This window comes from Pseudomonas sp. P106(2024) (assembly GCF_057480815.1).
Genome location: NZ_JBLIYU010000012.1, coordinates 112,703 through 165,705, shown reverse-complemented (window position 1 = coordinate 165,705; position 53,003 = coordinate 112,703). Strand labels below are relative to the sequence as shown.

The 53,003-nt window shown below is 64.2% G+C and carries 49 protein-coding genes, 2 tRNA genes and 1 pseudogene (1 of these 52 cut by a window edge); 35 read left to right on the top strand and 17 right to left on the bottom strand.

Going from position 1 to position 53,003, the window contains the following annotated elements; all coding sequences use genetic code 11:
• Positions 1-388: 388 nt before the first annotated feature.
• Entirely contained in the window at positions 389-1,453 is a 1,065-nt protein-coding gene (queG, locus tag AC25M7_RS19205) for a tRNA epoxyqueuosine(34) reductase QueG (RefSeq protein WP_486971366.1), read from the bottom strand.
• 65 nt (positions 1,454-1,518) lie between these two features.
• Between queG and AC25M7_RS19200 the strand changes: the two genes are divergently transcribed.
• The 13 genes and pseudogenes from AC25M7_RS19200 to AC25M7_RS19140 all read left to right on the top strand — a co-directional run bounded on the left by AC25M7_RS19200 (position 1,519) and on the right by AC25M7_RS19140 (position 15,939).
• Positions 1,519-2,370 carry an NAD(P)H-hydrate dehydratase gene (locus tag AC25M7_RS19200; protein WP_028688266.1) on the top strand — a complete coding sequence of 284 codons (852 nt, stop codon included), beginning with the start codon at positions 1,519-1,521 and terminating at the stop codon, positions 2,368-2,370.
• Between the two features lie 8 nt (positions 2,371-2,378).
• Positions 2,379-2,831: a tRNA (adenosine(37)-N6)-threonylcarbamoyltransferase complex ATPase subunit type 1 TsaE gene (tsaE, locus tag AC25M7_RS19195; RefSeq protein WP_371349750.1), complete on the top strand. Its 453-nt coding sequence runs from the start codon at positions 2,379-2,381 to the stop codon at positions 2,829-2,831.
• Between the two features lie 12 nt (positions 2,832-2,843).
• Positions 2,844-4,274, top strand: coding sequence for an N-acetylmuramoyl-L-alanine amidase (locus AC25M7_RS19190; RefSeq protein ID WP_028688264.1), 1,431 nt, complete (start codon positions 2,844-2,846; stop codon positions 4,272-4,274).
• Positions 4,271-6,172 (top strand): DNA mismatch repair endonuclease MutL, encoded by a 1,902-nt coding sequence (mutL, locus tag AC25M7_RS19185; protein WP_186596600.1) that lies wholly within the window; start codon positions 4,271-4,273, stop codon positions 6,170-6,172. The genes AC25M7_RS19190 and mutL overlap by 4 nt, the downstream gene beginning before the upstream one ends.
• 1 nt (position 6,173) lies before the next feature.
• On the top strand, positions 6,174-7,145 hold the full coding sequence (gene miaA, locus AC25M7_RS19180) for a tRNA (adenosine(37)-N6)-dimethylallyltransferase MiaA (RefSeq protein ID WP_062360847.1): 972 nt from the start codon (positions 6,174-6,176) through the stop codon (positions 7,143-7,145).
• Between the two features lie 94 nt (positions 7,146-7,239).
• Positions 7,240-7,500, top strand: a complete 261-nt coding sequence (hfq, locus tag AC25M7_RS19175) for an RNA chaperone Hfq (protein WP_028688261.1) — start codon at positions 7,240-7,242, stop codon at positions 7,498-7,500.
• A gap of 18 nt (positions 7,501-7,518) precedes the next feature.
• Positions 7,519-8,820 (top strand): ribosome rescue GTPase HflX, encoded by a 1,302-nt coding sequence (gene hflX / locus AC25M7_RS19170; RefSeq protein WP_028688260.1) that lies wholly within the window; start codon positions 7,519-7,521, stop codon positions 8,818-8,820.
• A 96-nt stretch (positions 8,821-8,916) separates the two neighbouring features.
• Complete coding sequence (hflK, locus tag AC25M7_RS19165; RefSeq protein WP_062360849.1) at positions 8,917-10,101, top strand: FtsH protease activity modulator HflK; 1,185 nt, start codon at positions 8,917-8,919, stop codon at positions 10,099-10,101.
• Entirely contained in the window at positions 10,101-10,970 is an 870-nt protein-coding gene (hflC, locus tag AC25M7_RS19160) for a protease modulator HflC (protein ID WP_062360850.1), read from the top strand. The genes hflK and hflC overlap by 1 nt, the downstream gene beginning before the upstream one ends.
• 292 nt (positions 10,971-11,262) lie before the next feature.
• A complete protein-coding gene (locus AC25M7_RS19155) occupies positions 11,263-12,450 on the top strand; it encodes an ATP phosphoribosyltransferase regulatory subunit (RefSeq protein WP_028688257.1) in 1,188 nt (395 codons plus the stop codon).
• Between the two features lie 55 nt (positions 12,451-12,505).
• Positions 12,506-13,798 carry an adenylosuccinate synthase gene (locus AC25M7_RS19150; protein WP_028688256.1) on the top strand — a complete coding sequence of 431 codons (1,293 nt, stop codon included), beginning with the start codon at positions 12,506-12,508 and terminating at the stop codon, positions 13,796-13,798.
• A gap of 542 nt (positions 13,799-14,340) precedes the next feature.
• A pseudogene (locus AC25M7_RS19145) lies at positions 14,341-15,033 on the top strand (methyl-accepting chemotaxis protein); the annotation flags it as partial.
• 21 nt (positions 15,034-15,054) lie between these two features.
• A complete protein-coding gene (locus AC25M7_RS19140; protein WP_486971365.1) occupies positions 15,055-15,939 on the top strand; it encodes a methyl-accepting chemotaxis protein in 885 nt (294 codons plus the stop codon).
• Between the two features lie 124 nt (positions 15,940-16,063).
• On the opposite strand, the gene AC25M7_RS19135 is transcribed toward AC25M7_RS19140, so the two are convergent.
• From AC25M7_RS19135 to AC25M7_RS19120, 4 genes are all read right to left on the bottom strand, one after another.
• Positions 16,064-17,629 carry an ABC transporter permease gene (locus tag AC25M7_RS19135; protein ID WP_028688254.1) on the bottom strand — a complete coding sequence of 522 codons (1,566 nt, stop codon included), beginning with the start codon at positions 17,627-17,629 and terminating at the stop codon, positions 16,064-16,066.
• Entirely contained in the window at positions 17,629-18,642 is a 1,014-nt protein-coding gene (locus AC25M7_RS19130; protein ID WP_028688253.1) for an extracellular solute-binding protein, read from the bottom strand. Before AC25M7_RS19130 ends, AC25M7_RS19135 begins: the two co-directional genes overlap by 1 nt.
• Positions 18,643-18,814: 172 nt before the next feature.
• Positions 18,815-18,901, bottom strand: a tRNA-Leu gene (locus AC25M7_RS19125).
• 87 nt (positions 18,902-18,988) lie between these two features.
• Positions 18,989-19,075: transfer RNA gene (locus tag AC25M7_RS19120), tRNA-Leu, on the bottom strand.
• Between the two features lie 271 nt (positions 19,076-19,346).
• Between AC25M7_RS19120 and rnr the strand changes: the two genes are divergently transcribed.
• The 8 genes from rnr to AC25M7_RS19080 all read left to right on the top strand — a co-directional run bounded on the left by rnr (position 19,347) and on the right by AC25M7_RS19080 (position 28,884).
• Entirely contained in the window at positions 19,347-21,920 is a 2,574-nt protein-coding gene (rnr, locus tag AC25M7_RS19115; protein WP_486971364.1) for a ribonuclease R, read from the top strand.
• A complete protein-coding gene (gene rlmB, locus AC25M7_RS19110) occupies positions 21,917-22,663 on the top strand; it encodes a 23S rRNA (guanosine(2251)-2'-O)-methyltransferase RlmB (RefSeq protein ID WP_028688251.1) in 747 nt (248 codons plus the stop codon). Before rnr ends, rlmB begins: the two co-directional genes overlap by 4 nt.
• Before the next feature lie 246 nt (positions 22,664-22,909).
• Positions 22,910-23,335, top strand: coding sequence for a 30S ribosomal protein S6 (rpsF, locus tag AC25M7_RS19105; RefSeq protein ID WP_011535936.1), 426 nt, complete (start codon positions 22,910-22,912; stop codon positions 23,333-23,335).
• A gap of 28 nt (positions 23,336-23,363) precedes the next feature.
• Positions 23,364-23,594 carry a 30S ribosomal protein S18 gene (gene rpsR, locus AC25M7_RS19100; protein ID WP_003249563.1) on the top strand — a complete coding sequence of 77 codons (231 nt, stop codon included), beginning with the start codon at positions 23,364-23,366 and terminating at the stop codon, positions 23,592-23,594.
• Between the two features lie 34 nt (positions 23,595-23,628).
• Complete coding sequence (locus tag AC25M7_RS19095; protein WP_028688250.1) at positions 23,629-24,495, top strand: YybS family protein; 867 nt, start codon at positions 23,629-23,631, stop codon at positions 24,493-24,495.
• A 20-nt stretch (positions 24,496-24,515) separates the two neighbouring features.
• Complete coding sequence (rplI, locus tag AC25M7_RS19090; protein ID WP_028688249.1) at positions 24,516-24,962, top strand: 50S ribosomal protein L9; 447 nt, start codon at positions 24,516-24,518, stop codon at positions 24,960-24,962.
• Between the two features lie 113 nt (positions 24,963-25,075).
• Positions 25,076-26,473: a replicative DNA helicase gene (gene dnaB / locus AC25M7_RS19085; protein ID WP_023629368.1), complete on the top strand. Its 1,398-nt coding sequence runs from the start codon at positions 25,076-25,078 to the stop codon at positions 26,471-26,473.
• Positions 26,474-26,586: 113 nt separating this feature from the next.
• Complete coding sequence (locus AC25M7_RS19080) at positions 26,587-28,884, top strand: YgiQ family radical SAM protein (RefSeq protein WP_069016482.1); 2,298 nt, start codon at positions 26,587-26,589, stop codon at positions 28,882-28,884.
• 135 nt (positions 28,885-29,019) lie between these two features.
• Here the strand turns inward: AC25M7_RS19080 and AC25M7_RS19075 are convergent, their stop codons facing one another.
• On the bottom strand, positions 29,020-29,607 hold the full coding sequence (locus AC25M7_RS19075) for a cytokinin riboside 5'-monophosphate phosphoribohydrolase (protein WP_062360859.1): 588 nt from the start codon (positions 29,605-29,607) through the stop codon (positions 29,020-29,022).
• Positions 29,608-29,953: 346 nt separating this feature from the next.
• On the opposite strand from AC25M7_RS19075, the gene azu reads away from it, so the two are divergent.
• Positions 29,954-30,406 (top strand): azurin, encoded by a 453-nt coding sequence (gene azu, locus AC25M7_RS19070; RefSeq protein WP_028688246.1) that lies wholly within the window; start codon positions 29,954-29,956, stop codon positions 30,404-30,406.
• A 66-nt stretch (positions 30,407-30,472) separates the two neighbouring features.
• On the opposite strand, the gene nadE is transcribed toward azu, so the two are convergent.
• Positions 30,473-31,300, bottom strand: a complete 828-nt coding sequence (nadE, locus tag AC25M7_RS19065; protein ID WP_062360860.1) for an ammonia-dependent NAD(+) synthetase — start codon at positions 31,298-31,300, stop codon at positions 30,473-30,475.
• 3 nt (positions 31,301-31,303) lie between these two features.
• On the bottom strand, positions 31,304-32,509 hold the full coding sequence (gene pncB, locus AC25M7_RS19060; RefSeq protein WP_028688244.1) for a nicotinate phosphoribosyltransferase: 1,206 nt from the start codon (positions 32,507-32,509) through the stop codon (positions 31,304-31,306).
• A 439-nt stretch (positions 32,510-32,948) separates the two neighbouring features.
• On the opposite strand from pncB, the gene AC25M7_RS19055 reads away from it, so the two are divergent.
• The 6 genes from AC25M7_RS19055 to AC25M7_RS19030 all read left to right on the top strand — a co-directional run bounded on the left by AC25M7_RS19055 (position 32,949) and on the right by AC25M7_RS19030 (position 39,464).
• Positions 32,949-34,085: a branched-chain amino acid ABC transporter substrate-binding protein gene (locus AC25M7_RS19055; protein WP_236179502.1), complete on the top strand. Its 1,137-nt coding sequence runs from the start codon at positions 32,949-32,951 to the stop codon at positions 34,083-34,085.
• 156 nt (positions 34,086-34,241) lie between these two features.
• Positions 34,242-35,156 (top strand): ABC transporter permease subunit, encoded by a 915-nt coding sequence (locus tag AC25M7_RS19050; RefSeq protein ID WP_028688242.1) that lies wholly within the window; start codon positions 34,242-34,244, stop codon positions 35,154-35,156.
• 2 nt (positions 35,157-35,158) lie between these two features.
• Positions 35,159-36,460: a high-affinity branched-chain amino acid ABC transporter permease LivM gene (gene livM / locus AC25M7_RS19045; RefSeq protein ID WP_028688241.1), complete on the top strand. Its 1,302-nt coding sequence runs from the start codon at positions 35,159-35,161 to the stop codon at positions 36,458-36,460.
• Positions 36,457-37,332, top strand: coding sequence for an ATP-binding cassette domain-containing protein (locus AC25M7_RS19040; RefSeq protein WP_050707124.1), 876 nt, complete (start codon positions 36,457-36,459; stop codon positions 37,330-37,332). Before livM ends, AC25M7_RS19040 begins: the two co-directional genes overlap by 4 nt.
• On the top strand, positions 37,329-38,045 hold the full coding sequence (locus AC25M7_RS19035) for an ABC transporter ATP-binding protein (protein ID WP_028688239.1): 717 nt from the start codon (positions 37,329-37,331) through the stop codon (positions 38,043-38,045). The genes AC25M7_RS19040 and AC25M7_RS19035 overlap by 4 nt, the downstream gene beginning before the upstream one ends.
• Before the next feature lie 651 nt (positions 38,046-38,696).
• Entirely contained in the window at positions 38,697-39,464 is a 768-nt protein-coding gene (locus AC25M7_RS19030; RefSeq protein ID WP_023629361.1) for an SDR family oxidoreductase, read from the top strand.
• A 68-nt stretch (positions 39,465-39,532) separates the two neighbouring features.
• Here AC25M7_RS19030 and AC25M7_RS19025 read toward each other — a convergent pair whose 3' ends face one another.
• From AC25M7_RS19025 to AC25M7_RS19015, 3 genes are all read right to left on the bottom strand, one after another.
• Positions 39,533-40,621, bottom strand: a complete 1,089-nt coding sequence (locus AC25M7_RS19025; RefSeq protein ID WP_028688238.1) for an AGE family epimerase/isomerase — start codon at positions 40,619-40,621, stop codon at positions 39,533-39,535.
• A gap of 66 nt (positions 40,622-40,687) precedes the next feature.
• A complete protein-coding gene (locus AC25M7_RS19020; protein WP_028688237.1) occupies positions 40,688-41,320 on the bottom strand; it encodes a TetR family transcriptional regulator in 633 nt (210 codons plus the stop codon).
• 122 nt (positions 41,321-41,442) lie between these two features.
• On the bottom strand, positions 41,443-41,853 hold the full coding sequence (locus AC25M7_RS19015; protein WP_088852050.1) for a phage infection protein: 411 nt from the start codon (positions 41,851-41,853) through the stop codon (positions 41,443-41,445).
• A 317-nt stretch (positions 41,854-42,170) separates the two neighbouring features.
• Between AC25M7_RS19015 and AC25M7_RS19010 the strand changes: the two genes are divergently transcribed.
• Positions 42,171-44,237, top strand: a complete 2,067-nt coding sequence (locus AC25M7_RS19010) for an AsmA family protein (RefSeq protein WP_028688235.1) — start codon at positions 42,171-42,173, stop codon at positions 44,235-44,237.
• 120 nt (positions 44,238-44,357) lie between these two features.
• Here AC25M7_RS19010 and AC25M7_RS19005 read toward each other — a convergent pair whose 3' ends face one another.
• The gene (locus AC25M7_RS19005; protein ID WP_036985638.1) at positions 44,358-44,885 is read right to left on the bottom strand and encodes a ferritin-like domain-containing protein; all 528 of its coding nucleotides are present in this window, start codon (positions 44,883-44,885) and stop codon (positions 44,358-44,360) included.
• Positions 44,886-44,921: 36 nt separating this feature from the next.
• Positions 44,922-45,263: an osmotically-inducible lipoprotein OsmE gene (gene osmE, locus AC25M7_RS19000; RefSeq protein ID WP_028688233.1), complete on the bottom strand. Its 342-nt coding sequence runs from the start codon at positions 45,261-45,263 to the stop codon at positions 44,922-44,924.
• Between the two features lie 124 nt (positions 45,264-45,387).
• Between osmE and AC25M7_RS18995 the strand changes: the two genes are divergently transcribed.
• Positions 45,388-46,278: a lipase family alpha/beta hydrolase gene (locus tag AC25M7_RS18995; protein WP_486971363.1), complete on the top strand. Its 891-nt coding sequence runs from the start codon at positions 45,388-45,390 to the stop codon at positions 46,276-46,278.
• 35 nt (positions 46,279-46,313) lie between these two features.
• Here AC25M7_RS18995 and AC25M7_RS18990 read toward each other — a convergent pair whose 3' ends face one another.
• On the bottom strand, positions 46,314-47,186 hold the full coding sequence (locus AC25M7_RS18990) for a DMT family transporter (RefSeq protein WP_028688231.1): 873 nt from the start codon (positions 47,184-47,186) through the stop codon (positions 46,314-46,316).
• A gap of 188 nt (positions 47,187-47,374) precedes the next feature.
• On the opposite strand from AC25M7_RS18990, the gene AC25M7_RS18985 reads away from it, so the two are divergent.
• The 3 genes from AC25M7_RS18985 (at position 47,375) to AC25M7_RS18975 (ending at position 49,599) form a co-directional block, all read left to right on the top strand.
• Complete coding sequence (locus AC25M7_RS18985) at positions 47,375-48,163, top strand: AraC family transcriptional regulator (RefSeq protein WP_028688230.1); 789 nt, start codon at positions 47,375-47,377, stop codon at positions 48,161-48,163.
• Positions 48,164-48,227: 64 nt separating this feature from the next.
• Positions 48,228-48,521 carry a PsiF family protein gene (locus tag AC25M7_RS18980; protein WP_062360875.1) on the top strand — a complete coding sequence of 98 codons (294 nt, stop codon included), beginning with the start codon at positions 48,228-48,230 and terminating at the stop codon, positions 48,519-48,521.
• Between the two features lie 70 nt (positions 48,522-48,591).
• Positions 48,592-49,599, top strand: coding sequence for an AI-2E family transporter (locus AC25M7_RS18975; protein ID WP_062360876.1), 1,008 nt, complete (start codon positions 48,592-48,594; stop codon positions 49,597-49,599).
• Between the two features lie 36 nt (positions 49,600-49,635).
• On the opposite strand, the gene AC25M7_RS18970 is transcribed toward AC25M7_RS18975, so the two are convergent.
• Positions 49,636-50,907 (bottom strand): Hsp70 family protein, encoded by a 1,272-nt coding sequence (locus AC25M7_RS18970; protein WP_062360878.1) that lies wholly within the window; start codon positions 50,905-50,907, stop codon positions 49,636-49,638.
• Positions 50,908-51,070: 163 nt separating this feature from the next.
• Here AC25M7_RS18970 and cbpA point away from each other — a divergent pair, with 163 nt between their 5' ends.
• Both cbpA and AC25M7_RS18960 read left to right on the top strand, forming a co-directional pair.
• Positions 51,071-52,030, top strand: coding sequence for a curved DNA-binding protein (cbpA, locus tag AC25M7_RS18965; RefSeq protein ID WP_028688226.1), 960 nt, complete (start codon positions 51,071-51,073; stop codon positions 52,028-52,030).
• Between the two features lie 2 nt (positions 52,031-52,032).
• Positions 52,033-52,338, top strand: a complete 306-nt coding sequence (locus tag AC25M7_RS18960) for a chaperone modulator CbpM (RefSeq protein WP_028688225.1) — start codon at positions 52,033-52,035, stop codon at positions 52,336-52,338.
• Between the two features lie 82 nt (positions 52,339-52,420).
• Here the strand turns inward: AC25M7_RS18960 and AC25M7_RS18955 are convergent, their stop codons facing one another.
• Positions 52,421-52,963, bottom strand: coding sequence for a GNAT family N-acetyltransferase (locus AC25M7_RS18955; protein WP_486971362.1), 543 nt, complete (start codon positions 52,961-52,963; stop codon positions 52,421-52,423).
• Positions 52,964-52,968: 5 nt separating this feature from the next.
• Positions 52,969-53,003: the end of a GNAT family N-acetyltransferase gene (locus AC25M7_RS18950; RefSeq protein WP_028691303.1), read on the bottom strand. It continues 490 nt past the right edge of the window; 35 of the gene's 525 nt are visible here — the last part of the coding sequence; its start codon lies off the right edge, out of view; the stop codon is at positions 52,969-52,971.

The window sequence follows — 53,003 nt, the reverse complement described above, 5'->3', positions numbered from 1 at the left end:
GTCACCTTTTCGCCCTTACGGCGAGTTCCTTTTTGAAGGATCAAAAAGGAACCAAAAAATCCTCGCTCCATTCATCCGGCCCTCCGCTTCGCTCCGGGTTCCCTCACTCCGGCCTTGCTCCCGGGAGGACCGCGCTGTACGCCCCATCCTGGGGCGCAGCGCTTGACGGGCATCCATGCCCGTCACCTCCCTCCGCAAGACCTCCGTTCGGCCTCCTGAAGTCGCGAAGTTACGGGCGGCGCCTGGACTGGCGCAGCTGTCGCTAGTGGGCTGCAGGGGTTAATCTTCTGATCGCCAAAGCCAAAGCCAAAGCCAAAGCCAAAGCCAAAGCCAAAGCCAAAGCCAAAGCCAAAGCCAAAGCCAAAGCCAAAGCCAAAGCCGGCAGGCGTCAAAGGGCGTCGTGGCGAGCCAGCGCCCACTCCACGTGCTCGCGTACCAGCTCCGAAGGATCATCCCGCCGCGCGTTGAGCGCCTCCAGCACGGGAATGGTCGATGGCGCATTCCCCAGTCCCACCGCCAGGTTACGCAAAAACCGCTCATACCCCGCCCGCCGCAAGGGCGAGCCCTCGGTGCAACCGAGAAAACGCTTTTCATCCCACAGGAACAGCTCGGCCAGCTCGATATTGTCCAGCCCCCGGCGGGGCATGAAGTCGTCTTCGGTAGAGGTCTTGGCGAAACGGTTCCAAGGACAGACGATCTGGCAATCGTCGCAACCGAACACACGATTACCAATCAATGGTCGCAGTTCCAGTGGAATGGCACCGCGCAATTCGATGGTCAGGTACGAAATGCAACGCCGCGCATCGAGTTGGTAAGGCCCGACGAATGCCTGGGTCGGGCAGATGTCCAGGCACGCCTGGCAGCGCCCGCAATGATCGCTGCCCTGCACGCCGTCGATCGGCAGCGGGAGGTCGACGAACAGCTCGGCCAGGAAGAAATAGCTGCCAGCCTTGCGGTTCAGCAGCAGGGTGCTCTTGCCGATCCAGCCCAGGCCGGCTTCCTGCGCCAGGGCCTTTTCCAGCACCGGGGCGCTGTCGACGAAGGCGCGGTAGCCAAAGGGACCGATGGCCTCCTGGATGCGGTCGGCGAAGTGCTGCACGCGCTTGCGCACCAGCTTGTGATAATCGCGGCCCAAGGCGTAGCGCGAGATATAGGCCTTTTCCGGCTCCGCCAGGCGCTTGGCCATCTGCGTGTCGCCGGGCAGGTAGTCCATGCGCAGCGAAATCACCCGTAGCGTGCCGGGGATCAGCTCGGCCGGGCGCGAGCGCTTGTGGCCATGGTCGCCCATGTACTCCATCTCGCCGTTGTAGCCAGCGGCCAGCCAGCGCTGCAGGTGCTGTTCGTGCTCGCCAAGATCGACGCCGGCGATGCCGACATGGGCAAAACCGAGTTCGCGGCCCCAATCCTTGATCGATTGGGCCAGTGTGGCGATGTCTGGAGTCGTGGCGGGCATGGATGGATAAGGCATTACAGGCACAGGTGCGTATAATTCTGCCAGACATCGGAGCCTTTGACCCCATGCCTCAGACCAAACACCCCCCATTGTTGCTGAGCAGCCTGACCTTGGCCGGGCTGCCACCCCGTGCCGCCGATGCCCACAAGGGCGATTTCGGCCATGTGCTGGTGATCGGCGGTGACCTGGGCACCGGCGGCGCGGTCTTGCTCAGCAGCGAGGCGGCGCTGCGTTGCGGCGCCGGCCTGGTCAGCGTGGCGACCCGTGCCGAGCACGTCGCCGCCGGGCTGGCCCGCCTGCCGGAGGTGATGTGGCAGGGCGTGAGCTCGGCCAACCAGTTGCTCGGCCCGCTCGCACGGGCCACGGTGCTGGTGGTCGGCCCCGGGCTGGGCCAGGCGGCCTGGGGCCGCAGCCTGCTGTCGGCGGTGACCCATGCGCATCTGCCGCAGGTATGGGACGCCGATGCTCTCAACCTGCTGGCCGCTGCGCCACTGGCGTTGCCCAGCGGCAGCATCCTCACCCCGCACCCGGGCGAGGCTGCGCGGCTGCTGGGCATCTCCACCGAGGCGGTGCAGGCCGACCGGCCGGGCGCCGCGCGCAAGCTGGCGCGGCGTTACGCCAGCGTCTGCGTGCTCAAGGGCGCGGGCACGCTGGTGGCCGATCCGGCGGGGCAGTTGGCGCAGTGCGGGCGAGGGCATCCGGCCATGGCCGGTGCCGGGCTGGGCGACGTGCTTACCGGCGTGTTGGCGGCGTTGTTGGCCCAGGGGCTGGACGCCTGGCAGGCCGCGTGCCTGGGGGTATGGTTGCATGCCTGCGCGGGCGAGCGCCTGGGTGTCAAAGGTAGAGGGCTGGCGGCCAGCGATCTGGTCCCGGTCATTAGAGCGTTATTGGAGGAGCATTCAGCGTGTCAGGTTTAACCCTGTTTCTGGCCGACGAGCCAGCCACCGTCGCCTTTGGCGCCAAGCTGGCCGAAGTGACCAAAGGTCATGGTGTGATCTTTCTCGAAGGCGACCTGGGCGCCGGCAAGACCACGCTGTCCCGTGGCCTGATCCGTGGCCTGGGTCATGAAGGTCCGGTGAAAAGTCCGACATTCACCGTGGTCGAACCCTACGAAATCGGCGACATTCGCGCCTTCCATTTCGACCTCTATCGCCTGGTCGATCCGGAGGAACTGGAGTTCATGGGCATTCGCGACTATTTCGAGGGCGATGCGCTGTGCCTGTTCGAATGGCCCGACAAAGGCGCGGGCGTTTTGCCAAAGCCCGACCTGACCATTACCATAAGCCCGCAAGCGGGCGGACGTTCGCTGAACCTGTCGCCGCAGGGGGCACGCGGCGAAGCCTGGTGTGCCGTTCTGGCCAAAGAATTCAAACAGTAAGTGGGGAAAGGTATGCGCATACGCGCACTGGTCGCCGTCGTTGGGCTGCTGCTGACCGCGGTGACCGTTGACGCGCTGGCCGTCACTCAAGTCAAGAGCATGCGCCTGTGGCGCGCTCCGGACAACACGCGGCTGGTCTTCGACCTGTCCGGGCCTGTGCAGCACAGCGTCTTCACCCTGACCGCACCCGATCGCCTGGTGATCGACATCAACGGCGCCACCCTGGGTGCGCCGCTGAATGTCTCCACCTCGAATACGCCGATCACCAGCGTGCGCTCGGCCCAGCGCACGCCCACCGACCTGCGGGTGGTGGTCGACCTGAAAAAGGCCGTCTCCCCCAAGAGCTTCACCCTGGCGCCAAACGCCCAGTACGGCAACCGCCTGGTGGTCGACCTGTACGATCAGGAGGCCGATGCCATCGCCGCCAGCAACCCGACCCCGCCACCGACGCCGCAGCCCCCGGCCACGACGCCAGCGGTGCCGGTCACCCCGGCGCAACCGGCGATCAAGCTGCCGCCAGCTCCGAGCGGCAAGCGTGACATCGTGGTCGCCATCGACGCCGGTCACGGTGGCGAAGACCCTGGCGCGTCCGGCTCGCGCGGCCAACACGAGAAAGACATCGTGCTGGATATCGCCAAGGAGCTGCAGCGCCAGATCAACGCCGAGAAGGGCTACCGCGCCGAGCTGACCCGTACCGGCGACTACTTCATCCCGTTGCGCAAGCGCACCGAGATCGCCCGCAAGAAGGGCGCCGACCTGTTCGTTTCGATTCACGCCGACGCCGCGCCGTCGAAGGCCGCGTTTGGCGCCTCGGTGTTCGCCCTGTCCGACCGTGGCGCCACCTCCGAGACCGCCCGTTGGCTGGCCGACACGGAAAACCGTTCCGACCTGATCGGCGGTGCCGGCAACGTCAGCCTCGACGACAAGGACCGCATGCTGGCCGGCGTGCTGCTCGACCTGTCGATGACCGCCACCCTCAGCTCCAGCCTCAACGTTGGGCAGAAGGTGCTGGGCAACATGGGACGGGTCACGCCGCTGCACAAGCAGCGTGTGGAACAGGCCGGGTTCATGGTGCTGAAATCGCCGGACATTCCGTCGATCCTGGTCGAGACCGGGTTCATCTCCAACGCCAACGAGGCCGCCAAGCTGGCGACCCGCAGCCACCAGCAGGCGCTGGCGCGCTCGATCCACACCGGCGTGCGCCAGTTCTTCCAGCAGAACCCGCCACCGGGCACCTACATCGCCTGGCTGCGCGACAGCGGCAAGATCGCCCAGGGGCCGCGTGAGCACACCGTGCGCCCCGGCGAGACACTGGCGATGATCGCGGTGCGCTACCAGGTCAGCGTTGCCAGCCTGCGCAGCAGCAACAGCCTGAAAACCGACGAGCTGAAGGTCGGCCAGCACCTGGACATCCCCACCACCGCCCTGGCGTCCCAGCAATGAGTGGCGGCTCGCGCATCCAGCTGCTCAGCCCGCGGCTGGCCAACCAGATCGCCGCCGGCGAGGTGGTCGAGCGCCCCGCGTCGGTGGCCAAGGAACTGCTGGAAAACAGCCTCGACTCCGGTGCCCGGCGCATCGAGGTCGAGGTCGAGCAGGGGGGCGTGAAGCTGCTGCGGGTGCGCGACAACGGCAGCGGCATCGCCCCGGATGACCTGCCGCTGGCCCTGGCGCGTCACGCCACCAGCAAGATCCGCGAACTGGAGGACCTCGAAGGCGTACTCAGCCTCGGCTTTCGCGGAGAAGCCCTGGCCTCGATCAGTTCGGTGGCACGCCTGACCCTGACCTCGCGCACCGTCGACGCCAGCGAAGCCTGGCAGGTGGAAACCGAGGGGCGCGAGATGACGCCTCGGGTGCAGCCCGCCGCGCATCCGGTCGGCACCTCGGTCGAAGTGCGCGACCTATTCTTCAATACCCCGGCCCGGCGCAAGTTCCTCAAGGCCGAGAAGACCGAGTTCGATCACCTGCAGGAAGTGATCCGGCGCCTGGCACTGGCGCGCTTCGACGTCGGATTCCACCTGCGCCATAACGGCAAGACCATCTTCAGCCTGCACGAAGCCGCCGACGAGATGGCCCGGGCGCGGCGCGTGGGCGCCATCTGCGGCCCGGGCTTCCTCGAGCAGGCGCTGCCGATCGATGTCGAGCGCAATGGCCTGCGCCTGTGGGGCTGGGTCGGCTTGCCGACCTTCTCGCGCAGCCAGGCCGACCTGCAGTACTTCTTCGTCAATGGCCGCGCCGTACGCGACAAGCTGGTCGCCCACGCGGTGCGCCAGGCCTATCGCGACGTGCTGTTCAATGGCCGCCACCCGACCTTCGTGCTGTTCCTCGAGTGCGACCCGACCGGAGTGGACGTCAACGTGCACCCGACCAAGCACGAAGTGCGCTTCCGCGAAGGGCGCATGGTCCACGACTTCCTTTATGGCACCTTGCACCGCGCCCTGGCCGACGTGCGCCCGGAAGACCAGCTCGCCGCGCCTGCCGCGACCAGCGAGATGCTTCGCCCGAGTGGTCTGCAGGCCGGCGAGTTCGGCCCGCAGGGCGAGATGCGCCTGGCCTCGCCGGTGCTCGAGCAGCCCCAGGGCGAGGCGCGCCCTGCCTTCTCCTCCGGCGGTTCTGGCGCTGGCTATCAGTATCAGTACACCCCGCGCCCCGCGCAGCCGGTCAACGTCGGCGAGGCCCAGGCGGTCTACCGCGAGTTCTACGCGCCGCTGGACAACACCCCTGCCACGTCGAACGCGCTGCCGGAAAGCCAGGGCGACATTCCGCCGCTGGGCTACGCCCTGGCACAGCTCAAGGGTATCTATATCCTCGCCGAAAACGCTGTCGGTCTGGTGCTGGTGGACATGCACGCCGCCCATGAGCGGATCATGTACGAGCGTCTGAAGGTGGCCATGGCCAGCGAAGGCCTGAGCGGCCAACCGCTGCTGGTGCCCGAGTCGCTGGCGCTGAGCCAGCGCGAGGCCGATTGTGCCGAGGAACACGCTCAGTGGTTCCAGCGTCTGGGCTTCGAGCTGCAGCGCCTGGGCCCGGAAACCCTGGCGATCCGCCAGATCCCGGCGTTGCTCAAGCAGGCCGAGGCCAACCGTCTGGTGCAGGATGTGCTTGCCGACCTTATGGAGTACGGCACCAGCGACCGGATCCAGGCGCACCTGAACGAACTGCTCGGAACCATGGCCTGCCACGGCGCGGTGCGCGCCAACCGGCGCCTGGCCATCCCGGAGATGAACGCGCTGCTGCGCGACATGGAAAACACTGAGCGCAGCGGCCAGTGCAACCATGGCCGGCCGACCTGGACCCAGATGGGCCTGGACGACCTGGACAAGCTGTTCCTGCGGGGCCGATGAGATGAGTGCGAAACCCCCGGCGATCTTCCTCATGGGACCGACTGCAGCCGGCAAGACCGATCTTGCCATCGAGCTGACCAAGGTGCTGCCCTGCGAGCTGATCAGCGTCGATTCGGCGCTGGTCTATCGCGGCATGGACATCGGCACCGCGAAGCCTTCCAAGGAGGTGCTGGCCGCCCACCCGCACCGCTTGATCGACATCCTCGATCCCGCCGAAAGCTACTCGGCCAAGCGGTTCTGTACCGATGCCCTCGAAGCCATGGCCGAGATCACCGCGCGCGGCAAGATCCCGCTGCTGGTCGGCGGCACCATGCTTTATTACAAGGCACTGATCGAGGGCCTGGCCGACATGCCGGAGGCTGACCCGGCGGTGCGCGCCGAACTCGAGGCCCAGGCCGCCACGCTGGGCCTGGGCGAGCTGCACCGGCAACTGGCCGAGGTGGATCCCGAATCGGCGGGGCGCATCCATCCGAATGACCCGCAGCGGTTGATCCGTGCGCTCGAAGTGTATCGGGTCAGCGGTCAGACCATGACCGCCCACCGCCAGCGTCAATTCGCGGAAAGTAGCGCTGCAGACGCAGGCGCGGGCGGGCATTTGCCCTATACTGTCGCGAGTTTGGCGATTGCTCCTACAGATCGTCACATTTTGCATCAGCGAATTGCGTTACGATTTTCACAGATGCTGGAACAGGGCTTCGTCGACGAGGTCCGAACGCTGCGAGCCAGAAGTGACTTGCACGCGGAACTGCCGTCTATACGGGCAGTGGGCTATCGACAGGTCTGGGATCATCTCGACGGCAAGCTGACTGAGAATGAGATGCGTGAACGCGGTATCATCGCCACACGCCAGCTGGCCAAGCGGCAGTTCACTTGGTTGCGCGGTTGGGAAGGCGTGCACTGGCTGGATAGCCTGGCCTGCGACAATCTGTCCCGCACCTTGAAATACCTGGGGACCGTCTCCATATTGAGCTGAGTCCCTGCCAAATGCCGTCTATCCTTGCGGACGGGCGTCATAATTTATCGATTTTCTTGATTTTCTACTATTGATCCTTACAGGAGTGCGGCATATGTCAAAAGGGCATTCGCTACAAGACCCTTACTTGAACACCTTGAGAAAAGAAAAAGTCCCGGTTTCGATCTATCTGGTCAACGGGATCAAGCTGCAGGGCCAGATCGAATCCTTCGACCAGTTCGTTGTGCTGCTGAAGAACACTGTCAGCCAGATGGTCTACAAGCACGCCATTTCGACTGTCGTACCTGCCCGTCCGGTTCGCCTGCCAAGCCCGTCCGATGCCGATCACGGCGACAGCGAGCAAGGCAACGCTTGAAAAAAGTAGGAGCCTGCATTGTTCTTTGAGCGCCACGGTGGTGGTGAGCGAGCGCTGCTCGTTCACTTGGAAGGTCAGAACCCTGAGGCGCGCGAAGACCCGCAGGAGTTTCAGGAGCTGGCGCTGTCGGCCGGCGCCGATATCGTCTCGCTGGTAACAGTGGCGCGGCATCAGCCCACCGCCAAGTTTCTGATCGGCAGCGGCAAGGTCGACGAATTGCGCGACCTGGTCCAATCAGCCGAAGCCGACCTGGTGATTTTCAATCACACCCTTACGCCCAGCCAGGAACGCAACCTCGAGCGCGTCTTCGAGTGTCGCGTGCTGGACCGCACCGGGCTGATTCTCGACATCTTCGCCCAGCGGGCGCGCACTCATGAAGGCAAGCTGCAGGTCGAACTGGCCCAGCTCGAGCACATGAGCACGCGGCTGGTGCGCGGCTGGACCCACCTTGAGCGGCAGAAGGGCGGTATCGGCCTGCGCGGCCCGGGCGAGACCCAGCTGGAAACCGACCGCCGCCTGCTGCGGGTGCGCCTGCGTCAGATCAAGGCACGCCTGGAGAAGGTGCGCAGTCAGCGCGAGCAGGCCCGTCGCGGGCGCAAGCGCGCGGACATCCCGTCGGTGTCGCTGGTGGGCTACACCAACGCCGGCAAGTCGACCCTGTTCAACGCCCTGACGCAATCCGAGGTGTATGCCGCGGACCAGTTGTTCGCCACCCTCGACCCGACCTTGCGCCGGCTCGAACTGGCCGACCTGGGGCCGATCGTGCTGGCCGACACCGTGGGCTTTATCCGCCACCTGCCGCACAAGCTGGTCGAGGCATTTCGGGCTACGCTCGAAGAGTCGAGCAACTCCGACCTGCTGCTGCACGTGATCGACGCCCATGAGCCCGAGCGCATGGAGCAGATCGAACAGGTGCTGGCGGTGCTGGGCGAGATCGGGGCCGAGAGCTTGCCGATCCTCGAGGTCTATAACAAACTCGACCTGCTTGAAGATGTCGAGCCGCAGATCCAACGCGATGCCGATGGCAAGCCGCAGCGGGTCTGGGTATCGGCACGTGATGGACGCGGCCTGGAGCTGGTTGGCCAGGCGATTGCCGAGCTGCTGGGGGACGATCTGTACGTCGGAACCCTGTGCCTGGAGCAACGGTTTGCCCGCCTGCGCGCGCAATTCTTTGCCCTGGGTGCCGTGCAGAGTGAAGAGCATGATGAAGAAGGGCGCAGCCTGCTGAGCGTGCGACTGCCCAGGGTCGAGTTGAATCGCCTGGTCAGCCGCGAAGGCATGGAGCCGCAAGTGTTTGTCGAGCAACACACTTTGCAATAAATGCCCGTCGAGGTCGGCGGGCAGCGGTGACAGGCATTCTGTAGCATTGGACGGCGCGCCGTGGGCGCGTCTTTGCTTTATCAGATGGAGAGCGCTATGGCTTGGAACGAGCCGGGTGGCAACTCGAACAATCAGGATCCCTGGGGCGGTCGCCGTAACGGCGGTGGCGGTGGTGGCGACAAGAAAGGTCCACCGGATCTCGACGAGGCCTTCCGCAAGCTGCAGGACAGCCTGAACGGCATGTTCGGCAGTGGCAAGAAACGCGGTGGCAGTGGCGACCGCAATATCGGCAAGGGTGGCGGCTATGGGCTGCTGGGCATTGGCCTGGCGGTGCTGGCTGCCATCTGGCTGTACAACGCCGTGTACGTGGTGGACGAGCAGGAGCAGGCCGTGGTGCTGCGCTTCGGCAAGTACTACGAGACCGTCGGTCCCGGCCTGAACATCTACTTCCCGCCGATCGACCGCAAGTACATGGAAAACGTGACTCGCGAGCGGGCCTACACCAAGCAGGGCCAGATGCTCACCGAAGACGAGAACATCGTCGAGGTGCCGCTGACCGTGCAGTACCGCATCAGCAACCTGCAGGACTTCGTGCTCAACGTCGACCAGCCGGAAGTCAGCCTGCAGCATGCCACCGACAGCGCCCTGCGCCACGTGGTGGGTTCCACCTCGATGGACCAGGTGCTGACCGAAGGCCGCGAGCAGATGGCCGTGGATATCCGCGAGCGTCTGCAGCGTTTCCTCGACACCTACCGCACCGGTATCACCGTCACCCAGGTCAACGTGCAGAGCGCGGCAGCCCCGCGTGAAGTGCAGGAAGCCTTCGACGACGTGATCCGCGCCCGGGAAGACGAGCAGCGTGCGCGCAACCAGGCCGAGTCCTACGCCAATGGCGTGGTGCCCGAGGCACGTGGCCAGGCGCAGCGCATCATCGAGGACGCCAACGGCTACCGCGATGAAGTCATTGCCCGCGCCAAGGGTGAGGCCGACCGCTTCACCAAGCTGGTGGCCGAGTACCGCAAGGCGCCGGACGTGACCCGTCAGCGTCTGTACCTGGAAACCATGCAGGAGGTGTACAGCAACTCCAGCAAGGTCATGGTGGCGACCAAGGACGGGCAGAACAACCTGCTCTACCTGCCACTGGACAAGATGGTCGAAGGCAGCCGCAACAGCACGCCAGCGCCGGTCAGTGGTGTTTCACCGTCGGTCAACGACGCCGCCGCGCGCGCCGCGCAGGACCTGCAACAACAACCGCCGCTGCGTTCCAGGGAGAGCCGCTGATGAGCAATAAATCGCTGTTCGCCCTGATTGGCGCCGTGGTGCTGGCGATCATCGCCTGGAACTGCTTCTACATCGTCTCGCAGACCGAGCGCGCGGTATTGCTGCAGTTCGGCCGCGTGGTCAAGGCTGATGTCCAGCCCGGCCTGCACGTGAAGGTGCCGTACGTGAACCAGGTGCGCAAGTTCGACGCCCGCCTGATGACCCTCGACGCCCCGACCCAGCGTTTCCTGACCCTGGAGAAGAAAGCGGTGATGGTCGATGCCTACGCCAAGTGGCGGGTCAAGGACGCCGAGCGCTTCTACACCGCCACATCGGGCATGAAGCAGATCGCCGACGAGCGCCTGTCGCGGCGTCTGGAAAGCGGCCTGCGTGACCAGTTCGGCAAACGCACCCTGCACGAAGTGGTGTCCGGTGAACGTGACGCGCTGATGGCCGACATCACCGCCTCGCTGAACCGCATGGCCAGCAAGGAGCTGGGTATCGAAGTGGTCGACGTGCGCGTCAAGGCCATCGACCTGCCGAAGGAAGTCAACCGCAGCGTGTTCGACCGCATGAGCACCGAGCGTGAGCGTGAGGCCCGCGAGCACCGCGCCAAGGGTAACGAGCTGGCCGAAGGTATTCGAGCCGACGCCGATCGCCAGCGCCGCGTGCTGCTGGCCGAGGCGTATCGTGAAGCGGAAGAGACCCGCGGTGATGGCGACGCCCAGGCGGCTGCCATCTATGCCAAGGCCTACAGCCAGGACGCCGATTTCTACGCGTTCCACCGTAGCCTGCAGGCCTACCGCGAGAGTTTCTCCAGCAAGAGCGACGTACTGGTCCTGGACCCGAAGAACGAGTTCTTCCGTTACCTGGACAAGAGCAAGCCCTGAGGCTGCTCTCATGACGGGGCACCCCGTCTGGCAGCTAAAATGCCAGGCGGGGTGCATCCTGAATGAAAAGGGGTGTATGATGCGGCAGCCGGGAAATTCCCGGCTTTTTTGCGTCTGCAAGGTTGATCGGCCCATGGCTTGTTGACGGTTTGGTCAGGACGCAAGGCAATTCGAGGGTATTGGGTACGGTGGTTGCGCTGGGATCAGTGCTGCCCGCTATTGTGCGCCAATGCCTGCTTCACTCACGGCTCGCCTGCGGGCAGGCCGCCCGGACCAGAGGGGAAATGGCGTAATGGCAACGGTAGACCGCTGGCTGCTGCCAGATGGCATCGAGGAAGTACTGCCACCTGAGGCGGCGCGCATCGAGATCGCGCGGCGTCAGGTGTTGGACCTGTTCCAGAGTTGGGGTTACGAACTGGTCGTCACGCCGCATATCGAGTACCTGGAGTCGCTGCTCACCGGCGCCGGCCAGGACCTGGACCAGCGCACCTTCAAGGTCGTCGACCCGCAGTCCGGCCGCCTGATGGGCTTCCGTGCCGACTTCACCCCGCAGGTGGCGCGCATCGACGCCCACACCCTGCGCCGTGAGGGCCCGAGCCGCCTGTGCTACGCCGGCAGCGTGCTGCACGCGCAACCGCGTGCCCTGTCCACCTCGCGCAGCCCGATCCAGCTGGGCGCCGAGCTGTACGGCGATGCCAGCCCTACCAGCGATGTCGAGGTCATCAGCCTGATGCTCGCCACGCTGCAGCTGACCGATGTGCCGGATGTGCACATGGACCTTGGCCATGTCGGTATCTACCGCGGCCTGGCCCGTGCCGCCAACCTGTCCGGTGATGTGGAGCAGCAGCTGTTCGACGCCCTGCAGCGCAAGGCGGTCGACGAAGTGCAGGCGCTCACCGCCGACCTGCCGAAGGACCTGGGCAACATGCTGCGTGCCCTGGTCGAGCTGTGCGGCGGCCGTGAAGTGCTGGCCGAAGCGCGCGTGCGCCTGGGTCGTGCCCCGGCCAGCGTGCTGGCGGCGCTGGACGACCTGCTGGCGATCGCTGATCGCCTGGCGGCGCGTTACCCGGATTTGCCGCTGTACTTCGACCTTGGCGAGCTGCGCGGCTACAACTATCACACCGGCGTGGTGTTCGCGGTGTTCGTGCCGGGCGAAGGTCAGTCGATCGCTCAGGGCGGTCGCTACGACGACATCGGCGCCGATTTCGGCCGGGCACGCCCGGCCACCGGATTCTCCACGGATTTGAAGACCCTGGTCACACTGGGGCGAGCGGAGGTCGTATTGCCTGCTGGTGGCATCTGGATGCCCGACAGCAGCGATGCGGCCCTCTGGCAGCAAGTCTGCCAGTTGCGCAACGAAGGCCAGCGTGTGGTCCAGGCCCTGCCTGGCCAGCCGTTGAGTGCTGCCTTCGAAGCGGATTGTGATCGGCAATTGATTCAGCAAGACGGGCGCTGGCAGGTTCTGCCGCTGACCCATTGAGATTCTTCGCCGGCAGTGGGCCGGCAACCAAGTTGCGTGAATGAGGACAAGTGTTATGGGTAAGAATGTCGTCGTCCTGGGCACCCAGTGGGGTGATGAGGGCAAAGGCAAGATCGTCGATCTGCTGACCGAACATGCTGCCGCCGTAGTGCGCTACCAAGGTGGCCACAACGCGGGCCACACCCTGGTGATCAACGGTGAGAAGACCGTTCTGCACCTGATTCCCTCGGGCATCCTGCGTGAAGGTGTGCAGTGCCTGATCGGCAACGGCGTGGTCGTTGCTCCCGACGCCCTGATGCGTGAAATCACCAAGCTGGAAGAGAAGGGCGTGCCAGTGCGCGAGCGCCTGCGCATCAGCCCGGCCGCCCCGCTGATCCTGTCCTACCACGTGGCCCTCGACCAGGCCCGTGAGAAGGCCCGTGGCGAAGCCAAGATCGGCACCACCGGTCGCGGCATTGGCCCGGCCTACGAAGACAAGGTGGCCCGTCGCGGCCTGCGTGTGGGCGACCTGTTCCACCGCGAGCGTTTCGCCGCCAAGCTCGGTGAGCTGCTGGACTACCACAACTTCCAGCTGGTGAACTACTACAAAGAACCGGCCATCGACTTCCAGCAGACCCTGGACGAGTGCATGGCCTACGCCGAGCAGCTCAAGCCGATGATGCTCGACGTCACCGCCGAACTGCACAACCTGCGCCGCGCCGGCAAGGACATCATGTTCGAAGGCGCCCAGGGCTCGCTGCTGGACATCGACCACGGTACCTACCCGTACGTCACCAGCTCCAACACCACTGCCGGCGGCATCTCCACCGGTTCCGGCGTTGGCCCGATGTACCTGGACTACATCCTGGGCATCACCAAGGCCTACACCACTCGCGTCGGTTCCGGTCCGTTCCCGACCGAACTGTTCGATGAGACCGGTGCCACCCTGGCTAAGCGTGGCCACGAGTTCGGCTCGACCACCGGCCGTGCCCGTCGTTGCGGCTGGTTCGATGCCGTCATCCTGCGTCGTGCCATCGACGTCAACAGCATCTCGGGCATCTGCCTGACCAAGCTGGACGTGCTGGACGGCCTGGAAACCATCAACATCTGCGTTGGCTACAAGAACGAGAACGGTGCCGTCATCGACGCGCCGTCCGATGCCGACAGTTACATCGGCCTGGAGCCGGTGTACGAAGAGATGCCGGGCTGGAGCGAGTCGACCTTGGGCGTAAAAACCCTGGAAGAGCTGCCGCAAGCCGCGCGCAACTACATCAAGCGCATCGAGGAACTGGTCGGCGCGCCGATCGACATCATCTCGACTGGCCCGGACCGCAACGAGACCATCGTGCTGCGTCATCCGTTCGCCTGATCGGCCACTTCGGTAGCTGCTTGAACGCCGCGCTCTCGCAAGGGAGCGCGGCGTTTTCATTTACGAGCAAGGGTGGCTTTGCACAAATGCCTTACCCCCTTCTACTCATTGGCGTTTATACCTGCTGCCTCAGGCACAACCCTTGCTGTAAGAAGTTTCTGTAGATGCCATCAAAGTAATGGCGCCAGAAACACGAGGGTTACAACGTGTCTGCCATCCTTTCACTGTTACGAAGCCGCCTCTTGCGGCCTGTGTTTGTTGCGCTTGGTATCGCTCTTCTGGTGCAGGTGCTGGTCGCCGTTGCACTGACACGGAGCACGGTCACCGCCCTGGAGGCCGATTTGGGCGCGCGCCTGGGTAACGACAGCCAGAAGCTGGCCGCCGAACTGGAGCAGGCCGGACAGGATGTCCGCGCCGGGCTCGACAACCTGTCGGCCAGTACCCGCCAGCGCCTCAGCGCCGGCCTCTCCGAGCGTCTGCAGGGCGAACAGCAGCAGCTGCGCGCCACCCTGGAGAAGAATCTCAAGGACTCGGCCAATGACATGGCCGAGCTGCTGGCCTCGGTCGCGCCGCGGGCGATCTGGGACAACGACGTGCCGACGCTGTCGGACTTCGCCCGTCGTGCCCAGCGCAACCCCAATGTGCTGTTCGTGATCTATGACGACGCCCAGGGCCAGCACCTGACCCGCTACCTCAACCGACAGAACCCGATCAACCAGGCGTTGATGGACAAGGGGCAGGGTGAGCGTGCGCTGGACAAGGTACTGGACGCCGCGCGCAAGGATCCGTCGGTGTACTACGTCGAGGCCTCGATCAACCCCAACGGTGCCGAGATCGGCAAGGTGCTGATGGGGGTCTCCACCGTGGGCGTCGACCAGGAGCTCAAGGCCCTCGACCAGCGCTTCGCCGCCCTGATCGCCAGCGGCGAACAACTGGTCGGCGACAGCCTGGTGGCCGCCGCTGCCGACAGCGGCAAGGCCCTGCGCGCGCGGTTGGAAACGGCGCAGAACAGCGCCACGGCGATGCAGGCCAACACCGCGCAGACCGTGCGCGACGCGGCCGCCGAGCTGCGCTGGCGCATCGGCCTGGGCCTGGTGCTGGTGGGCCTGGGCGTGCTGTTGGTGGTGGCCGTGGTGCTCGGGCGTCGGGTGCTTAGCAAGCTCGGCCTGCTGATCGCCGCGCTGAACGACCTGGCCGCGGGCGAGGGGGACCTGACCAAGCGGGTCAAGCTCGATAGTCGTGACGAGATCGGCGACATGGCCTCGGCGGTCAACCGCTTCGTCGACAAGCTCCAGCCCATCGTCCGCGAAGCGGGCGAGGTGGCGCAGCGCACCGGTGTCGAGATCGACAGCATGGCCCAGCGCAACGCGGGGGCCGATGCCGCCGCCGCGCTACAGCGTGATGAGGTGGCGGCCAGCCTGCGCGACCTGTCGAGCATGGCCGACGAGGCCCAGGCAGAGAGCCATGCGATGCATGCGGCGTTGCAGCAGGTGGTGGACATTCGTCAGGCCACCGACGAGAACAGCCGCGCCTCCACCCAGCTGGCACGGTTGATCGAGAACCTGGCCGGCGAGGTGCAAACCGGCTCCCAGGTGATCGAGCGGCTTGCCAAGCAGAGCGAGCAGATCGAGGTGGTGCTGACGGTGATTCATGGCATCGCCGAGCAGACCAACTTGCTGGCGCTGAACGCTGCCATCGAGGCGGCGCGGGCCGGGGAAACCGGGCGCGGCTTCGCCGTGGTGGCCGACGAGGTGCGGGCGCTGGCGAGCAAGACGCAGAGCTCGACCGGGGATATCCAGTCGCATATCGCCGCCCTACAGCAGGGGGCCAAGGAGGCGGTGGCGACCATCAGCCAGGCCGGACGCCAGGCCAGCGAGGGTCTGCTGGTGTTGCGTGATAACGAACGTCGCCAGCAGTCGGTGCAGGCGGCGGTGGAGCAGGTGCATGCGGCGATCGGCCTGGCCACCCGTGCGGCGGAGCAGCAGGCCAATGGCGCCCAGGCCGTGCGCGGTCGGGTGGAGAACATTCATGCCCAGGCCGAGCGCTCGGCCGAGGTGGTGATGCAGACCACGGCCAGCAGCAAGGTACTGGATGACCTGGCGGCGCAGTTGCGCGCCAGCCTGGGGCAGTTCCGGGCCTGACTCGGGCGAGGGCTGAGCCCTCGCATCGCGACACAAGGCCGCTCCCACAGGTTCGGCGCTCGGTGCAGTGCCTGTGGGAGCGGCCTTGTGTCGCGATTGGGCCGCAAAGCGGCCCCAGTGGGTGTCACGCCTTGTTCAGATACATCCGCGTCGTCAGCAGGTACACCGGCAATCCCGACACCACGATCAGCAACGCCGCATAAGGCGCCGCCGCCGCGAACTCGACGTTGGCGGTGTGCGCCCACACCTCGGTGGCCAGTGTGGTCATGCCGGTCGGGCTGAGCAGCAGGGTTGCGGTCAGCTCCTTCATCGCATCCAGGAACACCAGGGCGAACGCCGCCGCCATCGCCGGGAAGATGATCGGCAGGGTGACCCGGCAGAACGCCGCGAAACTGCTCGCACCCAGGGTGCGTGCGGCCTCTTCGAGCGTCGGTGAGGCCTTGTTCAGCGCCGTGCGCACCGGCGACTGCGCCAGTGGCAGGAACAGCAGGGCATAGGCCAGGATCAGCAGCGCCGTTGTCTGGTACAGCACCGGCACATAGTGCAGGGCGAAGAACACCAGGGTCAGGGCGATCACCAGCCCGGGCAGGGCGTGCAGCAGGTATGGCAGGCGCTCGGCCCAGATCGCCAGGCGCCCTTTGTAGCGCACCACCAGGAAACTGATCGGCAGGGCCAGCAGCACGCAGAAGCCGGCGCCGCCCAGGGAGACCGACAGCGAAGTGGCCAGGGCCTTGCCGATGGCCGCAACCGGGAACGCCGCGGACGAACCGACGCTCAGCCAGTAGCCAAGCATGGCCAGCGGAATGCCGCTGCCCAATACCGCCAGGGCCAGGCAGAACAGCTGCCCCAGCGGCATCCAGGCACGCAGGCGCAGCGGTTGCGCGCGGCGCGCCACGCCCTGGCCGATGCGCACATGGCGGGCCTTGCCGCGCACCCGCAGCTCCAGCCAGAGCATCGCCAGGCACAGCACCAGCAGCACCGCCGAGAGCATGGCCGCGTTGGCGTTGCTGAACTCCAGCTCGAACTGCTGGTAGATCGCCGTGGTGAAGGTCTGCAGGCCGAGGATCGACAGGGCGCCGAACTCCACCAGCATATGCAAGGCGATCAGCAGCGCGCCACCGAGCATCGAGGGCCACAGCAGCGGCAGGGTGATCCTGTGGAACACGCCCCAGCGCCCGCAGCCCAGGGTGCGCGCCGACTCCTCCAGCGAGGTGTCGAGGTTGCGCAGGGTGGCGGCCACCGGCAGGAACACCAACGGGTATTTCGACAGTGCCATCACCAGAATGGCCCCGCCCAGGCCCTCGAAGTCAGAACTCAGTGACACCCAGGTGAAGCTGCTGACGAACGACGGCACGGCGAACGGCAGGCACAGCACCACGCCCCACAGGCGCCGCCCCGGCAGGTCGCTACGCTCCAGCAGCCAGGCCAGGGCCACGCCAACCAGCAGGCAAAGCACGGTGACGCCGACCATCAGCAGCAAAGTGTTGCGCAGCAGGCCCCAGACAAACGGGCGCCAGAGCAGGCGCAGGGCTTCGTGCCAGCCGGCTTCCCAGGCCTTGAGTCCGACGTACAGCAACGGCAGCAGGCTCATCGCCACCAGGAACAACACGGGCAACACCACCCAGACGGAGGGTCGCTTGCGCTTCGGTACGAAGCGCGACAAGGCGGGCGAGGGCAGGGCGGCGGTCATCAGAGCAGGCCAACCTCACGTTCGAGTTCGATGGCTTCCTCGGCATTGCCAAGGTCCGCCGGCGAGATCTTCGGCGGGCGCAGATCCTCGAACGGTTTCAGGCCACGGTCCGAGACCATGCCCTTGTGCAGCGGGTACTCGGCGGTGGTCTGGGTGATCACTCGCTGGCCTTCTTCGCTGGCCATCCAGTTGAGCAGGGCCTGGGCTTCCTTGGGGTGCTTGCTGGCCTTGACTACCGCGGCGCCGGAAATGGTGACCAGGTTGCCGGCATCGCCATCGGCCAGGTAGTACAGCTTGGAATCCAGCTTGCCGCGCTCGCGCTCAAGCGCATACCAGTAGTAGTTGTTCACCAGAACCGCGGCGACTTCGCCTTTTTCCACGGCCTTGAGGGCCACCATGTTGTTGGTGTAGGTCTTGCCGAAGGCTTTCAGGCCGGTCAGCCATTCTTCGGTGGCCTCGCGGCCATGCATCTTCAAGATGGCCACGGCCTGTTCCTGGAAGGCGCCGCTGGTGGGGACGTAGCCGACGCGCCCTTCCCACTCGGGGTTGGCAAAGTCCATGACCGTGGTCGGCAGGTCTTTCTCATCGATCTTCTTCGGGTTGAACACCACGATGCGGGTGCGGGCGGTGATGCCCATCCAGGTGCCGTTGGCGCCTACGTATTCCCTGGGCATCATGTTCGCGGTGGCGTCGTCGATCTTCGCCAGCAGGCCCAACTCGCCCAGGTTGTTCAGGGGCGGGGATTCCTCGGTGTAGATGATGTCGGCCGGCGAGCGTGCGCCTTCCTCGATGATCTGGCTGGCCAGCTGGTTGCTGCTGCCCTTGCGGATATTGATATGGATGCCGGTCTTGGCCTCGTAGGCCTTGGCGATGGCGTCGCCGATTTCCTTGTGCTGGCCGTTGTACATCGTCAACGTGACCGGTTCGTCTGCCAGGGCGGCCGGAGCGCCGATCACCAGGCTCAGAACTGCGGCGGCCAGGGTGCGCATCAGCGGTTGCGGGCGGATCGTCATGCGGGTACTTCCTCGCTTACGGCTACATATTTGGAAACAATGGTAAACGAAATTGTTTCTCAAATGGGCGCATGACGGGAAATTCATGGGTCGACCATGGGATAGGGCTTGCCCCCGCGATACAAAATCGCAGGCAAGAAAAAACCCACTAGCAAGCTAGTGGGTTTTTGTATGGTGCCCAGGAGAAGACTCGAACTTCCACGACCGTTAAGTCACTGATACCTGAAACCAGCGCGTCTACCAATTCCGCCACCTGGGCAAAGCTTTGCATCATCTGGTGAAGGCGACTATCGTTCGCTTTCACACAGTAGTAACAGATCCTTGGTCATCTGTTACTTGAAAAATTTGGTGCCCAGGAGAAGACTCGAACTTCCACGGCCGTTAAGCCACTGATACCTGAAACCAGCGCGTCTACCAATTCCGCCACCTGGGCACACATTCGAGATTACAAGATGCTTTACAGCGTCGTTCATCTCTACTACAACTTCGGGGTTGTCCGTCGTTGTGGTGCGCACTATACGGACGCCCCTGATGCCTGTAAACCCCCCGAACGAAAAAAAATTCAAAAAATTCAACTTGTTGATTCCGCAGGCCTATTGCCGCATGACGGACACGCTGCCGGGGCTGTCCAAGGCTGACATTTCCGGTTTCAATACGCCTATGCCAGAATTCCATTCTATATACCCCAAGGTGAACCCTTTCTGATGGCCGATTGGCAATCCCTCGATCCCGAGGCCGCTCGCGAAGCGGAAAAATACGACAACCCCATCCCCAGCCGTGAGCTGATCCTGCAGCGCCTCGCCGACCGTGGCGAACCGGCTGCCCGTGAACAGCTGGCCGAAGAGTTCGGTCTTTATGAAGAAGACCAGATCGAAGCCCTGCGCCGCCGCCTGCGTGCCATGGAGCGCGATGGTCAGCTTATCTATACCCGGCGCGGCACCTATGCCCCGGTGGACAAGCTCGACCTGATCTGCGGCCGCGTATCCGGCCACCGTGATGGTTTCGGCTTCCTGATCCCCGATGACGGCAGCGAGGACCTGTTCCTCAGCCCGGCGCAGATGCGCCTGGTGTTCGACGGCGACCGCGGCCTGGCCCGGGTGTCCGGCGTCGACCGCCGTGGCCGGCGCGAAGGCGTGCTGGTCGAAGTCATCTCCCGCGCCCATGAAAGCGTGGTCGGCCGCTACTTCGAAGAAGGCGGCATCGGCTACGTGACCCCGGACAACCCGAAGATCCAGCAGGAAGTGCTGGTCACCGCCGGGCGCAACGGCGGCGCCAAGATCGGTCAGTTCGTGTCGATCAAGATCACCCACTGGCCAACCCCACGCTTCCAGCCCCAGGGCGACGTGGTCGAGGTGATCGGCAACTACATGGCGCCGGGCATGGAGATCGACATTGCCCTGCGCAGCTATGACATTCCGCATGTCTGGCCGAAGGACGTGATCAAGGAAGCGCGCAAGTTCCGCTCCGAAGTCGAGGAGAAGGACAAGGAGAAGCGCGTCGACCTGCGCCACCTGCCGTTCGTCACCATCGACGGCGAGGATGCCCGCGACTTCGACGACGCCGTCTATTGCGAACCGCTGGGCAAGCTGCGCCTGTTCTCCGGCGGCTGGCGCCTGTACGTGGCGATCGCCGACGTCTCCAGCTATGTGCGCCTGGGCTCGGCCCTGGACGTCGAGGCCCAGCAGCGCGGCAACTCGGTGTACTTCCCCGAGCGCGTGGTGCCGATGCTCCCCGAGGAGCTGTCCAACGGCCTGTGCTCGCTGAACCCGCACGTCGATCGCCTGGCCATGGTCTGCGAAATGACCATGAACAAGGCCGGCCAGATGGTCGACTACCAGTTCTACGAAGGGGTTATCCACTCCCACGCGCGCCTGACCTACAACAAGGTCAGCAGCATGCTCGAGCATGCCCGCACCCGCGAGGGCAAGGCGCTGCGCGAGGAGTACAAGGAAGTCCTGCCGGACCTGAAGAACCTGTACAACCTGTACAAGGTGCTGGTCGATGCCCGTCACACCCGTGGCGCGATCGACTTCGAAACCCAGGAAACCCGGATCATCTTCGGCGAAGACCGCAAGATCGACGAAATTCGTCCGACGGTGCGCAACGATGCCCACAAGCTGATCGAGGAATGCATGCTGGCGGCCAACGTCGCCACCGCCGAATTCCTGCAGAAGCACAACGTGCCTGCGCTGTACCGCGTGCACGACGGTCCGCCGCCGGAACGCCTGGAAAAACTGCGCGCCTTCCTCGGCGAACTGGGCCTGACCCTGCACAAGGGCAAGGATCCATCGCCCAAGGACTACCAGCAACTGCTGGCGAGCATCGCCGGGCGTCCGGACTTCCACCTGATCCAGACCGTCATGCTGCGCTCGCTGAGCCAGGCGGTGTACAGCGTCGAGAACAACGGCCACTTCGGCCTGAACTACGAGGCCTACACCCACTTCACCTCGCCGATCCGCCGCTACCCGGACCTGCTGGTGCACCGCGCCATCCGTAGTGTGATCCGCTCCAAGGTCGACACCCCGCACGTCAAGCGTGCCGGCGCCATGAGCATCCCCAAGGCGCGCATCTACCCGTACGACGAGAACACCCTCGAGCAGATGGGCGAGCAGTGCTCGATGACCGAGCGCCGCGCCGACGAGGCCACCCGCGACGTGGTCAACTGGCTCAAGTGCGAGTACATGCGTGATCGCGTGGGCGAGACCTTCCCCGGCGTGATCACTGCGGTGACCGGTTTCGGCCTGTTCATCGAGTTGACCGACATCTACGTCGAAGGCCTGGTGCATGTCAGCGCCCTGCCGGGTGATTACTACCACTTCGATCCGGTACACCACCGTCTGTCGGGCGAGCGCAGTGGTCGCAGCTTCCGCCTGGGCGATACGGTCGAGGTCAAGGTCATGCGCGTCGATCTCGAGCAGCGCAAGATCGATTTCGAAATGTCCGAGGCCACCGTCAACGCGCCGGTCGGCCGCAAGTCCGCCGCGCCTGTCGGCAAGGCCGCGCCGGAGCCGGCAGCGGCGCCCGAGGCGAAGATCTCACCCAAGCCGCGCAGCCGCAAGAGCGAAACCGCCGAGGCGTACTTCCCGAAAGACGCGGTGCAGCGCAACGCCGAGGTGCGCAAGAGTCGCGAGATGAAGAAGGCGCTGATGAGCGACGCCAAGCGCAGCGCTCACGCCGGTGGCAAGGCGGAGAAGGGCGCCAAGTCGTCGGGCAAGACCAAGCATCGCAAGGGGCCGGCGAAGTCCGGCGCGCCACGTAAGGGCAAGAGCAAGTCATGAGTCAGCTGGAAAAGATCTACGGTGTGCATGCTGTGCAGGCGCTGCTGCAGCACCACCCCAAGCGCGTCAAGCAGATCTGGCTTTCCGAGGGGCGCAGCGAGCCGCGCATCCAGGCCTTGCTGGCCCTGGCCGCGGAAAACCGCGTCCAGGTCGGCCAGGCCGAGCGTCGTGAGCTCGACGCCTGGGTCGAGGGCGTGCACCAAGGCGTGGTCGCCGAGGTGAGCCCGAGCCAGGTCTGGGGCGAACTGATGCTCGAGGAACTGCTCGAGCGCACCGAGACGCCGCCGCTGATCCTGGTCCTGGACGGTGTCACCGACCCGCACAACCTCGGCGCCTGCCTGCGCACCGCCGATGCCGCCGGCGCCACGGCGGTGGTGGTGCCCAAGGACAAGTCGGCGACCCTGACGCCGGTGGTGCGCAAGGTGGCCTGCGGCGCTGCGGAAGTGATTCCGCTGGTGGCCGTGACCAACCTGGCCCGTACCCTGGAAAAACTCCAGCAGCGCGGTCTGTGGGTGGTCGGCACTGCCGGCGAGGCCGAGCAGGAGATTTACCAGCAGGACCTGACCGGCCCGCTGGTGATGATCATGGGCGCCGAAGGCAGGGGCATGCGCCGTCTGACCCGCGAGCACTGCGATTTCCTGGTCAAGCTGCCGATGGCGGGCAGCGTCAGCAGCCTGAACGTCTCGGTGGCGACCGGGGTGTGCCTGTTCGAGGCCGTGAGGCAGCGTCAGGTCAAGCGCTGATTCCTCCCCTGGGGTGGGCTTCCACGAGCCCGCCCTCGCGGGAATCGCTTCGGCGGGCGAATATGTTTCCGGCTGTTCAAATATTCGCCAGCCTCCTTGCTTGTCCCTCCAGCCTTCTCTACAATTGCGCCCCTTGCCGAGCTGGCAGGCGCGCATGCGCCTTCTCGCCAGGGCAAGACATACAAGTGTCATTCACTCCTTGTCTGACCAGGTAGCTGGCAGACTACTAACCCGTAAGGAGCATTCATGCGTCATTACGAAATCATCTTCCTGGTTCACCCGGACCAGAGCGAGCAAGTCGGCGGCATGGTTGAGCGTTACACCAAGCTGATCGAAGAAGACGGCGGCAAGATCCACCGTCTGGAAGACTGGGGCCGTCGTCAACTGGCCTACGCAATCAACAATGTTCACAAGGCTCACTACGTGATGCTGAACGTTGAGTGCACCGGCAAGGCTCTGGCCGAGCTGGAAGACAACTTCCGCTACAACGATGCCGTGATCCGTAACCTGGTCATCCGTCGTGACGAAGCCGTTACCGGCCCGTCCGAGATGCTCAAGGCCGAAGAGAACCGCAGCGAGCGCCGTGAGCGTCGCGAACGTCCTGAGCATGCTGATGGCGCCGAAGGCGACGACAGCAATGACAGCGACAACAGCGATAACGCTGACGAGTAATCCACGGACCTTTTGAGGAGCCAATCACATGGCACGTTTCTTCCGTCGTCGTAAATTCTGCCGCTTCACTGCTGAAGACGTGAAAGAGATCGACTTCAAAGATCTCAACACCCTGAAAGCTTACGTATCCGAAACCGGCAAGATCGTTCCAAGCCGCATCACCGGTACCAAAGCTCGTTATCAGCGTCAGCTGGCTACCGCTATCAAGCGCGCCCGCTTCCTGGCCCTGCTGCCCTACACCGACAGCCACGGCCGCTGAGACCGGGTCGTCGACTAAGTAGCAAGGGATAGGCATGCGAGCGTTGGCAAGTTTCATCATGCGCGGTCGTGTGCAGGCCACCCTCGTGGTGGTCATCAGCGCGGTACTGCCGCTGCTGTTCTGGTTGAGTGCCGCCGCCGGGAGCCTGGTGTTCCTGCGGCGCGGTTTCAAGGACGCGTCATCGATCATCGCCTGGGGCCTTTTGCCAGCGATGGTCCTGGCGTACTTCGGCGAACTGAGCACCTTGCTGGTGCTGTTGGGAACGCTGGGTCTGGCCGCCTTGTTGCGGGCCGGACATTCCTGGACCCGGGTGCTGCTGTCCAGTGTCGCATTAGGCTTGCTGTACAGCCTGATCCTGGACGCGGTGATGCGCGAGACCTTCGAGGTGCTGGCCAAGGCGCTTGAAAAAGCCCTGCCGCAGATCGAGGGTCAACCGGTACTACCTGGTGAGCTGATCGGCCCTTTGCTGGTCGCTTCCAGTGCGGTAATGCTGCAGCTGTTCAGCCTGCTGGCTCTGATGCTGGCGCGCTATTGGCAGGCGGCGTTGTACAACCCCGGCGGTTTCGGTCGCGAGTTTCGCGAGCTGAGGCTGCCACTGGTGCCAATGCTGGTGCTGGTGTCGTTGATGGTGCTCGGTCCGTTTCTCGGCTCGCCGTTCATCGTTCTCGCCACCGCCTCCAGCCTGGTGCTGCTGCTCGCTGGCATCGCCTTGATTCACGGGCTGGTGGCGCAAGGGCGACTGGCTGGGTTCTGGCTGGTGGGGATGTACGTGACGCTGCCGCTGCTCATGCAGCTGATGTATCCGTTGCTCGTGGTTTTGGCCATTGTCGACAGCCTGATTGATTTTCGCGGTCGCAAGTCCCCTTCACAGGGTGACGACTCCGCGAACGGTGAAGGTTAAAAGTTAAGAGGTTTTACCAAATGGAACTGATCCTGCTGGAAAAAGTCGCCAACCTGGGCAACCTGGGCGACATCGTTAAAGTCAAGTCCGGCTACGGCCGTAACTTCCTGCTGCCGTTCGGCAAGGCCACCGTCGCCAACGCCGCCAACAAGGCCGCGTTCGAAGAGCGCCGCGCCGAGCTGGAAAAAGCCGCCGCAGAGAAGAAAGCTTCGGCTGAAAGCCGCGCTGCCCAACTGGCCGAGCTGGAAGTGACCATCACTGCCACCGCTGGCGACGAAGGCAAGCTGTTCGGTTCGATCGGCACCCACGACATCGCTGACGCCCTGACCGCCTCCGGCGTTGAAGTGGCCAAGGCTGAAGTTCGTCTGCCGAACGGCACCATCCGTCAGGTTGGCGAATACGACGTAGCCGTGCACCTGCACAGCGACGTTGAAGCCACTGTACGTGTGGTCGTCGTAGCTGCCTAAGCTGCGCTGACTGGCTGGCTCCTTGTGGGTCAGACGGTTAACATCGGGCACGGTCCTGTGTTTAACAGGCCGTGCCCTTTGTCTTTTTCATCCCCCAGAATTCTTTCGTGGCCATGAACGAGATCACCACCCCCGAACAGCTCGACCTGCAAACCGCCGCCCTGAAGGTGCCGCCGCATTCCATCGAGGCCGAACAGGCCGTGCTCGGTGGCCTGATGCTGGACAACAACGCCTGGGAGCGGGTACTGGACCAGGTGTCGGACGGCGATTTCTACCGGCATGACCACCGCCTGATCTTCCGCGCCATCCACAAGCTGGTGGACGCGAACCAGCCGTTCGACGTGGTGACCCTGCACGAGCAGCTGGACAAGGAAGGCGTGTCCACCCAGGTCGGCGGCCTGGCGTATCTGGCCGAGCTGGCCAAGAACACCCCGTCGGTGGCCAACATCAAGGCCTACGCCGCGATCATCCGCGAGCGTGCCACGCTGCGTCAGTTGATCAGCATCAGCACCGACATCGCCGACAACGCCTTCAACCCCCAGGGGCGCAACGCCGAGGAGATCCTCGACGACGCCGAACGGCAGATCTTCCAGATCGCCGAGGCGCGGCCGAAGACCGGTGGCCCGGTGGGGGTCAACGAGCTGTTGACCATGGCCATCGACCGCATCGACACGCTGTTCAACTCCGACAGCGACATCACCGGCGTGTCCACCGGCTTCACCGACCTGGACGAGAAGACCAGCGGCCTGCAGGCAGCCGACCTGATCATCGTTGCCGGCCGTCCGTCGATGGGCAAGACCACCTTCGCCATGAACCTGGTGGAAAACGCCGTGTTGCGCAGCGACAAGGTGGTGCTGGTGTTCTCCCTCGAGATGCCCGGTGAATCGCTGATCATGCGTATGCTCTCGTCGCTCGGGCGGATCGACCAGACCAAGGTACGTTCCGGCCAGTTGGACGACGATGACTGGCCGCGCCTGACCTCGGCGGTGAACCTGCTTAACGACCGCAAGCTGTTCATCGACGATACCGCCGGTATCAGCCCCTCGGAGATGCGGGCACGTACCCGCCGGCTGGCGCGCGAGCATGGCGAGATCGCCATGATCATGGTCGACTACCTGCAGCTGATGCAGATTCCGGGTTCGGCCGGTGACAACCGGACCAACGAGATTTCCGAGATCTCCCGCTCGCTCAAGGCGCTGGCCAAGGAATTCAACTGCCCGGTGATCGCCCTGTCGCAGCTCAACCGCTCCCTGGAGCAGCGGCCCAACAAGCGTCCGGTCAACTCCGACCTTCGTGAATCGGGTGCGATCGAGCAGGACGCCGACGTGATCATGTTCGTCTACCGTGACGAGGTGTATCACCCCGAGACCGAGCACAAGGGCGTGGCCGAGATCATTATCGGCAAGCAGCGTAACGGCCCCATCGGCTTCGTGCGCCTGGCGTTCATCGGCAAGTACACCCGCTTCGAGAACCTCGCGCCGGGCATGTACAACTTCGACGACGACGAATAAGCCGCTGGCCTGTTCGCCCGTCCATGAATCCGACCATCACCGTCGGATTTGGTCAAAATTTGTGCTATATTCCGCGCCCGCGATTTTCCTGCACATTAGAACCGGTCACTGACATGCAAGCAGCCAAACCACTCTACGACTATCCCAAGTACTGGGCCGAATGCTTCGGGCCAGCGCCTTTCCTGCCGATGAGCAGGGAGGAGATGGATCAGCTCGGCTGGGATTCCTGCGACATCATCATCGTGACCGGCGACGCCTACGTCGACCATGCGTCGTTCGGCATGGCCATCATCGGCCGTCTGCTGGAAGCCCAGGGTTTCCGCGTGGGCATCATCGCCCAGCCGAACTGGCAGTCGAAGGACGACTTCATGAAGCTCGGCGAGCCGAACCTGTTCTTCGGTGTCGCGGCGGGCAACATGGACTCGATGATCAACCGCTACACCGCGGACAAGAAGATTCGTTCCGATGACGCCTACACCCCCGGCGGCATGGCCGGCAAGCGTCCGGACCGCGCCAGCCTGGTGTACAGCCAGCGCTGCAAGGAAGCCTACAAGCACGTGCCGATCGTGCTCGGCGGCATCGAGGCCTCGCTGCGCCGCATCGCCCACTACGACTACTGGCAGGACAAGGTCCGCCACTCGATCCTGGTCGATGCCAGCGCCGACATCCTGCTTTACGGCAACGCCGAGCGGGCGATCGTCGAGGTCGCCCAGCGCCTGTCCCAGGGTGAAAGCATCGAGCACATCACCGATGTGCGCGGCACCGCGTTCATTCGCCGTGACACCCCGCAGGGCTGGTTCGAGATCGACTCCACGCGCATCGACCGTCCGGGCCGGGTCGACAAGATCATCAACCCGTACGTGAACACCCAGGACACCCAGGCCTGTGCCATCGAGCAGGCCAAGGGCGAGCAGGAAGACCCGAACGAAGCCAAGGTCGTGCAGATCCTCGACAGCCCGAGCGTCACCCGCGAGAAGTCGGTGATCCGCCTGCCGTCGTTCGAGAAGGTACGCAACGACCCGGTGCTCTACGCCCACGCCAACCGCGTGCTGCACCTGGAGACCAACCCGGGCAATGCCCGCGCCTTGGTGCAGAAGCATGGCGACGTGGATGTGTGGTTCAACCCGCCACCCATTCCCATGACCACCGAGGAAATGGACTATGTGTTCGGCATGCCCTACGCACGCGTCCCGCACCCGGCCTATGGCAAGGAGCGCATCCCGGCCTACGAGATGATCCGCTTCTCGGTGAACATCATGCGTGGCTGCTTCGGTGGCTGCACCTTCTGCTCGATCACCGAGCACGAAGGCCGGATCATCCAGAACCGCTCCCACGAGTCGATCCTGCACGAGATCGAGGAGATGCGCGACAAGGTGCCGGGCTTCACCGGCGTGGTCTCCGACCTTGGCGGCCCGACCGCCAACATGTACCGCATCGCCTGCAAGAGCCACGACATCGAGAGGCACTGCCGCAAGCCGTCGTGCGTGTTCCCGGGCATCTGCGAGAACCTCAACACCGACCACAGCTCGCTGATCGAGTTGTACCGCAAGGCCCGCGCCTTGCCGGGGGTGAAGAAGATCCTGATCGCCTCGGGCCTGCGCTACGACCTGGCGGTCGAGTCGCCGGAATACGTGCGCGAGCTGGTCACCCACCACGTCGGCGGCTACCTGAAGATCGCCCCGGAGCACACCGAGCGTGGTCCGCTGGACAAGATGATGAAGCCGGGCATTGGCACCTACGACCGCTTCAAGCGCATGTTCGAGAAGTTCTCGAAGGAAGCGGGCAAGGAGCAGTACCTGATCCCGTACTTCATCGCCGCGCACCCGGGCACCACCGACGAAGACATGATGAACCTGGCCCTGTGGCTCAAGGGCAACGGTTTCCGCGCCGACCAGGTGCAGGCGTTCTACCCCTCGCCGATGGCCTCGGCCACGGCCATGTACCACTCGGGCAAGAACCCGCTGCGCAAGGTCACCTACAAGAGCGAAGGGGTGGAGATCGTCAAGAGCGAGGAGCAGCGCAGGTTGCACAAGGCGTTCCTGCGCTACCACGATCCGAAGGGCTGGCCGATGCTGCGTGAAGCGTTGCAGCGCATGGGCCGCGCCGACCTGATCGGCCCGGGCAAGCACCAATTGATCCCGCTGCACCAGCCGCAGACCGACAGCTACCAAAGTGCCCGACGCAAGAACTCGACGCCGGCCGGCAGCCACAAGGTGGGCAAGGACCAGAAGATCCTCACTCAGCACACCGGCCTGCCACCGCGCGCCAGCGACGGCAGCAAGCCGTGGGACAAGCGCGAGAAGGCCAAGGCCGAGGCGTTCGCCCGCAACCAGCAGGCGGCCAAGGAACGCAAGGAAGCGGCCAAGGGCGGCAAGGGCAAGAAGCCGCGCCAGCCGGTCATTCCGCGCTGATCTACCGGCCATGGGGCTGCGTTGCAGCCCTTTCGCGACACAAGGCCGCTCCCACAGAAATACAGCGTACGCTGATCGAAGTGCGTGGGCCTTGTATCGCGAAAGGACCGCAACGCGGTCCCATGCTCTGAGCTTTCAATCCGGCTGCTTGTCGACCCACTTCGGCAACACCGGCGATTCGAACCGATCCACGCCGTCCAGCAGCTCATCCGGCTGCTGCCCCAGCAACAGCATCGCCCGATGCTGCGGCCGCACGAAGCCCTCTTCGACGATATGGTCGAGGAACCCGCCCAGCTTTTCATAGAACCCGTTCACATCCAGCAGCCCCAGCGGCTTGGCGTGATAGCCCAACTGCCCCCAGGTCCACACCTCGAACAGCTCCTCCAGCGTGCCCAGGCCGCCCGGCAGGGCGATGAATGCATCGCTGAGCTCGGCCATGCGCGCCTTGCGCGCGTGCATGCCGTCCACCACCTCCAGGCGGGACAGTCCCTTGTGGCCGATCTCGGCGTTCATCAGGCTTTGCGGAATGATGCCGATGACTTCGCCACCAGCAGCCAGCGCGGCATCGGCGACGGTGCCCATCAGGCCGACCGCGCCACCGCCGTAAATCAAGGTCAGGCCACGACGTGCGATGGCCTGGCCCAGAGCCACGGCAGCTTCGCGATAGGCGGGGTTGGCACCGATGCTGGCGCCGCAGAAGACACAAACGGAACGTACAGGCATTGCTTATCTCCCTTTACATGCGCGCACAGGGTAAGGCGCATGCCTGTCGCTTCCAAGGGGGATCATTCGGGACGGGCGAACTCACAGATGGCGCCACTGGCGCCGTGAGCGTAAGCGGCGAGCAGGCTGTTCATGAAGCTGGAAAGGGACATTTCATTCAACTCCTAAATGAGAGGTTGTCCCATCGTCTATCAAGAGGGCATGATGTGCACTTTGATTGGTTGTATACAATCCATTGAACAAATCTACTGCCTGGCCACTTGACACCCCTTGACCCATATCAGGTACGGGCGTCCGATTTTCAGGCAGTCTCGCAATTGATAAAACCCTGCCAAGGAGATTCATGATGTTTGCGAAAGCTGTAGCGGTATCCCTGCTGACCCTCGCCAGCGCCTCTGTCTTCGCTGCTGACAAGTGCTCGGTGACTGTCGACTCGACTGACCAGATGTCCTTCAATACCAAGGAAATCACCGTCGACAAGAGCTGCAAGGAGTTCACCGTAAAACTGACCCACTCCGGCAGCCTGCCGAAGAACGTCATGGGCCATAATCTGGTCATCAGCAAGACCGCCGACATGCAGGCCATCGCCACCGAAGGCATGTCCCAGGGCCTGGACAAGGATTACATCAAGGCCGATAACGCCGCGATCATCGCCCACACCAAGATGATCGGCGCGCCTGAGAAAGAAACCGAAGTGAAGTTCGATGCCACCAAGCTGGAAGCCGGTGGCGACTACAGCTTCTTCTGCACCTTCCCGGGCCACATCGCGATGATGAAGGGCAAGGTCATCGTCAAGTAATCAACGTCTGACGCAGTACCCTGTGGGAGCGGGGCAAGCCCGCTCCCACGTTCAACCTCATGCTATTCAGGGCGCGAACGGCAGCTCGCGCTTGTGCTGGGTCTTGCGGTAGGTGGCGACGATGATGTCGAACGCTGCCTGATCGACCGGCTGCCCATGCAGGAAGGCATCAATCTGCTGGTAGGTCACGCCGTGTGACGCCTCGTCCGGCTTGCCCGGCTCGAGGTCTTCCAGGTCCGCGGTCGGCACCTTCTCCACCAGTGACTCTGGCGCGCCGAAGCTGCGCGCAATGGCCCGTACCTGGTTCTTCACCAGCCCGCTCAGCGGCGCCAGGTCGCACGCCCCGTCACCGAACTTGGTAAAGAACCCCATCACCGCCTCGGCGGCGTGGTCGGTGCCGATCACCAGGCCCGCGCGGGCACCGGCGACGGTGTACTGGGCGACCATGCGCGTGCGCGCCTTGACGTTGCCGACGACGAAGTCCACCAGGGTCGGCGAGCCATTTTTCAGCGCCTGAACTTCCGCCGCCAGGGCCTTCACCGCCGGGGCGATGTCGATGGTGTGCACCTCGTCGGCCTTGATCACCTCCAGGCAGGCCTGGGCGTCGTGTTCGTCGTGCTGCACCTGGTACGGCAGGCGCACGGCGATGAAGGTGTAGGCCTGGTCGCCGGTCTCGCTGCGCAGCTCGTTGATGGCACGCTGGGCGAGCAGGGCGGCGGTCAGCGAGTCGACGCCGCCGCTGATGCCCAGGACCAGGGTCTTGAGCCGGGCATTGGCCAGGCAGTCCTTGATGAAGGCCACGCGCCGGGCGACTTCCCGCTCGAGCGCGGCGGCGTCTGCGAACGGCGGCTGCACCTTGAGCGCCCGGGCAATCTCTTGCTGAACGGCTTGCATGGGTTACTCCTTGCTGGGGACTTTGAATACGTGACGCAGGTAAGTGACGAAGTTCTCGTCGCGGCACTGGGTCTTGGCGGCTTCGTCGGAGATCTTCGCCACCGGCGAGCCATTGCAGTCGGTCATTTTAAGCACGATGTTCATCGGCGCCACACCGGGGATGTCGCAGGTCAGGTTGGTACCGATACCGAAGCTGACATTGATGCGCCCACGCAGGGCCCGGAAGATCTCCAGCGAGCGGGTCAGGTTCAGGCCGTCGGAGAACACCAGGGTCTTGGTCATCGGGTCGATCCCCAGCTTCTGGTAGTGGGCGATGGCTTTCTCGGCCCAGGCCACCGGCTCGCCCGAGTCGTGGCGCAGGCCGTCGAACAGCTTGGCGAAGTACAGGTCGAAGTCCTGGAGGAAAGCGTCCATGGTGATGCAGTCGGTCAGGGCGATGCCGAGCAATCCACGGTATTCGCGGACCCAGCAGTCCAGCGCGGCGATCTGGCTGTCGATCAACCGCGGGCCGAGCTGCTGGTGGGCCATGATCCACTCGTGGGCCATGGTGCCCAGGGGCTTGATATCCAGTTTCCATGCCAGGTCGACGTTGCTGGTGCCGACGAAACGGCCCGGGAACTCATCGCGCAGCACCCGCACTACTTCTTCCTGTACGCGGCTGGAAAAACGCCGGCGGGTGCCGAAGTCGGCCACCTGCAGATGGGCCAGTTCGTCATCGCTGGCGTGGGCGCGCAGCCAGTCGAACTTGCGATGCAGCTGGTCGCGGGCTTCGGCCAGGCGCATGCGCGGATGCAGGTGGCGGTTGCGCACCTCGCTGATGATCGCCAGCAACGGCACCTCGAACAGGATCACATGCAGCCAGGGGCCGCGCAGGCGCAGGAACAGCTGATCGTTTTCGATACCGATGCGCACATAACGCAGGTTGAAGCGGAACAGGCGCAGGAAGCGCAGGAAGTCCGGCTTGAGGAAGCTGATGCGCTCGAGGAACGCCAGTTGGTCGTCATCCAGGGTCAACTCGCTGAGCCGTTCGAGCTGGTTGCGGATCTCGCCCAGGTAGGGCCGCAAGTCCTCGCCATTGCGGCAGCGGAACTCCCATTCGACGTCGGCGTCCGGGTAGTTGTGCAGGACGGCCTGCATCATCGTCAGTTTGTAGAAGTCGGTGTCGAGCAGGTTGTGCACGATGCGCTCGGCGAATGCGCTCTCGCTCATCAGGGGGAAGCTCCAAGGCGGGCAATGGCGACCATTGTGCCAGATCGCGGGGCAAGCCCGCTCCCACGCCGCTCGCGATCCTGGCCTTTGCAGGTAATTTTCCGTGCGCCAGCTAGCCTTCAAACGGTGCTGCCTGTAGCAGTCACGCACCAGCGGTGTGCAGTTCGGTGACGTCCGCTGTTACAGGTCGGTTGCACGTTAACACTCGCAAGGGTTGCAATGATGGCGCTCGGAGGTTGCTCCTTGTCTAGGTGTATCGGTAGCGCTTGCTCCGCAGTAGACGGTTGCACGCTCAATAAAGAAAAGGCCGCCGGTCGCCTCTATTCACTCCCTATCGTGTGTTTTCCCGGAAGACAAAACCACTGGCACGGCCCTTGCTCGGAGCTCAGGGCTGAGAAGTTGTAGTGCCAACCAAAAAATACTCTAGGAGCACCACCTCATGTCGCAGACGTTTTACAAGAAAGGTTTCCTGGCACTGGCCGTAGCCACGGCACTGGGTGTTTCTTCGTATGTTCAGGCCGACATCAAGATCGGCGTCGCGGGTCCCATGACCGGGGCCAACGCAGCGTTTGGCGAGCAGTACATGAAAGGTGCGCAGGCAGCGGCCGATGTGATCAACAAGGCCGGTGGCGTGAACGGCGAGAAGATCGTCCTGGTCAAGGGCGATGACGCCTGCGAGCCGAAGCAGGCCGTGGCCGTGGCGAACCGTCTGGTCGATCAGGACAAGGTGGCGGGCGTGGTCGGCCACTTCTGCTCCTCCAACACCATCCCCGCTTCCGAGGTCTACGACGAGGCCGGCGTGATCGCCATCACGCCCGGCTCGACCAACCCGCAGGTGACCGAGCGCGGCCTGTCCGCGATGTTCCGCATGTGCGGCCGTGACGACCAACAGGGCATCGTCGCCGGCAACTACATCGTCGATGTGCTCAAGGGCAAGAAAGTCGTCGTGCTGCACGACAAGGATACCTACGGCCAGGGCCTGGCCGACGCGACCAAGGCGCAGCTGATCAAGCGCGGTGTCACGCCGGTGCTTTACGAAGGTTTGACCCGTGGCGAGAAGGACTTCAGCGCCGTGGTCACCAAGATCCGCGCCGCAGGTGCCGATGTCGTCTACTTCGGCGGCCTGCACCCTGAGGCCGGTCCGCTGGTGCGTCAGCTGCGCGAGCAGGGCCTGAAGGATGTGGCGTTCATGTCCGACGACGGCATCGTCACCGACGAACTGGTGGCCACCGCCGGCGGCGCCCAGTATACCAACGGCGTGTACATGACTTTCGGCGCCGACCCGCGCCTGCTGCCCGACAGCAAGGCGGTGGTGGAGGAGTTCCGCAAGAACGGCACCGAGCCTGAAGGCTACACCCTGTACGCCTACGCTTCGGTCCAGGCCCTGGCCGCCGCCTTCAACGGCGCCAAGTCGAACAAGGGCGAGGATGCCGCCAAGTGGCTGAAGGCCAACCCGGTCAAGACCGTCATGGGCGAGAAGAAGTGGGACAAGAAGGGCGACCTGACCGTCTCCGACTACGTGGTCTACCAGTGGGATGCCAACGGCAAGTACCACCAGCTGGAAAAACAACAATAACAACGGCATCCGGCCCGGGCGCGCCATGCTCCGGGCCGTGGCCCCGCGGTACCTGTCATTGTCAGTAGATCTGCACAGTTCTGCGCTGCGAGGGCCGTTGCATCCGGACCCTGCGTGGTCGGCGCTCGTGCGATCTCAATCAGGTGAGATTGCGTTATGGATGGTATTTTCCTGCAGCAACTGGTCAACGGCCTGACCCTCGGGTCGGTCTACGGCCTGATCGCCATCGGCTACACAATGGTCTATGGCATCATCGGCATGATCAACTTCGCGCACGGCGAGGTGTACATGATCTCCGCGTACCTCGCGGCGATCAGCCTGGCATTGCTGGCCTACTTTGGTATCGAGTCGTTTCCGCTGCTGATGCTGGGCACCCTGTTGTTCACCATCGTCGTCACCGGCGTCTATGGCTTCACCATCGAACGCATCGCCTACAAGCCTCTGCGCAACTCCACCCGCCTGGCTCCGCTGATCAGCGCCATCGGCATCTCGCTGATCCTGCAGAACTACGCGCAGATCAGCCAGGGCGCCCGCCAGCAAGGCGTGCCAACCCTGCTCGAAGGCGCCATGCGCATCGAAGTGGGCACCGGCTTCGTGCAACTGACCTACACCAAGATCTTCATCCTGGTGGCCGCCTTCGTTGGCATGGCGCTGCTCACCTACGTCATCAAGTACACCAAGCTCGGGCGCATGTGCCGAGCGACGCAGCAGGATCGCAAGATGGCTTCGATCCTGGGCATCAACACCGACCGGGTGATCTCCTACGTGTTCGTCATCGGCGCGGTGATGGCCGCGCTGGCCGGCGTGCTGATCACCATGAACTACGGCACCTTCGACTTCTACGCCGGCTTCATCATCGGCATCAAGGCCTTCACCGCCGCTGTGCTCGGCGGTATCGGCTCGCTGCCGGGGGCGATGCTCGGCGGCATTATCCTGGGGATCTCAGAATCGTTGTTCTCCGGCCTGATCAACTCCGACTACAAGGACGTGTTCAGCTTCTCGCTGCTGGTGATGATCCTCATCTTCCGTCCCCAAGGCCTGCTGGGTCGCCCGCTCGTGGCTAAGGTGTGAACATGTCCGCTGCCAATTCTGCCTCTGTTGCCCAAACCAAAGGTTTCGACCTCAAACGCAGCCTGCTGGAGACGATCGTCGCCGGCCTGCTGGCCCTCATCGTCTTCGGTCCGGTCGTCGGCGTGGTACTTGACGGCTACAGCTTCAACGCTGAACCGGCCCGCGTGGCCTGGCTGGTCGGCGGTGTGATGGCCGGGCGTTTCATCCTCAGCTTATTCCTGCAGACACCGACCGGCCAGCGCATGCTCCAGGGCTTCGATAGCGGTGGTTCGGGCGTGCATGTACTGGCGCCGGACTACAAGTCGCGGCTGCGCTACATCATCCCGGCGCTGATCGTCATCGCCATCGTGTTCCCGGTGTTCGCCAACAAGTACTTGCTGACCGTGGTCATCCTCGGCCTGATATACGTGCTGCTGGGCCTGGGCCTTAACATCGTGGTGGGCCTGGCGGGCCTGCTCGACCTGGGCTACGTGGCGTTCTACGCCATCGGCGCCTATGGCCTGGCCCTCGGCTACCAGTACCTGGGCCTGGGCTTCTGGAGCGTGCTGCCGCTGGCGGCGATCGCCGCGGCGCTGGCGGGGTGCATCCTCGGGTTCCCGGTGTTGCGCATGCACGGCGATTACCTGGCCATTGTCACCCTGGGCTTCGGCGAGATCATTCGCCTGGTGCTGAACAACTGGCTGTCGTTCACCGGCGGCCCGAATGGTATGCCGGCGCCGTCGCCGACCTTCCTGGGGCTGGAGTTCGGCCGCCGGGCCAAGGATGGCGGAGTGCCGATCCATGAGTTCTTTGGCTTCGATTACAACCCCAACCTGAAGTTCGTGTTCATCTACGCCGTGCTGTTCCTGGTGGTGCTGGCGGTGCTGTACATCAAGCACCGGCTGACTCGCATGCCGGTGGGCCGCGCCTGGGAAGCCCTGCGCGAGGACGAGATCGCCTGCCGTTCCATGGGCCTGAACCACGTGCTGGTCAAGCTCTCGGCGTTCACCCTGGGCGCCTCCACCGCTGGTTTGGCCGGGGTGTTCTTCGCCACCTACCAGGGCTTCGTCAACCCATCGTCGTTCACCTTCTTCGAGTCGGCACTGATCCTCGCCATCGTCGTGCTCGGCGGCATGGGCTCGACCGTGGGCGTGGTGATCGCCGCGTTCGTGCTGACCGTGGCCCCGGAGCTGCTGCGCAGTTTCTCCGAGTACCGGGTGCTGCTGTTCGGCGTGCTGATGGTGCTGATGATGATCTGGCGACCGCGGGGGCTGATCCGCATCAGCCGTACCGGTGTGGTCCCGCGTAAAGGAGTGGCGCCATGAGCGACGAAATCATTCTGTCGGTCGACAACCTGATGATGCAGTTCGGCGGGATCAAGGCGCTCAGCGATGTCAGCCTGAAGGTCAAGCGCAACCAGATCTTCGCCCTGATCGGCCCCAACGGCGCCGGCAAGACCACCGTGTTCAACTGCCTCACCGGCTTCTACAAGGCCAGCGGCGGACGTATCGAGCTGAACGTGCGCGGCAGCCACACCAACGTCATCCAACTGCTCGGCGAGCGCTTCCAGGCGGCGGACTTCGTCTCGCCGGCGCGCTTCGCCAACCGCCTGTACTACAAGATGTTCGGCGGTACCCACCTGGTCAACCGCGCAGGTCTTGCACGGACCTTCCAGAACATTCGCCTGTTCAAGGAAATGTCGGTGGTGGAAAACCTGCTGGTGGCCCAGCACATGTGGGTCAACCGCAACCTGCTGGCCGGCGTGCTCAATACCCCGGGTTACCGCAAGGCCGAGAGCGACGCGCTGGACCATGCGTTCTACTGGCTGGAGGTGGTCGACCTGGTCGATTGCGCCAACCGCCTGGCTGGCGAGCTGTCATACGGCCAGCAGCGCCGCCTGGAAATCGCCCGGGCCATGTGCACGCGGCCGAAGATCATCTGCTTGGACGAGCCGGCCGCCGGCCTCAACCCGCAGGAGACCGAGGCCCTGAGCCGCATGATCCGCGTGCTGCGCGATGAGCACGACATCACCGTGGTGCTGATCGAGCACGACATGGGCATGGTCATGAGCATCTCCGATCATATCGTCGTGCTCGACCACGGCAACGTGATCGCCGAAGGCACGCCGCAGGACATCCGCCACAACCCGACGGTGATCGCCGCCTACCTGGGTGCAGATGAAGAGGAGCTGATATGAGTGCGCCCATTCTTGAGCTGAAGGACCTGGATGTGTTCTACGGGCCGATCCAGGCCCTGAAGAAAGTCTCGATGCATATCAACGAGGGCGAGACGGTGAGCCTGATCGGCGCCAATGGCGCGGGCAAGTCGACACTGCTGATGTCGATCTTCGGCCAGCCGCGGGCGGCCTCCGGGCAGATCGTCTATCGCGGCACCGACATCACCCGCAAGTCGTCGCACTACATTGCCTCCAACGGTATCGCCCAGTCTCCGGAGGGGCGCCGGGTGTTCCCCGACATGACTGTCGAGGAGAACCTGATGATGGGCACCATTCCGATTGGCGACAAACATGCCGGTGAGGACATGCAGCGCATGTTCGAGCTGTTCCCACGGCTCAAGGAGCGGCGCAACCAGCGTGCCATGACCATGTCCGGCGGCGAGCAGCAGATGCTCGCCATCGCCCGGGCGCTGATGAGCCGGCCCAAGCTGCTGCTGCTCGATGAGCCCTCGCTGGGGCTGGCACCGATCGTGGTCAAGCAGATCTTCTCCACCCTGCGCGAGCTGGCGCAGACCGGCATGACCATCTTCCTTGTGGAGCAGAACGCCAACCATGCGCTGAAGCTGTCGGACCGGGCCTATGTGATGGTCAACGGGCAGATCCGCATGACCGGGACCGGGCAGGAGCTGTTGGTCAACGAGGAGGTGCGTAACGCCTATCTGGGCGGGCACTGAGTTACATTCCACAGATCGCGGGGCGAACCCGCTCCCACAAGCGCCTCATTTGGGCCTGTGGGAGCGGGCTTGCCCCGCGATGCGTTTTATGCCAGACGGCAGATGTGGACAACTTGTCGCATATCTTTCTTGAAACACGCCACAACCCCACTGCAAACCCTTGTTTCCACAAGTGGAAAACTTTCCACGGATTATGTGGAACCGCCTGTGGAAAACATGGTGGCACCTCGCTCCAGCCCAGATAAATCAGCGCGTTCGAGCACTTGGTCGTTTTTTGAACAATAACGGTTTGTGCATGATTTTGCATGTGTTTTGCGCAGCCCATGGATATACCCACAGCGGGGAAATTTCTGTGGATAACGCTGTGGGAAAACCTTGGACAGACCGCCAGAGACGGCATGGTTGAAAGCCTTGCGCCATCATCCACGGATGTCCACAGCGCGCAGAGGTTCCCTTGACCCGACGAGTTGCCCCCAATCCATGGGGAAAGCCTTGTGGATAAGGTGCGCATAGCCCGGTGCAGCCCTTCTACCACGGGCCTCAGCGAGGTTAGTACATTTTTTGACCAGCGGTGATGACGGTTGTGGTCGAGCCCTGCGCCGGGCATGCTGCGAGGCCTGTCGACGACAATCCAACGCTAAGGAGAAGAGCATGACATCCACCGTATTCATCACTGGCGCGACGTCCGGTTTTGGCGAGGCCACCGCCCGCCGTTTCGCCGACGCCGGCTGGAAGCTGGTACTCACCGGTCGGCGCAAGGAGCGCCTGGATGCGTTGTGCCAGGAACTGTCGGCCAAGACCGAGGTGCACGGCCTGGTGGTCGATGTGCGTGACCGTCAGGCGATGGAAGCCGCCATCGCCAGCCTGCCGCCGAGCTTCGACAAGCTGCAGGGCCTGGTCAACAACGCCGGCCTGGCGCTGGGCGTGGACGCCGCGCAGAACTGCAGCCTGGACGACTGGGAAACCATGGTCGACACCAACATCAAGGGGCTGATGTACACCACTCGCCTGCTGTTGCCTCGATTGATTGCCCATGGGCGTGGCGCGTCGATCCTCAACGTCGGTTCGGTGGCGGGCAACTACCCGTACCCGGGCGCGAATGTGTATGGCGGCACCAAGGCCTTCGTCGGCCAGTTTTCCCTGAGCCTGCGCTGCGACCTGCGAGGAACGGGCGTGCGGGTGAGCAATATCGAGCCGGGGCTGTGCGAGAGCGAGTTCTCGCTGGTGCGCTTCGGCGGTGACCAAGCCAAGTATGACGCCACCTATGCCGGCGCCGAGCCAATCCAGCCGCAGGACATCGCCGAGACCATCTTCTGGATTCTCAACCAGCCGGCACATATCAACATCAACAGCCTTGAGCTGATGCCAGTGAGCCAGGACTGGGCAGGGTTCTCGATCGACCGGTCGGCCAAGGGCTGATACGCCAATGATCGCGGGGCAAGCCCGCTCCCACGATGGCGTGGGAGCGGGCTTGCCCCGCGATTGTGTCAGATCAGGCGCTGCAAGCCTTCCAGGCAGGTCGCCAGGTGATACGGCGTAGTCGATGGCATGTCGTGGCGGCTGACCGCGCCATTACCATCACGGCACTCATGCCAGCCACCGTCATGCAGGAATCGCGACTCCAGCGCCTGTAGCTGCGCCAGCAACCTCGCCTCGCTTCCTGGCCGCAAGGCCAGCGCCCGCAGGTACTCGGCCTGGGCCCAGATCCGTTGGGTCGCATCGATGACCTTGCCGTCCACATCGAGCATCGCCAGCACCGCCGTATCTTTCACACCGTACTGCTCGGCGTAGTCGAAGGCGCGGGTGATGGAAGCGTGCAGCGCTGTCCCGCGCAGCAGCGGCGAGGTGTCCAGCAAGTAGAACCATTCGAACTGGTGCCCCGGCTCGAACCAGTTATCCACAGACCCGCGTGGTTTTTCCAGCATCAGGCCGTGGCGCTGTTCGATGAATTGCACCTGCAGCGCGTCGCACAACTGCAGCAGCGACTGGCGAACCTCGTCGTCCTCGCGCACGGCCAGTACCTGAAGGAAAGCCTCGGCCAGGTGCATCTGCGGGTTCTGCAGCGAGCCGCTGCCCAGGTCCGACCAGTCCTCAGCGAGGCTGGCCTCGTACAGGCCATCGTCACGGGCGAACTGCTCGGCAACGACTTCGAGGGCACCGTTGAGCGTGGCTTCCACCAGGCCTTCTCCGACCTTGCCCCAGTAATGGGCACAGGCGAACACGATGAAGGCGTGGGTGTAGAGGTCCTTGCGTCGGTCCAACGGCTTGCCCTGCGCGTCGATGCTGTAGAACCAGCCGCCGTGCTCGGCGTCGTGGAAGTGCTTCTGCAGCGAACGGAACAGCGCGGCGGCGCGTTCGGCGGCGCCCGGTTGACCGATGCGGCTGCTGAACAGGTACAGCTGGCGGGCGCAGGCCATGGCCCGGTAGCGTTGCACCGGCAGTGGCCGGTGCTGGGTGTCCAGGGCTTCGTACGGCAGGGCCATGTCGGCGTTCCAGCCAGGGCCCTGCCACAGCGGCACGATGCGCTCGGCGAAGTGCTGTTGGAAACGGGTCAATGCGGGGCGGGGGTCGGACATGGTCGCGCTCGTGACGGTCGGGCAGGGCGCCATGGTAGCAGATGTAACAAGTGCTTCGTGGGCGCGTCAGCCGGGATTGCCCAGCCCCTGCCAGTGCCGCGCGCCCACGAAGATGAAGCGCAGTTGCTGGGTGATCTTCTCCTGGGGCGTCAGCGCCTGTGGATGACCCGACTCAGGGCTGTCGATCAGTTCCGGCAGGGTGGCGAACACGGTCTTGACCACCAGGTCGGCCATCACCGCCAAGGCGGCGCCGTCCAGATGCTGCCAACGCGGCATGCGTGCCAGGTCCGTGGCCAGGTCGTTGCTGATGTCCTGGCGCAGGCGGGCGATGGCCTGGCGCACTGGCTGCGAGCCGCCGTATTGCTCGCGGGCGAGGAACAGGAACTGCGCCCGGTGGGCGACGACCACGTCGAGGAAGATGCGCACCGAGGCGTCGGTGATGCCGCCCAGCTCGAATTCGTTGTGGCGTACCAGGCGGATGGTCTGGCGGAAAGTGGTGTCCACCTCGGCAACCAGGGCCAGGCCCAGCGCATCCATGTCGGGGAAGTGGCGGTAGAAGCCGGTGGGCACGATGCCCGCGGCCTTGGCCACCTCGCGCAGGCTGATGCTGCCGAAGCCACGGCCGCTCTCCATGAGCAGGCAGGCGGCATCCAGCAGGGCCTGGCGGGTCTGTAGCTTCTGTTCGGCGCGCGGCAGCATGGGGCAGGATTCTATGACGGTACGGCTGGGCATTCTGGATAAAAAAACAAAGCCCGGTCAATGGACCGGGCTTGGAGGGTAGCAGGCGCAGTGGGGCGGGTTGTTGTTCTCGGCCATGGCGATCAGCTCACACGGCTGAGTTCGACCAGACGATCCGAGCCACCTTCGGCGATACGGTTGTTGCGTTCGTTGAGGCGATCGGCGCCACCCTCGGCGACACGGTCATTGCGTTGGATCAGACGATCCGAGCCACCCTCGGCAACCCGGTCATTGCGTTGAATCAAGCGATCGGAGCCACCTTCGGCGACGCGGTTGTTACGTTCGAGCAGACGCTCGGAGCCGCCTTCGGCCACACGGCCTGCGCGCTCCTGCAGGCGCTCGGCGCCACCTTCTGCCAAGGTGTTCAGCGGTTGGCTGACGGTGGCGGCGCTGGAGCGCGATTCGGCGCTCAGGTGCTGGTCTTCGGCTGGCAGGGCGAAGGCGTTGGCGGCAAGTACGGACAGGGTCAGGCTCAGCAGCAGATGGCGTTTCATGGTTCGGTGCTCCTCGGGGGGGCTGGAAAGTGGGTACGAAGCCAATGCTACGCCTGGTAACTCCAGAGAAAAGTTCATCAGGATAATGGTAACAATCGACAGGATTGATACTGTGCGTGGAGGGCTCTGGATCAGTGTTTTCAGGTGTTTATCAAACACTGAGGCACGCTTGATCCCCGGTAACACTGCCGCTGTCCGTGGACGAAAAGCTGAGAAAGGCGTCAGGAAAATCCTGGTTATCATGGCGCACGGATTAAACCCGGCGGTTTTTCATCAGTCCGACATAATGAGTGCCATGCAGTCAGGAGAACCATGCAATGACGCGCCCTGCCAGAATCCTCATCTGGACCTTCGCCACCCTTGCCACCCTGCTGGCGATCCTGGTGGTGGTGATCGCCACCTTTGACTGGAACCGCGTCAAGCCGCTGCTCAACGAGAAAGTCTCCGAAGCACTGCAGCGGCCCTTCGCGATCAACGGCAACCTCGCCGTGCATTGGCGCACCGAACCCGAGGAAGGCGGCTGGCGGGCCTTCGTGCCCTGGCCGCACTTCAGCGCCGAGGACCTCACCCTGGGCAACCCCGACTGGCTCAAGGCGCCGCGCATGGTCGCCCTCGAGCGTGTGGACTTTCGCCTGGCGCCCTTGCCGCTGATCGTCCAGCGCATCAGCATCCCGCGCATCGACCTGGTCAAGCCCAGCGCCAGCCTTACCCGGCTGGCCGATGGCCGGGCCAACTGGGTGTTCGATTTCGGGCCCAAGGATGAGAACGAGGCACCGTCAAAGTGGGAGCTGGACATCGGCGCCATCGGCTTCGACCAGGGCAACGTCAGCTTCGACGACCAGACGCTGAAGACCAGCATGAAGGTGCAGGTCGATCCGCTGGGCAAGCCGATCCCGTTCAGCGACATCGTCGGCAAGGCCCGCGCCGAGAAGGCCGGCAATGCCCAGGACTATGCCTTCGGCTTCAAGGCCCAGGGCCGCTACAAGGGCCTGGCGGTGGCCGGCACCGGCAAGATCGGCGGCCTGCTGGCGCTGCAGGACGCCAGCCAGCCGTTTCCGCTGCAGGCCGATGTGCGTATCGGCGATACCCAGGTCGCGCTGGCCGGGACCCTGACCGATCCACGCAACCTCGGCGCCCTCGACCTGCGCCTGAAGCTTTCCGGCAACAGCCTGGGCAACCTCTACCCGCTGACCGGCGTGACCTTGCCCGATACGCCGCCGTACGCCACCGATGGTCATCTGACCGCCAACTTGCACGCCGCCGGCGGCGCGCAGTTCCGTTACGAGGGCTTCAACGGCAAGATCGGCGACAGCGACATTCACGGCGACCTGGTCTTTGTCGCCAGCCAGCCCCGGCCGAAGCTCTCCGGCAACCTGGTCTCCAACCAACTGCTGTTCAAGGACCTGGCGCCATTGATCGGCGCCGATTCCAACAGCGAGCAGAAGGCCCGCGGCGGTGCCAGCAAGCAGCCGGCCGGCAAGGTGCTGCCGGTCGAAGAATTCCGCACCGAGCGCTGGCGGGCCATGGACGCCGACGTGACCTTCGCCGGCAAGCGCATCGTGCACAGCGAGACGCTGCCGTTCAACGACCTGTCCGCCCATGTGATCCTCGAGGACGGCCTGCTGCGTCTGGAGCCGCTGCGCTTCGGCGTGGCCGGCGGCAACCTCGATTCCAACATCCGCCTGGACGGGCGCAGCGCGCCGTTGCAGGGTCGTGCACGGCTGACCGCGCGTGGCTTCAAGCTCAAGCAGCTGTTCCCCAGCTTCGCGCCGATGCAGACCAGCTTCGGCGAACTCAACGGCGATGCCGACATCAGTGGCCGGGGCAACTCGGTGGCCGCGCTGCTGGGCACTTCCAACGGGGATCTACGCCTGCTGATCAACGATGGCGCAATCAGCCGCAGCCTGATGGAGATCGCTGGGCTGAACGTGGGCAACTACGTGATCGGCAAGTTGTTTGGCGACGAAGATGTGAAGATCAATTGTGCCGCAGCGGATGTCGGGATCAAGGATGGCCTGGCCACCAGCCGCTTGTTCGTTTTCGATACCGAGAACGCGATCATCTACATCAACGGTACGGCCAACTTCGCCAGCGAGCAGTTGGACCTGAAGATCACCCCGGAGTCCAAGGGCCTGCGTCTGTTCTCGCTGCGTTCGCCATTGTATGTGCGCGGACCGTTCGCCAAGCCGAGTGCCGGCGTGCAGGCGGTGCCGCTGGCGCTGCGTGGCGCGGGAATGGTGGCGCTTGGCGTGGTGGCCGGGCCGGCGGCGGGGCTGCTGGCGCTGATTGCGCCGAGCAGCGGGGATGAACCCAACCAGTGCACGCCGTTGTTGCAGCAGATGCGCGCTGGCAAGGCGCCGGCGGCGGTGAAGGGCAAGAAATAGGGCCGCTTTGCGGCCCTTTCGCGACGCAAGGCCGCTCCCACAGGCAAAGCGTCGATCTTGAGTCATATGCTTGACCTGTGGGAGCGGCTTTGCGAAAGGGGCGCACAGCGCCCCCAGGTATCACAGCCCCTGCAACAGGTCCGACATATCGTCCGCGTGCTCTTCCTCCTGGGCCAGGATGTCCTCGAAGATGCGCCGGGTGGTCGGGTCCTTGTCGCCGATGTACTGGATGATCTCGCGGTAGCTGTCGATGGCGATGCGCTCGGCCACCAGGTCCTCCAGCACCATCTCCTTCAACGAATTGCCTGCCACGTACTGCGCGTGGGAGTTCTTGGTCAGGTTGTCCGGATTGAAGTCCGGCTCGCCGCCCAGCTGCACGATGCGTTCGGCCAGCTTGTCGGCGTGCTCGGCTTCCTGGTTGGCATGCTCGAGGAACTCCGCGGCGGCAACGCTGGCCTTGATGCCGCTGGCCATGAAGTAGTGACGCTTGTAGCGCAGGACGCAGACCAGCTCGGTGGCCAGCGACTCGTTGAGCAGGCGCAGGATCTTTTCACGATCGGCGTGGTAACCCTCGGTCACCGCGCCTTGCTCGACATGCTGGCGGGCACGTTCGCGCAGGGTCTTCACATCGGTCAGTTCAACGCTCATGTTCATCTCCGAAAGCATCAGGGTAGTCATGGTGTGTCATGCGCCGTGTACGGCGTCGCTGTCTTGTTGGCGTTGCTTGCAGGTCTTGAAGCCTTTGGCGTCGACATGGCCGGTGGCGTCGAAACGCACGTAGTAGGGCTGCTGGTGGCCATCACGGTTGAGGATGTAGTCGTTGCAGGTGCCGCCGTGGGGCAGGTCGATGACGTTGGACGGGCTGCCGCCGATGGCAATGACCTTCTGCATGGTCATGCCGTGCTCAACCTGCTTGACCAGCGGTTCGTCGCGGTAGGTGACGTAGTCCACCGGGTTTTCCGGGCGGCTGCCGCAGGCGGCTAGGGTGGCGCTTGCCAGAAGGATGGCCAGGGTTCGCTTGTACATGGTCCCGCTCCTTGCTCAGGGTCTGTTCTGCTTGGAACCGCGCGGCGCGCCGGGAGTTCGATTGCACTTGTCGCCGGTCGCGCTGTAGGGTGGACCGGTCTGTTCACGGATGAGGGCAAGGGGGATGAGTCAGGAGCTGGCCACGCGTTATCCACTGGTGCTGGTGCCGGGCATGCTCGGGTTCGTGCGGGCGCTGGTGTATCCCTACTGGTTCGGCATCGTGCCGGCATTGCGCCGGGGCGGCGCGCAGGTATTCCCGGTGCAGGTGTCGCCGCTGCATTCCAGCGAAGTGCGGGGTGAGCAGCTGCTCGGCATCATCGAGGACATCTGTCAGCGCACGGGGGCCGACAAGGTCAACCTGATCGGTCACAGCCAGGGCGCCCTCAGTGCCCGCTATGCGGCGGCGAAGCGGCCTGACCGGGTGGCTTCGGTGACGTCGGTGGCCGGCCCCAACCATGGCTCGGAGCTGGCCGACCATCTCGAACGCACGGCACCTGGTGACTCTGTGCGGGGGCGCCTCCTCAAGGCCGTGCTGCATGGCTTCGCTGTGCTGTTGGGTTGGCTGGAGACCGGATGGCGCCGCGATCCGCTGCCGATCGACGCGCACGCCTCCCATCAGTCGCTGACCAGTGCCGGGGTGGCGCTGTTCAACCAGGCTTATCCACAGGGGCTGCCCGAAGTCTGGGGCGGCGAAGGGCCGGCTGAGGTGAACGGTGTTCGCTACTACTCCTGGTCCGGCACCCTGCAGCCAGGGCGCACCGACCAAGGCTTGAACCGGTTTGACGGCAGCAACCGATTTTGCCGGCTGTTCGCCCGCAGTTTCGTCCGGGAGAAGGGGCAGTGCGATGGCATGGTCGGGCGCTTCAGCTCGCACTTGGGTCTGGTGATCGGGGACAACTATCCGCTCGATCACCTGGATATCGTCAATCAGTCGCTGGGCGCGGTGGGCAAGGGTGCCGAGCCGGTGCGGTTGTTCACCGAGCATGCCGCACGGCTCAAGGCTGCGGGGCTGTGAGAAGCCTGGGGCTGCTTTGCAGCCCTTCCCGAGTGCTAACGCCGTACCGGAGTGGTCCAACGCTCGGCCAGCAGCACGCCAACCAGCGTCAGCACACCGCCAACCAAGTGATAACTGGCCAACTGCTCATCCAGCACTACCGCCGCGATCACCGCGGTGACCACCGGCAGCAGGTTGAAGAACAGCGTGGTCCGGCTTGGCCCCAGACGGTGCACCGCCTGCATCCACACCCGTGGCGCGACCATCGAGGCCAGCAGGCCGGCATACAGCACCAGGCCAATGTTGTGGCCGTTCAACCCGGTCTTGGGTGACAGCAGGAACAGCGGCAGCAACACCAGGATCGCCACCAGCACCTGCAGGTACAGCAACTGCAACGGCGGCAGGCGCAGCTGCCATTTTTTCAACAGGAAGCTGTACAGCGCATAGGCGAAAGTGGCCACCAGCATCATCAGGTCGCCGGCGTTCAACCCCTGGTGCAGCAGCACGCCGGGTTGCCCGGCCGAGACCACCTCCAGTACGCCGAAGAACGACACCAGCGCGCCCAGCAGCGCGCCATAGGTCAGGCGCTGACCGAGCCAGGCAATGGACAGGGCCAGCGACATCAGCGGCATCAACGAGAGGATGATGCCCATGTTGGTGGCGCTGGTGATGGCGGCGGCGAAGTAGGCCAGGCTCTGGTAGATGGCCATGCCCAGCACGCCCAGCACGAAGATCTTGCCCAGGTGCGGGCGGATGGCCGTGCGGTTGCGCCAGAGCTGTGGCAGCAGGAAAGGGGTGAACAGCAGGCCGGCCAGCAGCCAGCGGTAGAAGCCGATCTCGGCGGGGAAGATGGCCCCGGCGGACATCTTGGTGACCACGGTGTTGCCGGCCCAGATGAGGATGGCGATGAGGGGGAAGAGGTAGTTCATGATGATTCTCGAGTTGCGGTTGACCCGTGGGAGCGGGCTTGCCCCGCGATTGCGCCAGGCCAGGAAATGATGTTGGCCGGGCGGGTGCAATCGCGGGGCAAGCCCGCTCCCACGTGGCGGCCATTATCGCTTGTCTGTCCAAATGCCTATACTTCCATCCAGACAACCCGTCCCGCGAAGCAGACAGCATGACCCGCAAGTTCCTCGACATCCCCCGGTTCGACCGGCTCCCCGCACCGGTCTACTTCCGCTACGACGAATTCGGCGCCGACACCCACAGCCCGCCGCACCGTCACCCCTGGGGCCAGCTCAACTATGCCTCCCATGGCCTGATGCACCTGGACGTCGAGGGCCAGCGCTTCATCTCGCCCCCGCACTACGCTGTCTGGGTGCCGCCGGAGACGGAGCATGGCTGCTACAACCCCCAGGCCATCATCTACCGTTCGGTCTATCTGGAGCGCAGCTTGTGCGCTGAACTGCCGGCGCAGCCCTGCAGCCTGGTGATCAGCGACATCCTCAAGGCGATCCTTGGCGACTTCGCCCGCCGCGACCTGCACATCGCCCAGGACGAGCGCGACCAGCGCCTGGTCCAGGTACTGATCGACCAACTGCGCCTGGCGCCGACGCAGACCTGTTATTTGCCGTTCGCCCGCAGCGACAGCCTGCGCCAGGTGCTCAAGGCGTTGCACGCGGGGCCTGGCGACAACCGGCCGCTCGCCCATTGGGCCGGGCAGGTGCATGTCAGCGAGCGTACCCTGGCCCGGCAGTTTCTGCGGGAGCTGGGGATGAGCTTCGGCGAATGGCGCTTGCGACTGCGCTTTCTGCGGGCTATCGAGGCGCTCGAGGCGGGCACGCCGATCCAGGCCATCGCCTTCGACCTCGGCTATAGCAGCGCTTCGGCCTTCATCGCCATGTTCCAGCGCCAGGCCAATTGCACCCCGGAGCAGTACCGCCGGCGGGCACGGACAGAGATGTAAGAATTCTTGTCTACACTCAGCTGCGACGAGCGCGCATCCGGCGCGCAGGCAAGGAGACCACTCCATGAAGCTGCTGCACGTACCCCTGCTGGTGTTGGGCCTGTTGATCGCGGGCCAAGGGTTCGCCGCCACCGCGCAACAGGAAAAGATGAAGACCTGCAACGCCGACGCCACCGCCAAGGCGCTCAAGGGCGATGAACGCAAGGCGTTCATGAGTACCTGCCTGAAAAAGGCCGAGCCGGCCAAAGCCGCCACCCAGCAGGAGAAGATGAAGACCTGCAACGCCGACGCCACCACCAAGGCGCTCAAGGGCGATGAACGCAAGACCTTCATGAGTGACTGCCTGAAGAAGAAATGACCTGCGCCTATGCCTCTGCCGTGAAGGCTGGCAGACTGCGGGACTTTCCGCTGTCTGCCGTTGAGGCTGTATGACTTTCACTCCCCGCCAGGTCACCCTGGCCAGCTGGATCATCGTCATGGCGGGCCTGTTGCTGGCGCTGCCGCTGAAGCTGCTGCCGAGCCTGCTGGCCGGCCTGCTGGTCTACGAGCTGGTCAACATGCTCACCCCGCGCCTGCAACCGCTGATCGCCGGGCAGCGCGCACGCTGGTTGGCGGTGGCGCTGCTCGGCACCCTGGTGGTGAGCACGCTGACGTTGCTGATCGCCGGCGCCTTCAGTTTCCTGCTGCACGAGGCCGAGAACCCCGGCGCCTCGCTGGACAAGTTCATGGGCCTGGTCGAGCGCGCGCGGGGCCAGCTGCCGCCGTTCATCGAAGCCTACCTGCCGGCCAGCGCCGCCGAGTTCAAGGTGGCCATCGGCGACTGGATCAAGAGCCACCTCAGCGACCTGCAACTGGTGGGCAAGGGCATGGCGCACATGTTCGTGACCCTGCTGATCGGCATGATCCTCGGCGCCATCGTCGCCCTGCAGCGCATCCCCGACATCTCCCGGCGCAAGCCCCTGGCGGCGGCGCTGTTCGAGCGCCTGAGCCTGCTGGTGCAGGCGTTTCGCAACATCGTCTTCGCGCAGATCAAGATCTCGCTGCTCAACACCTTCTTTACCGGCATCTTCCTGGCCGTGGTGCTACCACTGTTCGGCGTGCACCTGCCGTTGACCAAGACGCTGATCGTGCTGACCTTCCTGCTCGGGCTGCTGCCGGTGATCGGCAACCTGATGTCCAACACCCTGATCACCATCGTCGGCTTGTCGCTGTCGATCTGGGTGGCGATGGCGGCGCTGGGGTATCTGATTGTTATCCACAAGGTCGAGTACTTCCTCAACGCGCGGATCGTTGGCGGGCAGATCAGTGCCAAGGCCTGGGAGCTGTTGCTGGCGATGCTGGTGTTCGAGGCGGCATTCGGCTTGCCGGGGGTGGTGGCGGGGCCGATCTATTACGCTTACCTGAAGAGTGAGTTGAAGCGGGCGGAGTTGGTCTGAAGGATTGCCGGGGCCGCCACGCGGCCCCGGGATGGCTCAGGCGGCGCCGTAACGCTTGCGTGCCTCGATCGCCAGCCCACTGCCAATGCTGCCGAAGATATTGCCTTCCACATGCCGCGCATTGGGCAGCATCGCCGCCACGCTGTTGCGCAGCGCCGGAATCCCGCTGGAACCACCGGTGAAGAACACCGTGTCCACCTGCCCTTCGCTCACGCCGGCCTTGGCCAGCAGCTCGGTCACGCTGCCGCGCACCCGCTCCAGCAACCCGCCGATGGCATCTTCGAACAGCGCCCGGGTCAGTTCGGCCGACAGTTCAGGCTCGATCCGCCCGAAGTCGATGCGACGGCTGTCGCGCTCGGTCAGTTCGATCTTGCTGGCTTCCACTTCCATCGCCAGCCAGTGCCCGGCGCGCTGCTCGATCAGGTTGAACAGGCGGTCGATGCCTAGCGTGTCCTCGATGTCATAGCGCATGCTGCCCAGGGCCAGTTGCGACTTCTGCGAGTACAGGGCGTTGATGGTGTGCCAGGTGGCCAGGTTGAGGTGGTAGCTGGTGGGCATCAGCGCGCCGCTCTTCATCCGGCTGCCGTAGCCGAACAGCGGCATCACGCCCTGCAGGCTCAGCTGCTTGTCGAAGTCGGTACCGCCGATGTGCACGCCGCCGGTGGCGAGAATATCGCTCTGGCGCTCGGCCACCAGGTGACGCTCGGGCGACAGGCGGATCAGGGTAAAGTCCGAGGTACCACCGCCGATATCGACAATCAGGACCAGCTCTTCACGGCTAATGCCCGACTCGTAGTCGAACGCCGCGGCGATCGGTTCGTACTGGAACGACACGTCCTTGAAGCCGATCTTGCGCGCAACCTCCGCCAGGGTGTCCTCGGCCTCCTGGTCGGCGGCCGGGTCTTCGTCGACGAAGAACACCGGGCGGCCCAGCACCACCTGGTCGAATTCGCGGCCGGCATCGGCTTCGGCACGCTTTTTCAGTTCGCCGATGAACATGCCCAGCAGGTCCTTGAACGGCAGGGCGCTGCCCAGCACGCTGGTGTCGTGCTTGATCAGCTTGGAGCCCAGCAGGCTCTTGAGCGAGCGCATCAGGCGGCCTTCGTAGCCCTCCAGGTACTCGTGCAGGGCCAGGCGGCCGTACACCGGGCGACGCTCCTCGATGTTGAAGAAGACCACCGACGGCAGGGTGATCTTGCCGTCTTCCAGGGCGATCAGCGATTCGACGCCCGGGCGGTGCCAGCCGACCGTGGAGTTGGAGGTGCCGAAGTCGATGCCGAGGGCACGGGCCGGGGATACGTCAGACATGAAGGAGAGCTTCCGGAGGCAAAACGGCCGCGCAGTTTATGCCAGTCTGCGACTAAATCAAGACCGGTCGTCTGCGATAGCGCAACCCCGAATGAACCTTGAAAGGCTATGCTTGACCCCAATCTTCAATAGCAATACGTACATTCACATCGGTGATCCATAGATGGACTTCAAAGACTATTACAAGATACTCGGCGTCGAGGCGAGCGCGGACGAGAAGGCGATCAAGGCCGCGTACCGCAAGCTCGCGCGCAAGTATCACCCCGACGTCAGCAAGGAGCGTGACGCCGAGGACAAGTTCAAGGAGGCCAACGAGGCCTACGAAGTGCTTGGCGACAAGGACAAGCGTGCCGAGTACGACGAAATCCGCAAGTACGGCGGCCAGCATGGCCGGCCGTTCCAGGCGCCGCCTGGCTGGGAGTCCCGCGGCGGTGGTGGCGGTGGCTTCGAGGGTGGCGATTTTTCCGATTTCTTCAGCTCGATCTTCGGCGCCCGGGGCGGCAACCCCTTTGGTGGCGGCGGTGGCCGGCAGCAACGCAGTGCCGGCAGGCGAGGGCAGGACGTGGAACTGGAACTGGCGGTCTTCCTCGAAGAGACCCTGAACAAGGAATCCAAGCAGATCAGCTTCCAGGTGCCGCAGACCAACGGTGCCGGGCAGCGTACCGGGTTCACCACGAAAACGCTGAACGTGAAGATCCCCGCCGGGGTGACCGACGGCGAGCGCATCCGTCTCAAGGGCCAGGGCGCGCCGGGCGTGGGCGGTGGCGCCAACGGCGACCTGTTCCTGACCATCCGCATGGCTCCGCACCCGCTGTTCGATGTCGAAGGCCATGACCTGATCATCACCGTGCCGCTGGCACCGTGGGAAGCGGCGCTCGGCGCCAAGGTGGCCGTGCCGACCCTGACCGGCAAGATCAACCTGACCATCCGCCCCGACAGCCAGAGCGGCCAGCGCCTGCGGGTCAAGGGCATGGGCCTGTTGAACAAGCAGGGCGAGCGCGGCGACCTGTACGCCCAGCTCAAGGTGGTCATGCCCGCCCAGTCCGACGCCGCCGCGCGCGAACTGTGGACCCAGCTCTCCGAGAAAGCCGCGTTCAATCCGAGGACTCAATGGAGTAAGTGATCATGAGCAGCACCCTGATCGTTCAACTGGACATGCGTACCCTGTGCCAGGAGGCCAATGTATCGGCCGACTGGGTGATCGAGATCGTCGAGCACGGCATTGTCGAACCGTCAGGGCGAACGCCCGAGGAGTGGGTGTTCGATGACCGCGCGCCGGTGACGCTGAAGCGCGCGGTGAAGCTGCATCAGGAGCTGGAGTTGGAGTGGGAAGGGGTGGCGCTGGCGCTGGAACTGTTGGAAGAGGTGCAGCAGTTACGCAGTGAGAACAGCATGTTGAAGCAGCGGTTGGGCAGGTTTACCCAGATATAAGAGTAAAAGCATCGCGGGGCAAGCCCGCTCCCACGCCAGGCATCGAGGTGCTTCGTGGGAGCGGACTTGCCCCGCGATTGCATCAACGCCGTTCTGAAGCCGGCGCCAGGACCTTGAAATACAACGCTGTTGCCCGGTACACCCCTTCCGGTCCGCAGGCATAATCCGGAATCTCCCCCGCCTTGCTGTACCCCTGCGCCCGATAGAACGCCTCGGCCCCAGACCCCGCCTCGGTATCGAGAAACAGCATCCCCCGCCCGATCCGCCGCGTCTCGGCCTCCAGGGCCCCCATCAACTGCTGCCCCAGCCCACGCCGCCGAGCATCGCTGTGCACCAGCAACTTCTGCACCTCGGCCCGGTTCAGCCCATTGGGCTTCAGGCACAACCCCAACTGCACGCTGCCCAGCACTTCCTGCCCCTGGGCAATGACCCAGAGCAGTTGCTCGCCACTGGCCATTTTTGCCTTCACCTCATCGAAGTAGGCCTTGGCCTGCTGCTCGTCGATATCGGCCAGAAACCCCACCGACGCGCCCTGGCGCACCGCATTCAGCAAAAGGACCACCAGCCCGTCGCGGTAGTACGCCAGGCCTTCGTGGGTGACGCGGTGCAGCTGGGCGGTGTTCATTGGCTTCAGGTCCTTGAAGGGGGAAGCGTGTTGTCATCCA

What these genes read in the sequence shown, in the direction of transcription:
- queG (WP_486971366.1), bottom strand. Translation starts at nt 1,453, where the DNA reads ATGCCCGCCACGACTCCAGACATCGCCACACTGGCCCAATCGATCAAG.
- AC25M7_RS19200 (WP_028688266.1), top strand. Translation starts at nt 1,519, where the DNA reads ATGCCTCAGACCAAACACCCCCCATTGTTGCTGAGCAGCCTGACCTTG.
- AC25M7_RS19190 (WP_028688264.1), top strand. Translation starts at nt 2,844, where the DNA reads ATGCGCATACGCGCACTGGTCGCCGTCGTTGGGCTGCTGCTGACCGCG.
- mutL (WP_186596600.1), top strand. Translation starts at nt 4,271, where the DNA reads ATGAGTGGCGGCTCGCGCATCCAGCTGCTCAGCCCGCGGCTGGCCAAC.
- miaA (WP_062360847.1), top strand. Translation starts at nt 6,174, where the DNA reads ATGAGTGCGAAACCCCCGGCGATCTTCCTCATGGGACCGACTGCAGCC.
- hfq (WP_028688261.1), top strand. Translation starts at nt 7,240, where the DNA reads ATGTCAAAAGGGCATTCGCTACAAGACCCTTACTTGAACACCTTGAGA.
- hflK (WP_062360849.1), top strand. Translation starts at nt 8,917, where the DNA reads ATGGCTTGGAACGAGCCGGGTGGCAACTCGAACAATCAGGATCCCTGG.
- hflC (WP_062360850.1), top strand. Translation starts at nt 10,101, where the DNA reads ATGAGCAATAAATCGCTGTTCGCCCTGATTGGCGCCGTGGTGCTGGCG.
- AC25M7_RS19155 (WP_028688257.1), top strand. Translation starts at nt 11,263, where the DNA reads ATGGCAACGGTAGACCGCTGGCTGCTGCCAGATGGCATCGAGGAAGTA.
- AC25M7_RS19150 (WP_028688256.1), top strand. Translation starts at nt 12,506, where the DNA reads ATGGGTAAGAATGTCGTCGTCCTGGGCACCCAGTGGGGTGATGAGGGC.
- AC25M7_RS19140 (WP_486971365.1), top strand. Translation starts at nt 15,055, where the DNA reads ATGGCCTCGGCGGTCAACCGCTTCGTCGACAAGCTCCAGCCCATCGTC.
- AC25M7_RS19135 (WP_028688254.1), bottom strand. Translation starts at nt 17,629, where the DNA reads ATGACCGCCGCCCTGCCCTCGCCCGCCTTGTCGCGCTTCGTACCGAAG.
- AC25M7_RS19130 (WP_028688253.1), bottom strand. Translation starts at nt 18,642, where the DNA reads ATGACGATCCGCCCGCAACCGCTGATGCGCACCCTGGCCGCCGCAGTT.
- rnr (WP_486971364.1), top strand. Translation starts at nt 19,347, where the DNA reads ATGGCCGATTGGCAATCCCTCGATCCCGAGGCCGCTCGCGAAGCGGAA.
- rlmB (WP_028688251.1), top strand. Translation starts at nt 21,917, where the DNA reads ATGAGTCAGCTGGAAAAGATCTACGGTGTGCATGCTGTGCAGGCGCTG.
- rpsF (WP_011535936.1), top strand. Translation starts at nt 22,910, where the DNA reads ATGCGTCATTACGAAATCATCTTCCTGGTTCACCCGGACCAGAGCGAG.
- rpsR (WP_003249563.1), top strand. Translation starts at nt 23,364, where the DNA reads ATGGCACGTTTCTTCCGTCGTCGTAAATTCTGCCGCTTCACTGCTGAA.
- AC25M7_RS19095 (WP_028688250.1), top strand. Translation starts at nt 23,629, where the DNA reads ATGCGAGCGTTGGCAAGTTTCATCATGCGCGGTCGTGTGCAGGCCACC.
- rplI (WP_028688249.1), top strand. Translation starts at nt 24,516, where the DNA reads ATGGAACTGATCCTGCTGGAAAAAGTCGCCAACCTGGGCAACCTGGGC.
- dnaB (WP_023629368.1), top strand. Translation starts at nt 25,076, where the DNA reads ATGAACGAGATCACCACCCCCGAACAGCTCGACCTGCAAACCGCCGCC.
- AC25M7_RS19080 (WP_069016482.1), top strand. Translation starts at nt 26,587, where the DNA reads ATGCAAGCAGCCAAACCACTCTACGACTATCCCAAGTACTGGGCCGAA.
- AC25M7_RS19075 (WP_062360859.1), bottom strand. Translation starts at nt 29,607, where the DNA reads ATGCCTGTACGTTCCGTTTGTGTCTTCTGCGGCGCCAGCATCGGTGCC.
- azu (WP_028688246.1), top strand. Translation starts at nt 29,954, where the DNA reads ATGTTTGCGAAAGCTGTAGCGGTATCCCTGCTGACCCTCGCCAGCGCC.
- nadE (WP_062360860.1), bottom strand. Translation starts at nt 31,300, where the DNA reads ATGCAAGCCGTTCAGCAAGAGATTGCCCGGGCGCTCAAGGTGCAGCCG.
- pncB (WP_028688244.1), bottom strand. Translation starts at nt 32,509, where the DNA reads ATGAGCGAGAGCGCATTCGCCGAGCGCATCGTGCACAACCTGCTCGAC.
- AC25M7_RS19055 (WP_236179502.1), top strand. Translation starts at nt 32,949, where the DNA reads ATGTCGCAGACGTTTTACAAGAAAGGTTTCCTGGCACTGGCCGTAGCC.
- AC25M7_RS19050 (WP_028688242.1), top strand. Translation starts at nt 34,242, where the DNA reads ATGGATGGTATTTTCCTGCAGCAACTGGTCAACGGCCTGACCCTCGGG.
- livM (WP_028688241.1), top strand. Translation starts at nt 35,159, where the DNA reads ATGTCCGCTGCCAATTCTGCCTCTGTTGCCCAAACCAAAGGTTTCGAC.
- AC25M7_RS19040 (WP_050707124.1), top strand. Translation starts at nt 36,457, where the DNA reads ATGAGCGACGAAATCATTCTGTCGGTCGACAACCTGATGATGCAGTTC.
- AC25M7_RS19035 (WP_028688239.1), top strand. Translation starts at nt 37,329, where the DNA reads ATGAGTGCGCCCATTCTTGAGCTGAAGGACCTGGATGTGTTCTACGGG.
- AC25M7_RS19030 (WP_023629361.1), top strand. Translation starts at nt 38,697, where the DNA reads ATGACATCCACCGTATTCATCACTGGCGCGACGTCCGGTTTTGGCGAG.
- AC25M7_RS19025 (WP_028688238.1), bottom strand. Translation starts at nt 40,621, where the DNA reads ATGTCCGACCCCCGCCCCGCATTGACCCGTTTCCAACAGCACTTCGCC.
- AC25M7_RS19020 (WP_028688237.1), bottom strand. Translation starts at nt 41,320, where the DNA reads ATGCTGCCGCGCGCCGAACAGAAGCTACAGACCCGCCAGGCCCTGCTG.
- AC25M7_RS19015 (WP_088852050.1), bottom strand. Translation starts at nt 41,853, where the DNA reads ATGAAACGCCATCTGCTGCTGAGCCTGACCCTGTCCGTACTTGCCGCC.
- AC25M7_RS19010 (WP_028688235.1), top strand. Translation starts at nt 42,171, where the DNA reads ATGACGCGCCCTGCCAGAATCCTCATCTGGACCTTCGCCACCCTTGCC.
- AC25M7_RS19005 (WP_036985638.1), bottom strand. Translation starts at nt 44,885, where the DNA reads ATGAGCGTTGAACTGACCGATGTGAAGACCCTGCGCGAACGTGCCCGC.
- osmE (WP_028688233.1), bottom strand. Translation starts at nt 45,263, where the DNA reads ATGTACAAGCGAACCCTGGCCATCCTTCTGGCAAGCGCCACCCTAGCC.
- AC25M7_RS18995 (WP_486971363.1), top strand. Translation starts at nt 45,388, where the DNA reads ATGAGTCAGGAGCTGGCCACGCGTTATCCACTGGTGCTGGTGCCGGGC.
- AC25M7_RS18990 (WP_028688231.1), bottom strand. Translation starts at nt 47,186, where the DNA reads ATGAACTACCTCTTCCCCCTCATCGCCATCCTCATCTGGGCCGGCAAC.
- AC25M7_RS18985 (WP_028688230.1), top strand. Translation starts at nt 47,375, where the DNA reads ATGACCCGCAAGTTCCTCGACATCCCCCGGTTCGACCGGCTCCCCGCA.
- AC25M7_RS18980 (WP_062360875.1), top strand. Translation starts at nt 48,228, where the DNA reads ATGAAGCTGCTGCACGTACCCCTGCTGGTGTTGGGCCTGTTGATCGCG.
- AC25M7_RS18975 (WP_062360876.1), top strand. Translation starts at nt 48,592, where the DNA reads ATGACTTTCACTCCCCGCCAGGTCACCCTGGCCAGCTGGATCATCGTC.
- AC25M7_RS18970 (WP_062360878.1), bottom strand. Translation starts at nt 50,907, where the DNA reads ATGTCTGACGTATCCCCGGCCCGTGCCCTCGGCATCGACTTCGGCACC.
- cbpA (WP_028688226.1), top strand. Translation starts at nt 51,071, where the DNA reads ATGGACTTCAAAGACTATTACAAGATACTCGGCGTCGAGGCGAGCGCG.
- AC25M7_RS18960 (WP_028688225.1), top strand. Translation starts at nt 52,033, where the DNA reads ATGAGCAGCACCCTGATCGTTCAACTGGACATGCGTACCCTGTGCCAG.
- AC25M7_RS18955 (WP_486971362.1), bottom strand. Translation starts at nt 52,963, where the DNA reads ATGAACACCGCCCAGCTGCACCGCGTCACCCACGAAGGCCTGGCGTAC.